General features: G+C 67.3%; 55 protein-coding genes, 1 tRNA gene and 1 pseudogene (1 of these 57 running past the window's edge). 23 read left to right on the top strand and 34 right to left on the bottom strand.

What is annotated here, in order from left to right; genetic code table 11:
- Positions 1-20: 20 nt before the first annotated feature.
- The 5 genes from ACRYA2_RS17230 (at position 21) to ACRYA2_RS17210 (ending at position 4694) form a co-directional block, all read left to right on the top strand.
- The gene (locus ACRYA2_RS17230; protein ID WP_472850131.1) at positions 21-329 is read left to right on the top strand and encodes a DUF8134 family protein; all 309 of its coding nucleotides are present in this window, start codon (positions 21-23) and stop codon (positions 327-329) included.
- A 126-nt stretch (positions 330-455) separates the two neighbouring features.
- Complete coding sequence (locus tag ACRYA2_RS17225) at positions 456-2237, top strand: nitrite/sulfite reductase (RefSeq protein WP_433630813.1); 1782 nt, start codon at positions 456-458, stop codon at positions 2235-2237.
- Position 2238: 1 nt separating this feature from the next.
- Positions 2239-2514 carry a DUF6360 family protein gene (locus ACRYA2_RS17220; protein ID WP_433630810.1) on the top strand — a complete coding sequence of 92 codons (276 nt, stop codon included), beginning with the start codon at positions 2239-2241 and terminating at the stop codon, positions 2512-2514.
- A gap of 739 nt (positions 2515-3253) precedes the next feature.
- A complete protein-coding gene (locus ACRYA2_RS17215) occupies positions 3254-3643 on the top strand; it encodes a DUF5805 domain-containing protein (protein ID WP_433630808.1) in 390 nt (129 codons plus the stop codon).
- Positions 3633-4694 carry a tyrosine-type recombinase/integrase gene (locus ACRYA2_RS17210; protein ID WP_433630805.1) on the top strand — a complete coding sequence of 354 codons (1062 nt, stop codon included), beginning with the start codon at positions 3633-3635 and terminating at the stop codon, positions 4692-4694. The genes ACRYA2_RS17215 and ACRYA2_RS17210 overlap by 11 nt, the downstream gene beginning before the upstream one ends.
- Positions 4695-4921: 227 nt before the next feature.
- On the opposite strand, the gene ACRYA2_RS17205 is transcribed toward ACRYA2_RS17210, so the two are convergent.
- Entirely contained in the window at positions 4922-5521 is a 600-nt protein-coding gene (locus ACRYA2_RS17205) for a DUF5789 family protein (protein WP_433630803.1), read from the bottom strand.
- Between the two features lie 246 nt (positions 5522-5767).
- On the opposite strand from ACRYA2_RS17205, the gene ACRYA2_RS17200 reads away from it, so the two are divergent.
- Positions 5768-6427 carry a helix-turn-helix domain-containing protein gene (locus tag ACRYA2_RS17200; RefSeq protein WP_433630800.1) on the top strand — a complete coding sequence of 220 codons (660 nt, stop codon included), beginning with the start codon at positions 5768-5770 and terminating at the stop codon, positions 6425-6427.
- 445 nt (positions 6428-6872) lie between these two features.
- On the opposite strand, the gene ACRYA2_RS17195 is transcribed toward ACRYA2_RS17200, so the two are convergent.
- Entirely contained in the window at positions 6873-7469 is a 597-nt protein-coding gene (locus tag ACRYA2_RS17195) for a DJ-1/PfpI family protein (protein ID WP_433630798.1), read from the bottom strand.
- Between the two features lie 152 nt (positions 7470-7621).
- Between ACRYA2_RS17195 and ACRYA2_RS17190 the strand changes: the two genes are divergently transcribed.
- Positions 7622-8356, top strand: coding sequence for a dolichyl-phosphate hexose transferase (locus ACRYA2_RS17190; protein ID WP_433630796.1), 735 nt, complete (start codon positions 7622-7624; stop codon positions 8354-8356).
- Here the strand turns inward: ACRYA2_RS17190 and ACRYA2_RS17185 are convergent.
- The 5 genes from ACRYA2_RS17185 to ACRYA2_RS17165 all read right to left on the bottom strand — a co-directional run bounded on the left by ACRYA2_RS17185 (position 8328) and on the right by ACRYA2_RS17165 (position 15871).
- Positions 8328-10514 (bottom strand): DUF7846 domain-containing protein, encoded by a 2187-nt coding sequence (locus ACRYA2_RS17185; protein WP_433630794.1) that lies wholly within the window; start codon positions 10512-10514, stop codon positions 8328-8330. The genes ACRYA2_RS17190 and ACRYA2_RS17185 overlap by 29 nt on opposite strands.
- Positions 10514-11692, bottom strand: a complete 1179-nt coding sequence (locus ACRYA2_RS17180) for an ABC transporter ATP-binding protein (protein WP_433630791.1) — start codon at positions 11690-11692, stop codon at positions 10514-10516. Before ACRYA2_RS17180 ends, ACRYA2_RS17185 begins: the two co-directional genes overlap by 1 nt.
- Entirely contained in the window at positions 11682-13283 is a 1602-nt protein-coding gene (locus ACRYA2_RS17175; protein ID WP_433630788.1) for an ABC transporter permease, read from the bottom strand. Before ACRYA2_RS17175 ends, ACRYA2_RS17180 begins: the two co-directional genes overlap by 11 nt.
- Position 13284: 1 nt before the next feature.
- On the bottom strand, positions 13285-14472 hold the full coding sequence (locus ACRYA2_RS17170) for an extracellular solute-binding protein (RefSeq protein WP_433630785.1): 1188 nt from the start codon (positions 14470-14472) through the stop codon (positions 13285-13287).
- Positions 14473-14713: 241 nt separating this feature from the next.
- Positions 14714-15871 (bottom strand): alpha-1 4-glucan-protein synthase, encoded by a 1158-nt coding sequence (locus tag ACRYA2_RS17165; RefSeq protein ID WP_433630782.1) that lies wholly within the window; start codon positions 15869-15871, stop codon positions 14714-14716.
- Between the two features lie 157 nt (positions 15872-16028).
- Between ACRYA2_RS17165 and ACRYA2_RS17160 the strand changes: the two genes are divergently transcribed.
- Positions 16029-17669 (top strand): acyl-CoA synthetase, encoded by a 1641-nt coding sequence (locus ACRYA2_RS17160; RefSeq protein ID WP_433630779.1) that lies wholly within the window; start codon positions 16029-16031, stop codon positions 17667-17669.
- 94 nt (positions 17670-17763) lie between these two features.
- On the opposite strand, the gene yciH is transcribed toward ACRYA2_RS17160, so the two are convergent.
- From yciH to dps (ACRYA2_RS17125), 7 genes are all read right to left on the bottom strand, one after another.
- Positions 17764-18069 carry a stress response translation initiation inhibitor YciH gene (yciH, locus tag ACRYA2_RS17155; protein WP_433630777.1) on the bottom strand — a complete coding sequence of 102 codons (306 nt, stop codon included), beginning with the start codon at positions 18067-18069 and terminating at the stop codon, positions 17764-17766.
- Between the two features lie 98 nt (positions 18070-18167).
- Positions 18168-18860 carry a YqjF family protein gene (locus tag ACRYA2_RS17150; RefSeq protein WP_433630775.1) on the bottom strand — a complete coding sequence of 231 codons (693 nt, stop codon included), beginning with the start codon at positions 18858-18860 and terminating at the stop codon, positions 18168-18170.
- Positions 18861-18916: 56 nt separating this feature from the next.
- On the bottom strand, positions 18917-20062 hold the full coding sequence (locus ACRYA2_RS17145; protein WP_433630772.1) for a pyridoxal phosphate-dependent aminotransferase: 1146 nt from the start codon (positions 20060-20062) through the stop codon (positions 18917-18919).
- Between the two features lie 52 nt (positions 20063-20114).
- Positions 20115-20543 carry a DCC1-like thiol-disulfide oxidoreductase family protein gene (locus ACRYA2_RS17140; protein WP_433630769.1) on the bottom strand — a complete coding sequence of 143 codons (429 nt, stop codon included), beginning with the start codon at positions 20541-20543 and terminating at the stop codon, positions 20115-20117.
- A 48-nt stretch (positions 20544-20591) separates the two neighbouring features.
- A complete protein-coding gene (locus ACRYA2_RS17135; RefSeq protein ID WP_433630767.1) occupies positions 20592-20954 on the bottom strand; it encodes a 2Fe-2S iron-sulfur cluster-binding protein in 363 nt (120 codons plus the stop codon).
- Positions 20955-20992: 38 nt separating this feature from the next.
- Complete coding sequence (dps, locus tag ACRYA2_RS17130) at positions 20993-21652, bottom strand: DNA protection during starvation protein (protein ID WP_433630764.1); 660 nt, start codon at positions 21650-21652, stop codon at positions 20993-20995.
- 129 nt (positions 21653-21781) lie between these two features.
- The gene (gene dps / locus ACRYA2_RS17125; protein ID WP_433630761.1) at positions 21782-22411 is read right to left on the bottom strand and encodes a DNA protection during starvation protein; all 630 of its coding nucleotides are present in this window, start codon (positions 22409-22411) and stop codon (positions 21782-21784) included.
- 262 nt (positions 22412-22673) lie between these two features.
- Between dps (ACRYA2_RS17125) and ACRYA2_RS17120 the strand changes: the two genes are divergently transcribed.
- Complete coding sequence (locus ACRYA2_RS17120) at positions 22674-24986, top strand: DEAD/DEAH box helicase (RefSeq protein ID WP_433630758.1); 2313 nt, start codon at positions 22674-22676, stop codon at positions 24984-24986.
- A gap of 98 nt (positions 24987-25084) precedes the next feature.
- Positions 25085-25531, top strand: coding sequence for a DUF7552 domain-containing protein (locus ACRYA2_RS17115; protein ID WP_433630755.1), 447 nt, complete (start codon positions 25085-25087; stop codon positions 25529-25531).
- Here ACRYA2_RS17115 and ACRYA2_RS17110 read toward each other — a convergent pair.
- Together ACRYA2_RS17110 and ACRYA2_RS17105 are read right to left on the bottom strand one after the other, a co-directional pair.
- Positions 25528-26559, bottom strand: a complete 1032-nt coding sequence (locus ACRYA2_RS17110; protein ID WP_433630753.1) for a DUF7544 domain-containing protein — start codon at positions 26557-26559, stop codon at positions 25528-25530. The two genes, ACRYA2_RS17115 and ACRYA2_RS17110, sit on opposite strands and share 4 nt — an antisense overlap.
- 109 nt (positions 26560-26668) lie before the next feature.
- On the bottom strand, positions 26669-27112 hold the full coding sequence (locus ACRYA2_RS17105) for a GIY-YIG nuclease family protein (RefSeq protein WP_433630750.1): 444 nt from the start codon (positions 27110-27112) through the stop codon (positions 26669-26671).
- A gap of 218 nt (positions 27113-27330) precedes the next feature.
- Between ACRYA2_RS17105 and ACRYA2_RS17100 the strand changes: the two genes are divergently transcribed.
- Entirely contained in the window at positions 27331-27507 is a 177-nt protein-coding gene (locus tag ACRYA2_RS17100) for a hypothetical protein (RefSeq protein WP_433630748.1), read from the top strand.
- Here ACRYA2_RS17100 and ACRYA2_RS17095 read toward each other — a convergent pair.
- Together ACRYA2_RS17095 and ACRYA2_RS17090 are read right to left on the bottom strand one after the other, a co-directional pair.
- Positions 27504-27980, bottom strand: a complete 477-nt coding sequence (locus ACRYA2_RS17095) for a YbaK/EbsC family protein (protein ID WP_433630745.1) — start codon at positions 27978-27980, stop codon at positions 27504-27506. The two genes, ACRYA2_RS17100 and ACRYA2_RS17095, sit on opposite strands and share 4 nt — an antisense overlap.
- Before the next feature lie 32 nt (positions 27981-28012).
- The gene (locus tag ACRYA2_RS17090; RefSeq protein WP_433630742.1) at positions 28013-28348 is read right to left on the bottom strand and encodes a MazG nucleotide pyrophosphohydrolase domain-containing protein; all 336 of its coding nucleotides are present in this window, start codon (positions 28346-28348) and stop codon (positions 28013-28015) included.
- Between the two features lie 52 nt (positions 28349-28400).
- On the opposite strand from ACRYA2_RS17090, the gene ACRYA2_RS17085 reads away from it, so the two are divergent.
- Positions 28401-28775 (top strand): secondary thiamine-phosphate synthase enzyme YjbQ, encoded by a 375-nt coding sequence (locus tag ACRYA2_RS17085; RefSeq protein WP_433630740.1) that lies wholly within the window; start codon positions 28401-28403, stop codon positions 28773-28775.
- On the opposite strand, the gene ACRYA2_RS17080 is transcribed toward ACRYA2_RS17085, so the two are convergent.
- The 5 genes from ACRYA2_RS17080 to ACRYA2_RS17060 form a co-directional block, all read right to left on the bottom strand.
- A complete protein-coding gene (locus tag ACRYA2_RS17080; protein ID WP_433630738.1) occupies positions 28776-29090 on the bottom strand; it encodes a hypothetical protein in 315 nt (104 codons plus the stop codon).
- 132 nt (positions 29091-29222) lie between these two features.
- A complete protein-coding gene (locus ACRYA2_RS17075) occupies positions 29223-30983 on the bottom strand; it encodes a uracil-xanthine permease family protein (RefSeq protein ID WP_433630735.1) in 1761 nt (586 codons plus the stop codon).
- A gap of 68 nt (positions 30984-31051) precedes the next feature.
- Positions 31052-32020 carry a carbohydrate kinase family protein gene (locus tag ACRYA2_RS17070; RefSeq protein WP_433630732.1) on the bottom strand — a complete coding sequence of 323 codons (969 nt, stop codon included), beginning with the start codon at positions 32018-32020 and terminating at the stop codon, positions 31052-31054.
- Between the two features lie 71 nt (positions 32021-32091).
- Entirely contained in the window at positions 32092-32862 is a 771-nt protein-coding gene (locus tag ACRYA2_RS17065) for a sugar phosphate isomerase/epimerase family protein (RefSeq protein ID WP_433630729.1), read from the bottom strand.
- A gap of 61 nt (positions 32863-32923) precedes the next feature.
- Positions 32924-33829 (bottom strand): CARDB domain-containing protein, encoded by a 906-nt coding sequence (locus ACRYA2_RS17060; RefSeq protein ID WP_433630727.1) that lies wholly within the window; start codon positions 33827-33829, stop codon positions 32924-32926.
- 280 nt (positions 33830-34109) lie between these two features.
- Between ACRYA2_RS17060 and ACRYA2_RS17055 the strand changes: the two genes are divergently transcribed.
- Positions 34110-35024, top strand: coding sequence for a gluconate 2-dehydrogenase subunit 3 family protein (locus ACRYA2_RS17055; protein WP_433630724.1), 915 nt, complete (start codon positions 34110-34112; stop codon positions 35022-35024).
- Positions 35017-36792, top strand: coding sequence for a GMC family oxidoreductase (locus tag ACRYA2_RS17050; RefSeq protein WP_433630721.1), 1776 nt, complete (start codon positions 35017-35019; stop codon positions 36790-36792). The genes ACRYA2_RS17055 and ACRYA2_RS17050 overlap by 8 nt, the downstream gene beginning before the upstream one ends.
- Before the next feature lie 221 nt (positions 36793-37013).
- On the opposite strand, the gene ACRYA2_RS17045 is transcribed toward ACRYA2_RS17050, so the two are convergent.
- The 3 genes from ACRYA2_RS17045 to ACRYA2_RS17035 all read right to left on the bottom strand — a co-directional run bounded on the left by ACRYA2_RS17045 (position 37014) and on the right by ACRYA2_RS17035 (position 41494).
- Positions 37014-37619, bottom strand: a complete 606-nt coding sequence (locus ACRYA2_RS17045; protein WP_433630718.1) for a plastocyanin/azurin family copper-binding protein — start codon at positions 37617-37619, stop codon at positions 37014-37016.
- 233 nt (positions 37620-37852) lie between these two features.
- The gene (locus ACRYA2_RS17040; protein ID WP_113275957.1) at positions 37853-39067 is read right to left on the bottom strand and encodes a Cdc6/Cdc18 family protein; all 1215 of its coding nucleotides are present in this window, start codon (positions 39065-39067) and stop codon (positions 37853-37855) included.
- Between the two features lie 996 nt (positions 39068-40063).
- On the bottom strand, positions 40064-41494 hold the full coding sequence (locus tag ACRYA2_RS17035; protein ID WP_433630715.1) for an aldehyde dehydrogenase family protein: 1431 nt from the start codon (positions 41492-41494) through the stop codon (positions 40064-40066).
- Positions 41495-41971: 477 nt separating this feature from the next.
- On the opposite strand from ACRYA2_RS17035, the gene ACRYA2_RS17030 reads away from it, so the two are divergent.
- The gene (locus ACRYA2_RS17030; RefSeq protein ID WP_433630712.1) at positions 41972-42742 is read left to right on the top strand and encodes a hypothetical protein; all 771 of its coding nucleotides are present in this window, start codon (positions 41972-41974) and stop codon (positions 42740-42742) included.
- An 18-nt stretch (positions 42743-42760) separates the two neighbouring features.
- Here ACRYA2_RS17030 and ACRYA2_RS17025 read toward each other — a convergent pair whose 3' ends face one another.
- Positions 42761-43297 (bottom strand): DUF7504 family protein, encoded by a 537-nt coding sequence (locus ACRYA2_RS17025; RefSeq protein WP_433630939.1) that lies wholly within the window; start codon positions 43295-43297, stop codon positions 42761-42763.
- Positions 43272-43499 (bottom strand): annotated as a pseudogene (locus ACRYA2_RS17020) (DUF7504 family protein); the annotation flags it as partial. The gene ACRYA2_RS17025 and the pseudogene ACRYA2_RS17020, both read right to left, overlap by 26 nt.
- A gap of 118 nt (positions 43500-43617) precedes the next feature.
- Between ACRYA2_RS17020 and ACRYA2_RS17015 the strand changes: the two are divergent.
- The 4 genes from ACRYA2_RS17015 (at position 43618) to ACRYA2_RS17000 (ending at position 47159) form a co-directional block, all read left to right on the top strand.
- A complete protein-coding gene (locus tag ACRYA2_RS17015) occupies positions 43618-44700 on the top strand; it encodes an NADH:flavin oxidoreductase/NADH oxidase (protein WP_433630709.1) in 1083 nt (360 codons plus the stop codon).
- 51 nt (positions 44701-44751) lie between these two features.
- Positions 44752-45903 carry a thiolase family protein gene (locus ACRYA2_RS17010; protein ID WP_433630706.1) on the top strand — a complete coding sequence of 384 codons (1152 nt, stop codon included), beginning with the start codon at positions 44752-44754 and terminating at the stop codon, positions 45901-45903.
- On the top strand, positions 45900-46283 hold the full coding sequence (locus ACRYA2_RS17005) for a Zn-ribbon domain-containing OB-fold protein (RefSeq protein WP_433630703.1): 384 nt from the start codon (positions 45900-45902) through the stop codon (positions 46281-46283). Before ACRYA2_RS17010 ends, ACRYA2_RS17005 begins: the two co-directional genes overlap by 4 nt.
- A gap of 162 nt (positions 46284-46445) precedes the next feature.
- Complete coding sequence (locus tag ACRYA2_RS17000; RefSeq protein WP_433630701.1) at positions 46446-47159, top strand: class I SAM-dependent methyltransferase; 714 nt, start codon at positions 46446-46448, stop codon at positions 47157-47159.
- Between the two features lie 18 nt (positions 47160-47177).
- Here the strand turns inward: ACRYA2_RS17000 and ACRYA2_RS16995 are convergent, their stop codons facing one another.
- The gene (locus ACRYA2_RS16995) at positions 47178-47978 is read right to left on the bottom strand and encodes a DUF7547 family protein (RefSeq protein ID WP_433630699.1); all 801 of its coding nucleotides are present in this window, start codon (positions 47976-47978) and stop codon (positions 47178-47180) included.
- Positions 47979-48027: 49 nt separating this feature from the next.
- Positions 48028-49230, bottom strand: coding sequence for a GNAT family N-acetyltransferase (locus ACRYA2_RS16990; RefSeq protein WP_433630697.1), 1203 nt, complete (start codon positions 49228-49230; stop codon positions 48028-48030).
- 223 nt (positions 49231-49453) lie between these two features.
- Between ACRYA2_RS16990 and ACRYA2_RS16985 the strand changes: the two genes are divergently transcribed.
- The 3 genes from ACRYA2_RS16985 to ACRYA2_RS16975 all read left to right on the top strand — a co-directional run bounded on the left by ACRYA2_RS16985 (position 49454) and on the right by ACRYA2_RS16975 (position 51641).
- Positions 49454-50659 (top strand): hypothetical protein, encoded by a 1206-nt coding sequence (locus ACRYA2_RS16985; RefSeq protein ID WP_433630695.1) that lies wholly within the window; start codon positions 49454-49456, stop codon positions 50657-50659.
- Between the two features lie 71 nt (positions 50660-50730).
- Positions 50731-51267, top strand: a complete 537-nt coding sequence (locus tag ACRYA2_RS16980) for a GNAT family N-acetyltransferase (RefSeq protein WP_433630693.1) — start codon at positions 50731-50733, stop codon at positions 51265-51267.
- A 74-nt stretch (positions 51268-51341) separates the two neighbouring features.
- Positions 51342-51641, top strand: a complete 300-nt coding sequence (locus ACRYA2_RS16975) for a PRC-barrel domain-containing protein (RefSeq protein WP_113275969.1) — start codon at positions 51342-51344, stop codon at positions 51639-51641.
- Here ACRYA2_RS16975 and ACRYA2_RS16970 read toward each other — a convergent pair.
- Positions 51638-53083 carry a DHH family phosphoesterase gene (locus ACRYA2_RS16970; protein ID WP_433630690.1) on the bottom strand — a complete coding sequence of 482 codons (1446 nt, stop codon included), beginning with the start codon at positions 53081-53083 and terminating at the stop codon, positions 51638-51640. The genes ACRYA2_RS16975 and ACRYA2_RS16970 overlap by 4 nt on opposite strands.
- A 260-nt stretch (positions 53084-53343) precedes the next feature.
- On the opposite strand from ACRYA2_RS16970, the gene ACRYA2_RS16965 reads away from it, so the two are divergent.
- Positions 53344-53417 (top strand) — tRNA-Lys (locus ACRYA2_RS16965).
- Positions 53418-53714: 297 nt separating this feature from the next.
- On the opposite strand, the gene ACRYA2_RS16960 is transcribed toward ACRYA2_RS16965, so the two are convergent.
- The 3 genes from ACRYA2_RS16960 to ACRYA2_RS16950 form a co-directional block, all read right to left on the bottom strand.
- Positions 53715-54701, bottom strand: a complete 987-nt coding sequence (locus tag ACRYA2_RS16960; RefSeq protein WP_433630687.1) for a winged helix-turn-helix domain-containing protein — start codon at positions 54699-54701, stop codon at positions 53715-53717.
- Positions 54702-54768: 67 nt separating this feature from the next.
- Positions 54769-55029 carry a hypothetical protein gene (locus ACRYA2_RS16955; RefSeq protein ID WP_433630684.1) on the bottom strand — a complete coding sequence of 87 codons (261 nt, stop codon included), beginning with the start codon at positions 55027-55029 and terminating at the stop codon, positions 54769-54771.
- Positions 55030-55273: 244 nt separating this feature from the next.
- On the bottom strand, positions 55274-55394 hold the end of the coding sequence (locus ACRYA2_RS16950; RefSeq protein WP_433630681.1) for an acetoacetate decarboxylase family protein. It continues 629 nt past the right edge of the window; only the last 121 of its 750 coding nucleotides appear in the window; its start codon lies off the right edge, out of view; it ends in the stop codon at positions 55274-55276.

The raw sequence follows: 55394 nt of genomic DNA, 5'->3' as shown, positions 1-55394 counted from the left end.
GGTGGCTCCCCCGCGAAGCAGTGAGCGTGACTGTCTCCCTCCGACTTCTGGACGAAGGAGCCTGGGTGAGCGTGAACGACTCGCGTGTCGTCGGCAACAGCGACGTGTGGCGACTCGCCGACCACGCCGTCTGTGACTGCGAGACGGCCTTCTTCGTCGTCGAGGTGTTCACCGAAACGGCCGTCGACGCCCGCAGCGTCGACGTGCGCGCGGGCGGTCGCTGCATCGGCTGCGGCGAGAGCGCGACGACCGACTGGCTCACCGTCGGCCGCGTCGACGACGGCGAATTCCGCCGCGTCGCGGTCGGCGGCGTCCACGTTCCAGGGTAATCGGTCGCGGTCGCCGGTTACCGGCGTCGCCGGCGAGGACCTCGAAAGAATTGCCGGTTTCGGGAAGTCAGGGAGAGGATTGACGGCAAGCGTGGGGGTATACCCGGCGACTCCGTAGTTGGCCTCATGCCGAGCGACGTCGAGAAGTGGAAAGACGAGGTGTACGGCGAGGAGATACGCGACCATCTCCGACGATTCGCCGAAGAGGGCTGGGAGGCCATCCCGGACGACGAACACGACGCGTGGTTCGAGCGGTTCAAGTGGTGGGGACTGTACCACCAGCGCGACGGACAGGAGAGCTACTTCATGATGCGCATCGGGCCGCCGAGCGGCGTGCTCGACCCAGGTCAGTTGCGCGTCATCGGCGAGATAGCGCGCGACTACGCCACCGGCCCGGCCGCGAATCCCGAGTTCGGGAACGGCTACGCCGACGTGACCACTCGGCAGGCGGTCCAGCTCCACTGGATAAACATCGAAGACGTCCCCGAGATATGGGACCGACTGGAGGAGGCCGGTCTCTCGACGAAGCAGGCCTGTGGCGACTCGTGGCGCAACATCGTCGGCTGTCCCGTCGCCGGCAAGGACGAACGCGAGTTCGTCGACGCCCTGCCCGTCGTCGACGACCTCCAGGAGAACCTCAAGGGCAACCCTGACTACGCGAACCTGCCCCGGAAGTGGAAAGTGTCCGTCACGGGCTGCCGGGAGGGCTGCGGCCAAGGGGACATCAACGACGTGGGCATCGAACCGGCGGAGAAGGAAATCGACGGCCAGCAGGTCCGCGGGTTCAACGTCCGCGTCGGCGGCGGTCTCGCGGGTCGGGAACCGCGGTTCGCCCGCGACATCGACGTGTTCGCCGAACCCGACGAGGTCGTCGACGTGCTGGGTGGCCTCTCCGGGCTGTTCCGCGACCACGGCAACCGCGACAACCGCCGGCGCGCCCGCATCAAGTTCCTCGTCGACGAGTGGGGGACCGAGAAGCTCCGGCGCGTCCTCCAAGACGACTACGTCGACTTCGAACTGAAGACGGCGGGGCGCGACCTCCGGGAGCAGTACTCCTACAACGCGGGCGTTCCGGAGGACCACGGCCACGCCGACCACGTCGGCGTCCACCGGCAGAACGACGGGAACTACTACGTCGGCCTGAACGTGCTCGTCGGCCGCGTCGGCGCGGAGGACTTGATAGAAATCGCCGACGTCGCCGAGAAGCACGGCTCCGGCGAGGCTCGGCTCACCCAGCGCCAGAACATCCTCCTGACGGACGTCCCCGAGGAGAACGTCGACGACCTCCTCGACGAGCCCGTCCTCGAGCACTACAGTCCGGACCCGCACCCCTTCCAGCGCGGCTCCATCGCCTGCACGGGCACGGAGTTCTGCTCGCTGTCCATCGTCGAGACGAAGAACCGACAGGTCCGGTTCTCGCGCTGGCTCGTCGACAACGTCGACCTGCCCGACGACGTGGAGAACTTCCACATCCACCTCTCGGGCTGTACGGCCTCCTGCGCCCAGCCCCAGATCGCGGACGTGAGCCTCCGCGGGATGAAGACGCGCAAGGACGGCGAACCGGTCGAGGCGCTCGACATCGGTCTCGGCGGCGGACTCGGCGAGAATCCGGCGTTCGCGGACTGGGTCCGCGAGCGCGTCGCGGTCGACGAGGTGCCCGGCGCGATACGGAACCTCGTCGAGGGGTACGCCGCCGAGCGGGGAGACGGCGAGACGTTCCGGGAGTTCGTCCAGGCTCGTGACGAGGAGACGCTGGCCGAACTCGTAGAGCCGGAGGAGACCTCCTACGACGATCCGTACATGCACAACACCAAGAAGACGTGGTACCCGTACGCCGACGACGACGGACTGGAGTCGAGTCCCGCGCCGAACAGCCCGGAGGACCAGCCCGTCTCGGGGGACGACTGAGATGGCCGACCGGGTGATGAGCGTCACCGCCTACACGACCTTCGACCTGCTCGACGCCGTCGCCGAGGGCCACGGCTGGACCGACGAGGCCGACGCCGTTCTGGACGTGAGCACGCCTCGCGTCGAGGACCCCGAGGTGGTGACGCTCCAGCTCGAACTTGACAACACGCAACTTGACAATCTGCCGGCCCACGCCGACACCGTGACGCTCTCCCCGGACCGCGCCCGCGAACTCGCCGCCGAACTCGAACGCTACGCCGACAAGGTCGAATCCTGACGGTCGCAATTCCCCGCCGACACCCCCGGCGTTGGATATAGCCGTATGTGGTTTACGAGTCGCTCGTCGGACGGCGTCGTGACGTCGACCGACGACTCCGTCACTCACCGGCACTCGTTTTTTGCCCGCATCGGACCCCCGACGACCGCTCCGTGCGAGAGACGGAACCGACGACCGGTCGTCGACACTCCATCGCCCACCCCGCCACACGTCGCCACACGGTCGACTACCAGACGACGCTCTTCACACCAGGCACGTAGCGGACTGCAGTCGCATTCCGGAGAGTGCGCACGGTCGACGTCGGGATGCCCCGACCGCCACCGGCCGAGGGACCGATTCCACGACCGTTCAACCGGGTGCGTGCTCGTGGCAACAATGACAGCGAACTCACTCGCCTCCTCAAACAGAGTCGCCCGTATTTCGACCGATGCTTCCATCTCTCCCAGCGCCGCCGAGAACCCTCTCACTCGCCGAGCACCAGCGCCGACGCCCTGACCGCTGGCCTCGACACCTCCGCCGAGCGACGCGCAGTTCGGAATCGAACCGAATCTCCCCGACGACCGTCCTCGTCGCCGTCGAGGTTATCGTCATTGCTGGTACTACGATGGGTGGTTAGAGAGTGCTGTTAACCGAGATAACAACCATATCCGGCAGCAGTGAGAGTACTAATTGAGGATATAAGTTCGCTTATCACGATTCGTGGGACAAGTTGAAGTGGAGGGGGTGAGATGCCCCGTTCATGCCCGACGACGGGACGGACCGCGCTGTCGTGAAGACCTACGTGCCGAAGTACCAAAAATCCGAGTGGAAGGCCCACGCCGACGACCTCGACATGAGCCAGAGCGAGTTCGTCAGGACGATGGTACAGGCGGGACGGCGGGGATTCGACCTCGGCTCTGCGGAACCCCCTGAAGGCGGTTCGAACCCTGGGGGTGACGGCCTCGAAGACGCCGTCCTCGACATCCTGGCCGACGAGCCGCTCTCGTGGGACGAGCTCGTCGAGCGACTGGCCGGGGACTTCGAGGACAGACTCGACGACGCGCTCGGCGACCTCCAGGACGAGAACCGCGTCCGGTACAGCGGACGCCACGGCGGGTACGTGCTCGTGGAGGTGAACGATGGCGAGTAGTCCGGCAGCGGGCGAGACGGACCCAGAGGACCCAGTGGGCTACTTCCTCCAGGACCTGGAGTTCCACGGCAAGAGCGAGCGCACTCGCGGGGCGTACGAACGCGTCCTCCGGGAGTTCGAGTCCTTCCTCGACGACCCCGACCGAAACCCCTCGGGGCGGGCCGTCGCACCCGGCGACTCGCGTCGCCGGGAGTGCATGGCCTGGATTCACACGCTCCGCGGCGAGAACGCCGAGAGCACGGTCGCCACCTACGCCTCCTATCTGCATCGGTTCTACGCCTACATGACCCAGGTCGGCGCGTTCGACTCGAACCCGATGGCGCTCGTCGTCGAGGAGATGCACGAATCCATCGACAAGGACCCGACGCGCCGCGAGATCTCGATTCCGCGGATGGCGGCGTTCGTCGACGGGATTCGCCATCCGCTGGAGCGAGCGTTCGTCGTCACGCTGCTGAAGACCGGGATGCGCGTCGGCGAACTCTGCAACCTCGACCTCCGGGACCTGAACCTCACCGACGAGGACGCACGCGCGACGTTCGAACTCGGCCAGCGCCCGCAACTGGACGGAAGACCGGACTCGCTGTACGTCGCAGCCGACGTCTCGCGCGGCGAGGTGGTCAACGGCGAGGAGCGCAGCGCCTCGAACAAGCGCAAGCGAGGGACCGTCGTTCCCGTGGACAACGAACTCCGGGCGACGCTGGTACGCTGGCTGGCGGTACGGCCGGACGCGCGGTCGCCCGCCGCCCCGCTGTTCGTTAGCACGAGCGGCGACTGGGGGTCCCGCGTCACGCCGAAGACCGTCCGACACGTCGTCGAACGCCACGCCCGGGAGGCAGGCTGGTACCGGACCGGCGGCGGCGCGGAGGAGAACGTCACGCCGCACTACTTTCGGCACTTCTTCACCACGCATCTCCGGGACCGGACCGGCGACCGGGGCATCGTCAAGTACCTCCGCGGCGACGTGGCGAGCGACATCATCGACACCTACACCCACAACTGGGGCGACCGGGTGCGTGAGGTGTACGAGGCGAACGTCTACTCGCTGCTGTAGTCCGAGACGAAGCTCGTAAATCGTATTCGCTATACTGAACTCGGTGCGAAGGTTCCGACCGCCGCCGTCCGCGCTGGAGAACTTCCGTTCGAATTCGGTGGGTGACGGACGTTGCGTGTCGAGTATGGGGTTCGTAAGGGCACCGAGGCCCATCGGTCCGCGGTACGAATCGCCCCTCCTGAATACCGACGGCCATCATTTCTCACGGTCGGGCGCTGGTCGCCGGTCTATATGCCGAGCCACTCGTCGTTCCGGATCTGGTACCCGTTCGCCCGACAGTACTTCGCCGCTTGCCGGCGTACAGCCCGGGACCCCGGAAGCTTTTCTTTGTCGCGAATTCGCTCGACGATCCAGTCGCTGATGGCCTGAATCCCTTCGTCGTCGTCGTCGGCGTCGATCGCTTTGAGTTCCCGAAGCGTCTTCTCGTAGGCTTCGAGCTGTGAGCCACGGAGATCAGCGTTCGGGAGCATCTCGCTGGCTTCCACGATCTGTTTCATGGCCGCGGCGACCGTCGGCCGCTGTACCCGCGCCCGGACAGCAGTGGGAGAACCGAACGTCTCCTCGTCCGTGTCCGGTACCAGTTCCTCGACGGTGTACGTCCCGTCGTCCGATTCGACCTCGCGGTCGCCGACCGCCGCGACGACGTCGGTCCCCGTCGCCGGAAATTCCAGAGATTCGAGTTCCGTCTCGAAAGCGGTGAGTTCTGCCTCGTCGACCGGTGGCTCCTTTTCGTCTTTGCGTTCCAGTTCCTCGGCCATGTCGCGCTCTCGCTGGCGTCTTTCGTCGTCGTGCGCTTTCTTGTCTCGGCTATTCTTGTTGTCTGCCATCCCCCATTTTAGGGTCTCTAATCGGATAGTCCTGTGGGGCAGCGAGACGGGGACTCCCGAACGTAATAGGGAGATATCGAGAATCAGGTTCAGCGAACGCCGCTCTACCGACCGACGGGGTCAGTGAAGCTCACTCGAACGTAACGAAGTCTTCGTGCTGCTCACCAGTCGTTCGCAGGAGTTCGGTTCGTGGTGCGCGACGAGCGCCGTCACCGGTCTTATTGGCGTGCTCGCTCTTGAATAGGTATGAGTGTCATCGCAGATTTCACCATTCCGGCCGAAGCGTTCACGCTCCAACGAGCACTGACAGCCGCCCCGGATATGACCGTCGAAGCGGAACGGTTGGCATCGCACAGTGCGGAGTGGGCACTTCCGTTTCTCTGGGCATCCAGTGGCGATTTCGAGCGGTTCCACGGGGCCATGCAGGACGACCCGACGGTCGCGAGCATGGCCGTCATCGAGGAGGCCGACAGCGACGTTCTGTACAAGATACACTGGAGCGATTCGGTTATCGAATTGGTCAACGAGATGATCGACCAGGAGGCGACCATCCTGGAAGCGCAGGCACAAGCTCCGAACTGGTGGCTCAGACTGCGATTTTCCGAGGAGAAACAGGTTTCGTCGTTCCACGACCACTTCGCGGAGAGAGGCCACCGATTCGAGGTCGGGAAAGTCTACCATCCGTCCGCTCCGCGGCAACGCAAATACGGGTTGACCACGGAACAGCGCGACACCTTGGTCGCGGCTTCGCGGAAGGGCTATTTCAGCGTGCCGCGTGACCTCTCGACCGAAGAACTGGCCGACGTCCTCGGCGTCTCGTCGAACGCCGTCTCCCAGCGGATACGGCGTGCCTGTGCGAATCTCGTTCAGCATACCCTGATGGTCGGGACCGACGAGGAGGAGTGACCGTCACGTATCGGGTGCTGTCTACGCGGACGCCGAACCCCGGAACCGTCGCGTTCGTGGCGCGCCTCTCCCACCCTCGCAGACGCGCACTTCGTGGAGTCCCGCCGAAGGTGTCGCTCGACCTCGGAGGGGCCGACCCTCTGCGGAACAGCGCGGACTGTGAGACGAATCGGCTGCCTTGCACCTCGCGGATCGAACGCGGGCACTGCCGCGGTGGCTTCGCGAGCGCGAAATCCGTCGGTTCACCGTCAACGTGGCCGAAGCCGTCGGTCGGACGGCGTCTCGCACGCGTCGTATGAATCGTATTTCGCTATACCAAATTGCTGGGCGGTCGAATGCCGAACGTTCGAAAAAACACCCGGAGAGGGCACCGCAGCCGAGTTCGGAGGGTTCGGTCCGCGCACGGTCCGGACAGCGACGCCGGCGCGGCGAAACGGAGTCGCGGTCAGTCCTGGGCCGCCTCGGCCGACTGGCCGTGTTCTATCTCGGTTCCGAGTACGTCGAGGAACTGGGCGATCCACTCGACGTGGTCGCCCCAGTCGCGGCCGGTGACGAGGTTGCCGTCGGTCGTGACGCCGTCGTAGTACTCGCCGCCGGCGTCCTCCACGTCGTGCTGGAGGGCGGGATACGCCGAACAGGTCCGGCCCTCGACGACGTCGGCCGCGGCGAGAATCTGTGCGGCGTGGCAGATGGCCGCGATGGGTTTGTCCGCCTCGTCGAAGTGACGGACCACGTCGAGGACCTCGTCGTAGGTCCGGAGGTACTCCGGCGCGCGACCGCCGGGGAGAACGAGTCCGTCGTACTCCGCCGGGTCCACGTCGTCGAGCGACGCCGTCAGCGCGAAGTCGTGGCCGCGGGACTCGACGTACGTCTGGTCGCCGCGGAAGTCGTGGACCGCCGTCTTGACCGTCTCGTCGCTCCCCTTCTCCGGACAGACGGCGTCCACCTCGTGGCCCACCGCCTGGAGCGCCTGGAACGGTACCATGATCTCGTAGTCCTCGCCGAAGTCGCCAACTATCATCAGCAGTTGCTTGCCGGGCATGCCGGACGGACGTACGTGAGACGGTAGCATATACGTGGCGGTGGCCGAATCGCGAGAATCGACGGACGGACGGACGGACGACGACGGCCGGAGCGACGCCGCGTTCCGTCGAATCTGAACGCTCAAGTTCGCCGGGGAGCTACCGACTGCCAATGAGCGACCCGCAGGAGCACGAGGGCTTCACGTTCGACGACGTGAGCGTCGTGATGGGGACGTACAACGAGGAGGAGGCTATCGATGCAGTGCTCTCGGACGTGGAGCGCGTGACGGACGGGCGGGCCGAGATGGTGTGCGTCGACGGTTCTACGGACCGGACGCCGGAGATAGCTCGGGAGCACGGCGCGCGGGTCATCCGCCAGGAGCCGGAGGGGTACGGCGTCGCGGTACGAGCGGCGCTGCTGGCGGCCGAACGTCCGGTCGTCGTCACTACCGACTGCGACGACACCTACCCGATGGAGCAGTTGCCGGCGTTCCTCGACGCCATAAACGAGGGGTACGACGTGGTCAGCGGCGACCGCCTCTACTACGGCGCGCAGGCGATGCCGGAGCTGAACCGCTGGGGGAACCGGGCGTTCGCGGCGCTGGCGAGTCTACTGCTCGGCGAACGCGTCCACGACACGACGACCGGGATGCGCGCCTATCGGAAGGAGGTCTTCGAGCACATCTCGTGGACGGAGAACACCGGCCTCTCGGCGGAACTCCTCGTCAGGCCGCTCGTACGCGGGTACCGCGTCAAGGAGATTCCCATCGCGTACGACGAGCGGCTGGGGGAGACGAAACTCGACCCCCTCTCCGGCGGCGCCGCCATCGCGAAGTCCATCGCCAAGGTCGCACTCCAGGAGCGACTCCGGCGCATCGTCAGGGGTCCGTCTCCACCGTCGCGTTGACGAAGGCACCGTCCAGCGTCGTCTCGCCCGGCAGGTAGGTTCCCTCGCGCCCGCAGTGGACCGTCAGCCGGCAGAGCCGTTCCTCCGGGGGCCAGAGCGTCCGAACCGTCCCGTTCGCCGCCAGCATCGACGCCTCCAGTCGGTAGGTGAACGTCGACCCGCCGGGCTGGACGACGGTCACGGCGAGCGACACCCTCTCCGCGCCGTCGACGGGCACGCGCGTCCGTCCCGTCTCCGTGAGGTTTGCGCCGACGGCGTCGACGACCCGGGCTCCGTCGGGCGTGACGACCCACGTCAGCGTCGCGCGGTCGTCGCCGGTTCGGGTCAGCGAGTAGGTCGCCGCCCGGTCGCCGGCTTCGAGTCGGACATTGACGCCGCGGGTGTCGTCGGGAATCCCGACGGTCGTCGTCACGCGAACGCGCTCGCCCTCCCGGACGCGGAGACGCTGGAGTGCGGGCGTCACCGTCGCGTCGGCGGCCGGCGACCACCGTCCGCGGTAGGTGTACCGGTAGAGCTTCCGGTCGTCGTAGGCGTCGACGATGCGGAAGTCGCCCGCTGCACCGCGGTCCTGGACGTACACCACGTCGCCGCGCAGCGACGGGTCGTTTCGCAACGCCTGGAACGGATGGTTGAGCCAGTCGCCGTACGGCGTCGGAACGAACACGAGGGCGTTCGAGAGGTCGCGTCGCTCGAACGGCTGGTAGGCCGCGGCGTGCTTCTCCGAGAGGTCCGCGTTGGCCGAGACGGGCCGCGAGACAGCGCGCTGTTCGGCGACGGCGAGGACCGGCGCGGCGACCAGCAGCAGTGCGAGGAGGACGGCCCGGGTCTGCGAGCGGTCGAGGCGAGCGCGAACCAGCCTGCGGACGCGAGACGCGAGGGCCACGGTTCCGCTGGCAGCGAACGCCGAGAGGGGGAGCAGCAGGTCGAAGTGGTAGAACGGACCGAACAGCGCGATGAAGCCGTCCCCGGGATTATCCAGTTCCGCGAGGACGTTGAGATTCCCCCAGAAGTAGACGTTGCCGGCGACGACCGAGAGGAGGAGGCCGGCGAAGACGGCCCGGAGTTCGAGGTCCGAGAGGCCGGGACGGCCGGTCGTTCCGAGGCCGGACCACGTGGCCCTCGCGCGCGCGACGAACGTTCCAAGGCCGGCGGCGGCGAGGAGGGTGCCGAGGGGCGCGGCGACGGTCCACTGGGTGGCGAACGACCACAGCACGCGGGCGTTCGCCCGGAGCGCGAGCAGCGGCGTGTAGTCGCGCTCGTACCCGAGCAGTTCGCGGCGACCGAAGCCGAGGCCGTCGTGCGGCGCGAACGCGGCGTAGGGGAACCGGAGCACCGACCCAGTGACGTGCCAGTTGTACGCGAGCGTGACCCCGACCCAGGTGAGCCCCAGCGCCGAGACGACGGCGTAGCGGCCCGCGATTCGGCGGAACGTTGGGGAGTCGAACAGCGACGAGGGATTGCGAAGCGAGCGGTCGGCCGGCCGCGCGCGGGCGAGTTCCAGCAGGGCGTGCGCGGCGAAGGGAACGACGAACAGGACCGCGGTGTACGGCCGTGCGAAGAACGCGAGACCGACGAAGCAACCGGCGAGCGCGGCCCACCGGCGGTCGTCCCGGCGGACCGCCCGGACGTACGCGGCGGCGAACGCGAGGTTCAGCATCGTCGTCGGCGCGTACGGGAGGAAGGTGGCGGACGTGATGAGGAAGAGCGGCGTCCCGAGCAGGGCGATTCCGGCCAGCAGGCCGGTTCGGGTGTCGAAGGCGTCGCGGGTCAGCGCGACGACGAGCGCGGCGTTGGCGGCGGCGACGCCGGCGAGCGCGTAGCGGTAGCTCCCGGCGAGTTTCCCGAGCGCGAAGACGGCGGCCGGGACAGGGGTGTACTTCGAGTACATGCGGTCGCCGTCGACGACGAAGAACCAGGGGCGGAAGGCGTCGGGAAACGGCGTCCGGAGGAACAGCCGACCGTGGAGCAACATGGCGGCCTGCTGGAGGTAGACGCCCTCGTCGTGGTTGACCGAGAGGTAGGGGAAGACGGTGGTCGAGAGCCAGAGGACGACGACGGCCGCGGGCAGGCCGACCGCGAGGGGAACGGCGACTGCGCGGAGAGTGCGATCGACGCGCGGTCGGCCGGTCGGCTCCCTGAGTGCGCGCCGTAGGTTCATCAGTCGGCTTCGGGGGCGCGAGCCTGGGTCTCGCGCTGGCCGCGGGGGAACCACGCGAGGTCGTGGTCCGCGGCGAGTTCGACGTTCACGGGCGTGTCGAGCGGAATCTGCCGGTCGTGGTTGTGCATGCACTGGAGCACGTCGGCGTCGTCGTCATCGTCGCCGGCATCGAGTTCGACCCGGTAGAGCACGGTCGGGCCGAGGTACCGCCGGTAGGTGACGCGGCCGTCCGCTACGTCGGCGTCGGCGGGGACAGCTTCCAGATCGTCCGGGCGGACGAGCACGTCGACGCGGGTCTTGTCGTACTGGCTCGCGAGGCCGTGAATCTGGTCGCGCGGGATGGGCCCGACGCCGGTCAGCACCTCGTCGCCGTCGACGTACCCCGAGAGGAAGCCGGCGTGGCCGAGGAAGGAGGCGACGAACCGCGACTCCGGATGCTGAAACACTTGTTCCGGCGCACCGACCTGCTCTATCTCGCCGCCGTTCATCACGGCGACCCGGTCGCTGATGGACATTGCCTCCTCCTGGTCGTGGGTGACGGAGACGGCGGTCACCCCCGCTTCCTTCAGGATGCGCCGCACCTCCTCGCGCATCTCGACGCGGAGGTCGACGTCGAGGTTCGAGAACGGCTCGTCCAGCAGGAGGATGTCGGGTTCGGGCGCGAGCGAGCGCGCGAGCGCGACCCGCTGCTGCTGGCCGCCCGACAGTTCGTCGGGGTAGCTGTCGCGGTGACTGTGGAGGCCGACAAGGTCGAACATCTCGTCGACGCGGCGTTCGCGCTCGGCGTCGGAGACGTCCGTCAGCCCGAACGCGACATTCTCCTCGGCCGTCAGGTGGGGGAACAGCGCGAACTCCTGGAAGACGACGCCGATGCCGCGCTGCTCGGGGGCGACGAACGAGCCGTTCCCGGCGACGGCGCTGCCGTTTAGCACCACCTCGCCGCCGTCCGGGCGTTCGAGACCGGCGACGAGCCGCAGGGTCGTCGTCTTGCCACAGCCGGATGGGCCGAGCAGGGTCAGTATCTCGCCGTCGCGCACGGACAGCGAGAGGTCGTCGATGACGCGCGGTCCGCCGCCGTAGCGTTTGACCACGTCGTGGAGTTCGAGCACCGTCTCGCTCGACGGTCGGTCGTCGGTCGGTACGTTCTCGGGGCCGCTTGCGAGTTGACTATCTGACATCGTATCCCTCCCGTGAGAGTATCACGAGCATCGAGAGTCCGGAGACGACCAGCAGGACGAGCGCGGGCACCGCGGCCGCGCCGAAGTGGCCCGCCTTCTGTGCCTGCCAGATGAACGTCGACAGCGTGTCGAAGCCGATGGGCCGCAACAGCAGGGTCGCCGGCAGTTCCTTCATCGTCGTCAGGAAGACGAGCGCCGCCCCGCCGAGGAGTCCCGGCGCGATGAGAGGCAGCGTGACCGCCCGGAACGCACCGACCGTGGTGCGGCCGAGCGTCCGGGCCGCCTCCGGCAACTGCGGGTTCACCGTCAGGAACGACGCCCGCGTCGACCCGACCGACTGGGGCAGAAAGCGGACGACGTAGGCGAACACCAGCAGCGGGACGGTCTTGTACAGCGGCGTGGCGTAGCGGTTGCCGAAGTACACGAGCGCCAGCCCCAGGACGACCCCCGGCACCGCGTAGCCGACGTACGAAAGGCGCTCGTACGCGTCAGTGAGCACGGAGTCGTGACGGGCGGCGAGGTACGCGACGGGCAGGCCTGCCAGCGTCGCGGCCAGCGCCGCCAGGGCGGCGACGTAGACGGAGTTGGTGACGTACTGCCACTCGAACTCGAGCGTCGTGGCGTACTCGGAACCGCCGCCGACCAGCCACAGCGCGAGGATGGCGAGCGGTACCGCGAGCGCCAGACCAGCGACGAGCGCGGGGAACGCCATCGCGGGCCACCGCCAGCGGCCGAGTCGCACCCGGTCGTCCGCTCGGCCGCTCTGCCGACCGGCGTCACGCTCCTCGCCCCGGATGCGGGACTCGACGGCGAGGATGACCAGCGTCCCCGCGACCAGGACGAGCGAGAGCAGGGAGGCGTAGTCCCGGCCTATCTGCTGTTCGACGTAGATGACGCGAGTGAACACGTCGAACTGCATGATAGCCGGCGTGCCGAAGTCCGACAGCGCGTACAGTGCGACCAGCAGGCTCCCGGCCGCGATGGCGGGCTGGACCTGCGGGAGCGTGACGCGCTTGAACGCGTCCCAGCGCGAGTGGTCGAGCGTGCGCGCGGCTTCGACCAGCGTCGTGTCCAGGGACTTCAGCGAGGCGCGCGTCGTGATGTAGACGTAGGGGTAGGTGTACAGCGTCAGTACGAGCAGCGCACCCTCGAAGCCGTAGACGGCCGGCAGCGACTCGACGCCGAAGGGTGTGAGTAGCTGCTGGAGTTCGCCGCGAGGACCGAACGCCGAGACGAACGCGAACGCGCCGATGTAGCTCGGGATGACCAGCGGGAGCGACACCGCGACGGTCCAGAACCGCCGAAACGGCAGGTCGGTCCGGACGGTCAGGTACGCCAGCGGCACCGCGAGCAGAATCGACGCGCCCGTGACGCCGACGACCAGCAGCGCGCTGTTGAGAAGCACCTGGACGGTGCGCGAACTGGTCAGCAGTTCCAGGGCGCGGGCCTGCCCCACGCCCGCGGCCATGCCGACGAGCCACAGGAGCGGTAGCAGGACGGCGGCCGACACCACACCACCGAGCAGGACGAGGCCCAGGGGTAGCTCGCGCAACCCCGAACGCTCGCTCGTCCGCTCGGTTTCGGCGTTCATGTCAGAGGAGTCCGACCTCTCGAAGAAGGTCGAGCGTCGGTTTCAGCTTCGAGAGCTGGCCGAGGTCGAGGTTTGCCGGCGGTTCGAGTTCGTCGATGGTCGGCAGACGGCCGAGCGGTTGGACTTCGGGAATCAGCGGGTACTCGTAGGTCTTCACGGCGAAGTACTCCTGGGCCTCGGCCGACAGCAGGTGGCGAACGAAGTTCGACGCCAGTTGCTTCTTGCCGGTCGTGTTCACCACGGCCGCACCCGCGACGTTGAACATCGACCCCGCGTCGTTCTTCGTGAACGCGGTGCCGATGGAGGCGTTCTTGTTCCCGGCGAGTACGCGCTGGATGTAGTAGTGGTTCGTGAACCCCGCCTTGATTTCGCCGCGGGCGACCGCCTGCGCGACGAGGAACTCGTCGGAGTAGTTCTTGACGATCTTCTTGCGTTTCATCGCCTGGAGCCACTGCTTGGTCTTCTGCCGGCCGTTCAGCAGGCGCATCGCGGTGACGAACGCCTGGAACGAACCGTAGGATGGTGCCCACCCCATCTTGCCGTCGAACTTCTTCTGGTTCGGGAACGCGAAGATGTCGTTCGGAATCGCTCTCTCGTCGAACGCGTTCGTGTTGAACGGAACGGACCGCGCGCGCCCGGAGGTACCGACCCACTTGCCCTGGGGGTCGTGGAACCGCTCGTCGACCATGGTCAACACGTCCTTCGGGAGCTTCGTCGTTCGACCGGCCTCCGAGAGCATCCCCAGCGACCCCGCGTTGACGGAGTAGAACACGTCGGCGGGGCTGTTTTTCCCCTCGGTCTGGATCTGCTGGACGAGTTCGGTCGAGCCGCCGTACTGCGTCTTGACCTCGAAGCCGTCGTAGAGGTTCTCGATGAACCCGATGAGTTCGCCGACGAGCGCCTGTCCGCGCCCCGAGTAGAGAGTTAGCTTGCCCTTCAGGTCCGGCATCTCCTGCATCGACGTGCCGCCGGGTGGCCCGCGGTTGCCGAACGGCGACCGTCCCGAGCCTATCTGGCCCGCGACGTCGGTGCTGTTGTTTCCGCCCCCACCGCCGCCGCCGTCGCTGCCGTCCATCAGTCCGCCGAGACAGCCGGCCGTCGCGCCGACGGCACCGGCACCAACTGCGGCCAGAAACCGGCGGCGACCCCCGTCGTTGCCTTCGTAGCCAGCGGAGTCGCGTCGCTCCATACCATAGATTAGGCCGGCCTAAAGTGTTTATACCTACCGGTTTATTCCGTGGACCGGACGCGAGCGGCGGTTCGCACCGGACAGGAAGAACCCGTCGGTCGAGGGAGTCGACTGCCGTCGACCGCCGCCTCGTCGTCGCCGGCACGGGCGCGGTCAACCACGGCGTCACCCCGCGCGGAACCGGAGTCGTCGAGTCGAGGTTCGCCGATGGAAGCGACGTGGACCGCGCGCCGCTCCGGACCTAGTCGTCGGCCGGGACCGGTTCGCGGGCGGCGTCGAGTTCGTCGAGGCAGGCGAGCCAGTCCACCATGTGCTCGCCGACGTAGTTGAGGAACGCGCCGTTCTCGTACTCGTCGTAGTCGCCGTCGGCGAGCGTGGCCGCCATCGCCGCGTACGCCTCGGCGAACGAGTCCGCCTCCTCGCCGTCTCCCGCGACGAGCGTCCAGAGGTGCTCGTTCAGTTCCAGGCCTGCGACCTCGTTGTTGAGGTCGCCGAACGTCGAGCGCGGGGCCTTGTCGTGTCGGCAGAGCGGCGCGCCGTTGACGATTTGCTTGCCGAGCACGTCGCAGGCGCGCTTGAGGAAGACGCCGCTCCAGATGTCGTCGAACCGCCCCACGTCCCAGGGGTTGTCGTCCATCGGCAACTGGTAGAACGCGGGAACGACCTCCCGGCGGAACGCGAGGTTCATCGAGCAGACCGTGAGGTAGTTCCCCGACGCGGCGACGAAGTTCTCGCCGTAGTCCGCCGGGGACGTGCGCGTCTGGGCCTGTCCCCGGAGGTCGCCGTCCATCAGGATGCGGACGGCGTCGAGGTCGGGCACGTTCGTCCAGAGGCCCTGCGAGGCGACCACGTCGCCGACGCGGGCCCGCTCCGTCGCCGTTTCCTCGTCCATCGCCGAGTAGGGGTAGCCCCGGGGGTAGAGGCCGTGGTCGTCGGCGTTCTGGTAGAGGACGTTCACCCAGTTCTCGTCGGAGGACACTCGCTCGATCTCCCCCTCGTACCGGAGGTTCCGGAGGTGGCGACCGAAGAAGTCCACGTCCGGCAGGGGACGCGTGTCGTCGTCGACGAAGACGCCGTACTCGAAATCGCCCGCCCACAGGTACAGCAGGCCGAAACTGGTCTGGGCGTGGCTGGCCTCGGGGACCAGATGGTCGTACTCCGCGACGCCGCGCTCGTCGAACCACCGTTCGCGGCGGGGACCGTCGAACACCCCACCCGAGACTGCGAGGTCGTCGAGCATCGCCTCCATCGCGTCGGTGTCGCAGAACGATTCGGTGACCAGCACGAAGTGCAGGCGGTCGGTGTCGAAGCCGTGGTCGCGGGCGTTTCCGACGTAGTCGCGCACGCACTCCGGTTCTCGGATGGTCGGTACGACGACGCAGATGTCCTCCTCGCTCATCTCTCGGTACGTGATGGTTTAGGCTACCCTAAAAGGTTGTCTGTTCCGCCTCGACGTCTCCCGCCCCTGAACGTCCCCGGCCGCTCCGGTCGGGGGAGTCAACTTCCTTATACGTCGCGATAAATCCAAATAATCGAACGTCCACGTTTCCTCCGTCATGGAGATCGATTATCAGCGCGAACGCGAGTCGTTCCATTGGGAGATTCCGGACGACTACGCCATCCCGGCCGTCGTCGAGGACCACGCAGACGCCTTCGGCGACCGACTCGCCGTGCGATTCCGGGACGAAGCGGGCCGCGAGGAAGAGCGCACCTACGCCGACCTGCGCGACGACGCGAACCGGTTCGCCAACGCCCTCGAAGCGCTGGGCGTCGGCGAGGGCGACCGCGTGATGCATCTCCTGCCGCGCGACCCGGACGTATTCGCGGTGCAACTCGGCGCGCTGGCTCGCGGCGCGATTCTCGTCCCCTCCTCGGCCATGCTGAAACCGAAGGACATCGCCTTCCGCGCGAACGACTGCGACGCGACGACGATGGTGTGTCACGCCGACCTGACCGACATGGTCGAGGACGTCGCGGCGGAGACGCCGCTCGACACCTTCGTCGTGCTGGGCGACGAGACCGACGGGAGCGAACGCACGGCGGACTGGCGGTCCTTCTCGGACCTGATCGACGGCGCGGCCGCCGACCACGACGGTCCCGACCTGTCGGCGTCGGACCCGATGTCCATCAACTACACCAGCGGAACGACCGGGCAGCCCAAACCCGTGCTCCACCGCCACCGCTGGATGCACTGCTTCGAGCGCGTCAACGGACGCTACTGGTGGGGCGTCGACCGCGACACCGACTTCTCGGACGAACTGCTGTGGGCGACGACCGGCACGGGGTGGGCGAAGTGGTTCTGGAGCCCCGTCGGCGTCGCGCTGACGACCGGCGCGCCGCAGTTCCTCTACGCCGGCGAGTTCGACGCGGAGACGTTCCTCGACCTCCTGGAGGAGGAGGGGGTGACCCGCCTCTGTGCCGTCCCGACCCAGTACCGGATGTTCGCCCAGCATCCCGACCTCGACGCGTACGACCTCTCGCTCACGGAGGCGGTGTCGGCCGGCGAACCGCTCAACCGAGAGCCCATCCAGGCGTTCGAGGAGGCGTTCGGCGTCACCCCGCGAGACGGCTACGGCCAAACCGAGACGGTCGCGCTCGTGACGAACTACCCCGGCATCGACGTGAAGCCCGGCAGCATGGGCAAGCCCGTGCCGGGCATCGACGTGACGCTGCTCGACCACGACGACGAGGCGGTCGAACCGGGCGACATCGGCGAGATAGCGGTGCCGGTCGACAGCCCCGCCATCTTCGACGGCTACTTCGAGAAGCCCCACCTGGACGAGCGGACGTTCGCTGGCGACTACTACCGGACCGGCGACCTCGCCTCCCGCGACGAGGACGGCTACTTCTTCTTCGAGGGCCGGGCCGACGACATCATCATCTCCTCGGGCTACCGCATCGGCCCGTTCGAGGTGGAGGACGCCCTCGTCGGCCACGCGGCCGTCGCCGAGGCGGCCGCGGTCGCCAGCCCGCACGAGGAGCGCGGGAACGTCGTCAAGGCGTACGTCGTGCTCGCCGAGGGCCGCGAGGGCGGCGACGAACTCGTCGAAGAGCTACAGGAGTACATGAAAGCGGAAACTGCGCCGTACAAGTACCCCCGTCGGGTCGAGTTCGTCGACGAACTGCCCAAGACGTCCAGCGGGAAGATCCGCCGCGTCGAACTCCGGGACCGCGAGGAGTCGAAGTTCGGCGAGTGAGCCGCGAGCGTCGGGCTCCGACGGAGGCAGGGCAGCGGCTACCGCCGGCAGAAGAGAAACGCCCGCCTCGCCCGGTATCCCCGCCCGTTCCGCGCTACTCGACCGTGAACCCCTTGTCGGTCAGTATCTCCTGAACGCGGTCGCGGTGGTCCCCCTGGAGTTCTATCTCGTCGTCGTCGTTCACTGTCCCCCCGCTGGCGACCTTGCTCTTCAACTCGGACGCGAGGTCGCCGACGTCGACGTCGTTCGGGTCGAGACCCGTGACGATGGTGACCGGCTTGTCGTACCGGCGTTTCTCCGTTCGTATCGTGATTCGTTGCTCCGTCCGCCCGAGGTCCTCTTCGATACCGAGTTCCTCCGGCAGTCCCGTGATGGAGCTAAGGTCGTCGTCCTCTGGCACAGCAGTACTCGTACGCCGTCGAGACGTTTTACGTTGTCCCCCCTCGCAACGCTGACGAGTCGGACGACCCGGCGTCGGACCGCGGGTCGGTCGAGCCGTTACTCCAGACGGCGACTGGGCGACGCCAGCGTGTCGACTCCCGGACTGTAGTAGAACACGGCGTCGCCCGCGGGACGGTCGAAGCCGTTGGCGCGAAAGAGGTCCTCGGCGTCGACGGTCGCCTCCGCGTCGTACAGCGGCCATCGTTCGTGGGCCACGGTCGTGTAGCGTATCGACCCGTCCTGTGCCTCGGTGAAGAGGCAGTGGCGCTCGGTGAGGAACTCGGCCAGCGACCCCGGGTCGGACCGGAACTGCTCGCCGGTCGGCCGATACGTGGCCGAGACGCGGACCGGGCGCGAACCCGGATGGCGGCGGCGGCTCTCGAAGCGGACCTCCCCGTCCGCGACCGAGAGGTCGATGTCGGCGTAGTAGTACGGCAGGTGGTGGGAGAGGCGCGCGCCGAGCACGCTCAGGAGGCCGTCGGCGTCGAGGTTGAAGAAGTAGATGCCTGGCTCGCCGTCGCAGGTGACGTACGTTCGGAGGTTGAGTTCCGGGAGGCGTCGACCGAGCCGTTTCGGGGTCAGCCTCGGGCGAACGTTGGCGTTCGTGAACGGGACGACGGAGAGCCACGCCTGGCCGTCCCGTGTCTGGACGTCCAGCGCGTCTGGAATCTGTCTGGCGACCAGTTCGGGGTCGACGGACCAGTTGGCGAACAGGACGTGTCGCCAGTCCAGGTGGAGCGACGGGAGCACGGGGTCGGCTACGTTCCGGCGGCAGGTAACCGTACTGTCCGCACGGAGGCGACCCGTCAGAGCGAGTCGAGCACGTCGCCGAACGCGTCCAGTCCCGCGCGGGCCGCCGAAGAGTCGCGACCGAGGCTCAGCCGGAACCGGTCGGCGTCGGCGAAAAAGCGCCCCGGAACGACGAGGACGCCCGCCTCCCACGCCGCCTCGGCGATTTCGTCGCCGTCCGCGGACTCGTGGGCGAGGAAGCCGTACGTGCAACCGGGCGCGACGAAGCCGTGGAGGTCGTCGCGGTCTGCGACGAAGGAGGCGAGCAAGTCGTGGTTCTCGGCGATGCGTGCGCGCGAGTCGTCGTCGAGACGACCGGCGTCAGCGTCGGCGGGGGCCTCGCTCCGCCGGCCCTCGCCGTGGAGCGCGCGACGCGCGAGCGTCACGCTCGGTCCGGCGACGTCAGGGAGGTGGAACCCGACCGACCGTGCGCGCTCGACGAACGACTCGTCGGCGACGAGCCAACCGACCTGCAGCGAGCCGAGTCCGTGGAACTTCGTCAGCGAGTTCGTCACGACGGCGTTCGGCAGGTCGGCCGCGGTCGGACCGCCGAGCGGGCCGTCGCCGCGCTCACCGTCGAACGGCGCGTACACCTCGTCGACGAGGAGGGGGATTCCGGCGTCTACCGCGACGCCACTCGCGGCCGTAAGCGTCTCGCGGTCCGACAGTCGACCGCTCGGGTTGTGGCGGCTCGTCACCGTGATACATTGGGTCGCGTCCGTGACGGCGCCGGCGATGCGGTCCGGGTCGAGCGCGTAGTCGTCGTCCGGCGTACGGCGGAAGCGGTCGACGGTCGCGCCGAACCCCTGGGGGGTCGCCGTGAGCGGTTCGTACCCCGGCTTCTCGACGAGCACTCGCTCGCGTCGCGATTTTTCGTCGTCCGGCGCTTCCTCATCGCCGTCGAGCGCCGCGGCGACCGCGAGGAAGTTGGCGTGGGTCGCACCCGCCGTGACGAGGACGTTCTCGGTGCCGACGCCGTACGCGTCCGCGAGCAGGGCGTCGAGGCCGACGTCGGACGGCGGGGCGGGGAGGTTCTCGAGCGCCGGCGGGACGACGCCCTCTCCCTCCGGTCGTCTCCGGCGCAGGTCGCTCGACCCGAGGTCGTGGTCCGCCCGCTCGGGACGACCCGTTATCCATTCGAGGTACTCGATGTCGGGGAACACGACGAGAGATAGGCGGACCCCGCGTTTAGTTCTCCGGGCCCCGGCAGTGTCATTACCCGCGGACCTTCACGGTGTGTCCGGCGTTCGCGACGAGCTCGTCGAACGCGGCGTCGGCGTTCTCGGCCAGCGGAAAGGTCCCGTGGTAGGGGTCGGGGTCACCGTCCATGCCCGTCACGGTCCGGATGGCGTCCGCGACGGACTCGTAGTTCTCGCCGACGATGTCTTGGACGAGCGTCGGCATCCCGGCGCGGTCACAGAGTTCGCGGGCGGCATCGCGGCCGACGTACACCGTCCCGGTCCGGCGGTCGGCGAGGACGAGCGCGAACGGCGCTTCCCCGAACTGCGCTCGGAGGAACGTCTGGGCGGCGTCGTCCTCCCACGATATCGCGCCGACGTCCCGGAGTCGCCGGAGCGCGGAGGCGGCCGCCGAGCAGAACGGACAGTCCCCGTCGAAGACGAGCACGGCGTCGTAGTCGCTCATGGACGTAGATACGGGCTCCCGGAGCATAAGCGTCCGCGGTCGACGCGTTCAGCGCTTGGAGTTTCCCGGCGGCTTGTCGTGGGCGGCGCGGTGGTCGAGCATCTCCTCGTGCTGGCAGGCCCGAATCGTCAGGTCCGAGCGCGGTTTCGCGGTGCAGGGAAGAATCATGTCCGCGTCCTCGTCCTCCTCGAAGTAGCGGCGGGCGTCGGACTGGTCGATCTCGCCGGAGAGGAGTTCGGCGGCGCAGGTCGTACACCAACCCTGCTGGCAGTCGGCGGGGAGCCAGACACCCTCGGAACGCGCGGCGGCGAGGACGTACTCGTCTTCGGGGACGTCGATGGTCACCGTCTCGCCGGCCTGGTCGACGTCACAGTCCTCCGGCACCTCGATGTCGACGGAGTGGCTACTCACGGGAGAGGATACCAACCAAAAACGGATGAGCGTGTCGTTTACGCCGAGTCGTTGATGCGGTTGTTCGTCGAGTACGGCGCCTCGCCGGGTTCGCCGCGGACGAAGTGGCCGGCCGGGTTTATCTCGCCGTCGCGCTCCATGCTGAGGAGTTCGACGAACCACGCCTCGTGTTCTATCTCCTCCTGCAGGATGCGGCTGGCCATGTCGTAGGTGCGCGGGTCCTTCCCCTGGGTCATGTCGCAGATTTCGCTCCACGTGCGGATGGCGCAGCGCTCGGCCTCCAGCAGGACCTCGAGGACGCCTTCGGCGTCGAGGTTCGAGAGGTCCGGTTCCTCTCCCTCGTGGGGCACCGGCAACTCCGCGTGCGGGCAGGAGGCCCGACCCATGAACTCGTCGATGTCGTAGGGAAGGTGTCCCCCGAGTTCGTACACCCGAGGGGCGACCAGTTCGAAGTGTGCGCGGTCTTCGAGGCGGGCGTCCTCCGTTATCTCCTTGTAGTCCTCGTGACCGGCAAGGTGCATCCGGAGGTTGGTGTAGTAGTAGTACGTCGAGAACTCGGCACCGATAGCGTCGACGAGTCGCTCCCGGAGTTCTTCCGGGTCGACTCCCCGGTCGCGAAGCGTCTCCATCCCCACTCGTTTATCGGTACTTCCCGGTTCGACGCTTCCTGAGCCGTGTCGTCGTTCGTCGTCTGCCATTTTGGTTCCCCCGACCACGAGAACGGTTAACGAACCCTTAACTATTCTTGCCAGTTCGGGAGCAGGAGTTGCGACTCGACGAGGGGGTCGTCGGAGCGTCTCGCTCGAAAAGGAACGACGGTCGTCGCGTTACGCCGAGTCGTTGAACCGGTTGTTCGTCGAGTACGGCGCGTCGCCGGGTTCGCCGCGGACGAAGTGGCCGGCCGGATTGACCTCGTCGTCGCGCTCCTTGCTGAGGAGCTCGATGAACCACGCCTCGTGGTCGATCTCCTCGTTGAGGATGCGCTGGGCCATGTCGTAGGTGCGCGGGTCGCATCCCTCGGTCATGTCGCAGACCTCGGCCCACGTGCGGATGGCACAGCGTTCGGCCTCCAGCAGAACTTCGAGTATGTTCTCCGGCGTCGGGTCGTCCGGCAGTTCGGCGTCCGGACAGGACGCGCGGTCCGCGAAATCGCGGATGTCGGTCGGCAGTTTGCCGCCGAGTTCGAAGACCCGCGGGAAGACGAGCTCGAAGTGCGCGCGGTCTTCGAGACGGGCGTCCTCCGTTATCTCCTTGTAATCCTCCTCGCCGGCGAGATAGCAGCGGAGGTTGGTGTAGTAGTAGTATGTGGTGAACTCCGCGCCGATGGCGTCGACCAGCTTCTCGCAGATTTCGTCGGGGTCGCCGCCGCGCTCGCGGACGAACTCCTTCCCGACTCGCTTGCTCGTGTCACCCGGTGCGATGCTTCCCGAGGCGTGCTGTTTTTCTTCGTCAGACATAGTCTTCTTCCCCTTTTTCGAAATAGTATTTCTATTATTTAAATTCTGGTTTGTGTCTCCGAGCGAAGTTTTGATATACCGAAACCTACTCCTCTGGTAAAGGCGTCGTGGCCGTTTCCGCGGCGGGTATCGAGGTGGCTCCTCGACGACGGGCACAGTACGTTCGGCGCTCGCCGACGGGGCGTAAGCGAACGCTCGACGAGAACGCGAAACGCCGCGGGCGACGAAACGCGTTAGATCCCCCGTCACCAAGACGGAACCAGTGCAGGAGACCATCGACTGGCTTCGGGGCCGCCCGTACTACGAGGGCCAGATCGAACGCCACGAGACGCTCGCCGGGAGCGACGGCGAGTTCCGCGAGGTCGCGGTCGAATCGCGACTCGAATCGGCGCTCGCGTCCAGGGGTATCGAGCGCTTCTACCGCCATCAGGCGGACGCTATCGACGCGGTCCGCGACGGCGAGAACGTCGTGCTCGCGACGCGGACCGCCAGCGGGAAGAGCCTCGCGTACACCGTCCCGGCGTTCGAGCGCGCGATGGACCACGGCGGACGCACGCTCTACGTCGCGCCGCAGAACGCGCTCATCAACGACCAGGAGGAGACGCTGTCCGAACTCGCCCGCGACCTCGGCTTCGGCAGTCGCGTCTCCGTCGACCAGTACACCGGCCGGCTCGACAAGGGGGAGAAGCGGGACGTCCGCGACCGCCGGCCGACGGTCGTGCTGACGACGCCGGACATGCTCCACTACGCGCTGTTGCCGTACGCCCACCGCCTCTGGGACTGGTTCTTCGAGGGGCTCGAAACCGTCGTCGTCGACGAGGTCCACGAGTACCGCGGCGTCTTCGGCAGCCACGTCGCGCTCGTCTTCCGGCGGCTGGCGCGAATCTGCGACCGCTTCGACGCGGACCCGGACGTCGTCTGCTGTTCGGCGACCATCGGCAACCCCGTCGAGCACGCCAGCGGCGTGACGGGACGCTCCGAGTCGTCGTTCCGTCTCGTCGACGAGGACGCGAGCGTCACGGGGCCGACCCACTGGCTGCTGTGGAACCCGCCGGAGTACGAGGACGGCGCCACGACGCGCAGGCGGTCGAACCACACCGAGACGAGACGCCTGTTCGTCGACCTCGTCGCCCGGGACCACCAGACGCTCGCCTTCACGCGAGCGCGGCAGGCCGCCGAGCAGTACGCCATGCAGAGCGAGGAGGACCTCCGGGAGCGCGGCCGGAGCGACCTCGCCGACAGCATCGCGGCCTACCAGGCGGCGCTCCGGAACGACCGCCGACGGGAGCTCGAAACGGGTCTCCACTCGGGGGACGTCAGGGGCGCGTGGAGTACGAACGCGCTCGAACTCGGCGTCGACATCGGCGAACTGGACGCCGTCCTGCTCGACGGCTACCCCGGCACGCGGATGGCGGCGTTCCAGCAGGCCGGTCGCACGGGCCGCGGCGACGACGCCAGCCTCGTCGCGCTCGTCGCGGGCGAGGACCAGCTCGACCAGTACCTGATGAGCAACCCCGACGAGTTCTTCGAGGGCGACCCCGAGCGGGCGGTCGTCAACCCCGCGAACGACGAACTGCTGCCGGACCACGTCACGTCCGCGGCGCACGAGACCTGGCTGTCGCCCGACGACGAGGAGCACTTCGGGGAGTCGTTTCCCGACCTCGTGGCGGACCTCGAATCCGAGGGCGACCTCGAACGCCGCCAAACCGACGCCGGGGTACGCTGGACGTACGACGGCGGTGGCAGCCCCCAGCACGAGATGAGCCTGCGGACCATCGACGACCGCGAGGTCGACGTGCTCGACCGCTCCACGGGCGACGTCATCGCCTCGCTGCCGTTCGGGGACGCCCTGACCGACGTCCACCCGGGAGCGATCTACCACCACCAGGGCCAGAGTTACGAGGTGGTCGACCTCGACCTGGAGCGCGACGTGGCGGAACTGTCGCCGACGTGGGCGGACTACTACACCCGGGTCCTCCACGACAAGGAGATAACCGTCGAGGCGGACCTGGCGGAGAAGACGCTGTCGACTCGCGACGACTGCGTCGTCCGGTTCGCCGACGTGACGATGCGAAAGACCATCACGGGGTTCGAGCGCCGCGACGCCTCCCGCGGGGAGACGCTCGGCCGCGAATCGCTCTCGCTGCCAGAGTTGCCCCTCCGGACGAAGGCGCTGTACTTCACCGTTCCCGACTCGCTCGACCGCGAACTCCGGGCGATGGACGGGAGTTTCAACGGAGCCATCCACGCCGCGGAGCACGGCATGATATCGCTGTTCCCGCTCGAACTGCTCTGCGACCGCCGCGACATCGGCGGTCTCTCGACGCCGCTCCACCCCCACACCGGGGCAAGCACCGTGTTCATCTACGACGGCTACCCCGGCGGCGTCGGACTCACCCGCGAGGGGTACGAGACCGTCGAGAAACTGATGGACAACACGGCGGAGATGATACGGAACTGCCACTGCGACGCCGGCTGTCCGGCCTGCGTTCAGTCGCCCCACTGCGGGAACGCGAACGACCCGCTGGACAAGGACCTCGCCGCACACCTGCTGGAGCGACTCGTCGGCGCGTGAGGGCTCGTCGCGGCCACCGGACTGGTCCCAGAGAGCCGATAGTTCGAGAGGTCACAACGCTTTTAGGCCATCCTAAAATATGTTAGGTCAGCCTAAACATGGACGAAACACTCCGGGCGGCCCGCAGCGAGATCGAGGAACTGGCGGTCGAAGACGGGGAGTTCTGCGTCGCGTGCGCCGAGACGGGCGAGCGCCCGCCGCCCGTCACCGGCGCGCGGTTCGCGAACGCCGACGACGCCCGACGCGCCGCCGCCCTCGCCCGCGAGTACCGCGACGGGCTCCGCGAACACGACCCCGACCTGCCCCGCCACCGGTTCGTCGTCAGCGAGTCCGCCGCCCGCTCGCTCCAGTTCGCCGGCGTCCGGGAGCGAACCGACGACACCCGGGCGAACGGCCTGCCGCGGACCAGTCGGTCGGTCGTCGCCGCCGGCGACGGCGAGGGCGAGTGGCTCCGGATGGCGAACGCACCGCTGGTCCACCTGACGCGAAACGGCGACCCCGTCGGCGACGACGCCGTGGGCCGACAGCTCGACTCGAAGCTCTAAACCGACTCTTCTTCTCGGACGACCGCGCGCAGGTCCGGAATCAGATCGAGGGCCGCGTCGGCGTCGCCGAGCACGAGCAGCGCGTAGTAGCGAAGATACGCCTGGACGGGGACGCGGACGACCGCGAGCACGAACAGGAAGACGGCCACGTAGGCGACCGCGAGGAGGCCGACGACGACCAGCCCCGCCGCGCTCGAAATCAGCGCCGAGACGCCACCGAACCCGACGACGACGCCGACCGCCACGACCGCGAACGGCACCAGCACGACGGCGGCGAGGAACCCGCCGACGAGAGAGACGGCGATTCCGGCGGCGATGGCGAGGACGATTCGCAGCAGGGCGTAGACGGCGAACTGCTTCCACTCCGTCCGGAGCGTCGGCCAGAACGTGCGCCAGCCGTCGAGGACGCCCTCGTCGCGCAGCAGCATCACGGGGACGACGAAGTTCGTCGTGAACCCGTCCACCACCGCGACGACGAGTGAGATGACGACGAACGCGGGGACGAACAGGGCGAGCGCCCCGACGACGACCGCCGGCGACCCCGTCGCCAGCCCCGGGAACAGCAAGAGAGCGAGGCCGACGACCGGGACGAAGACGACGAGGAACAGGGCGATGCGAAAGACGAACAGGCCGAGTCCCTTCCGGAGGTTGTCGCGGGCGTATCGGCGCACGTGGACCTGCTGGCGGCGGAGCGACTCGAGGAAGGCGAACTCCATCACCGACCCGACGAGCACGAACGCCAGCGCGACGAGCAGACCGAAGAGCACCAGCGCGACCGCGGCGGCGACGAGTGTCTCCGACGGAACGAACGAACCGTCCGGCACGACGAACGTGTCGTCGGTCGTCACCGTCCCGCCGTCGACTCTGCCCGGCGTTCCGGTCCCCGTCATCGGCGGTGTCGCGCCGCTCCCCCCGAGGAAGAGGACGACGAACGCGAGTTTCAACCACCGTCGAACGTCGAGCGGAAAGAGGAGCGACCGGACCGGTTCGACCGCGTCGTCCAGGGCTTCGACGGCGTACCAGACCATGATAGATGGTTCGGCCCCTTGATACTTAAACAATCGCAGGAACGCTCTCGTTCCCGGGGATGAGATATAGGGAATCAGTTACGAGAGAGGTTGAAAGAAGAGACTGAGCTCAGTCGGCCCGCGAGCGCGCGTGTGCCGCCCGAACCGCCCGCTCCAGCGAGTCCCGCTCGGCGGGGCCGTGGAGGTGGGACCGACAGTCGCAGTCGGACGCGCCGACGCCGGACACCTCGGGAATCGCGTCGGCGACCGGCCCGTCGGCCCCGAGTCGCCGTGCGACGTCGCACTCGATGTCCCGTTCCGCGGTCCGGACGTCATCGGCGAGGCGTGACGCAGGATGACCGAGCAGGTAGTCGACGTGCCAGTGGCGCGCGTCGTGGTCGCCGCGCGCGATTCGCTCGTGGCGTTCGACGCGCGAGAATCCGCCGGAGCCGAACGCGCTGCCCGTGTAGGCGTACCAGCCAGGAGAGAGGTCGCGGTCTCCACGCGCACCGAACGCTATCTCGGCGTGCGACCGAAACTCCACGAGCAGCGTGTACGTGCCTCGCTCGGTCATGGGTGGGGTCGAGTCGACGTGATTCCCGTGACGGCGGTAACGAGCGTCGCGTCGACGGTACAGTGGTCCTAATCGATGTCGGGGCACAATCAACGTTCTGCAACGCACCAACAATTACCAAAACCACTATATGTAGGATATTTTAATGGTGCGTATGAGGAGACGACAGTTCCTTTCGACGGCAGGGGTCGCGAGCGTCGTCGCGAAGTATCTCCGGAGTGGGCGAGAAGGTCGTCGAAGTCGACTCCGACGCGAACGTCGTCTCCGCGAACGCTCAGAAGGAGGACGGGAGCGGGTCGAAGCTGACCATCCAGGTACTGGAGGACGGTAACGTCGTCAAGGAAACCAGCACGACAGCCGAGTACGGCGTCGCACAGGTCACGGCGGACGTCTAAACTCGCACGTCCGCCACGTCCGCGTCGGCGTACTCCCGCAGCGTTTCCGGGTCGACGGGGAACACCGCTTCCGGGGTGCCGGCGGCAGCCCACACCGTCTCGAACTCCGCGAGCGTTTCGTCGAGGTAGACCGGCAGGTCCCCGTCGTGGCAGAACGGCGGTACGCCGCCGATGGACCAACCGAGGGCGTCCCGAATCTCGTCGGCGTCGGCCATGGACACCGCCTCTTCCGGGACGCCGCGGCGGTCGGCGAGTTTCGCTTCGCTCACGCGGTTCGCACCGCTGGTGACGACGACGACGAGGTCGGTGCCCGCGCGCATGACGATGCTGCTCGCTATCTGTGCGACGTCGCAGCCGACGGCGTCGGCGGCGTCTTCAGCCGTCTTCGTCCCCTCCGGGAACTCGTGGACCTCGACGTCGAAGTCGTGTTCCTCCCGGGCGCGCTCTCGGAACTCCGCTGCTCGTTCGTGCATGTCGAGGCAGGTCGTCCGCGCGGCCAAAGACGTTAGCGGTCCCCCTCCGATCGGTCACCGCGTCCCTCGCCGGACGACATCTCGCCACGGTCGTCGAGTCGACGCTCGTACTTCTCTAGCGCCTCGTCGAGGGCCGCCTCGGCGTCGACGTCCAGCGACGTCGCCAGCGCGAGCAGCGCGAACAGCGCGTCCCCGATTTCGTCGGGGGTCACCGACACCTCGTCGGGGTTCGCGCCGTACGCGGAGGACTCGTTCGCGTCTTTCGCCAGTTCGCCGACCTCGGAGGCCAGGTCGAGCAGGCGAAACGCGGGTGGGGCGTCCATCTCGTGTTCGGCGACGAACGCGGCGACTCGCTGCTGAGCGTCCATTTCAGGGTAGTTTCACGCCGGAGATTTAGGTGCTACGAGTAGACGGTCGGGTATGGCACTCGAAGTCGAAACCGACGAGCGCGTCGAGGTGGTGGACGTGACCGACCGCGTCACCGAACGGGTCCCGACGGACGGAGACACCTGCACCGTCTTCGTCCCGCACACGACCGCCGGCGTCGTCGTCAACGAGAACGAGCGGCGACTGCTCGCCGACCTGGAGGACGCCCTGGCGGACCTCGTGCCCGAGGACGGGGGCTACGGCCACGACGAACTCGACGGCAACGCCGACGCCCACCTGCGGTCGATGCTGCTCGGCGAACACGTCACGGTCCCGGTCGAGGACGGCGACCTGGCGCTGGGGACGTGGCAGTCGATTCTGTTCGTCGAGTGCGACGGGCCGCGGAGCCGCCGCCTGCGAGTTCGGTGACTACACCAGGCGTTCACCGCAGTTCGTACACTCGACCTTCTTCTTCCCGGTCGCGGTCCGCTCGACGCCGAGCGCGCCCCCGGAGTTGCAGCTCGGACAGACGCTCTTGCCGGTCTCGCTCGCCTGCTGCTGGGCCATCCAGCGCAGGTTGCGCTCGGTCTGCCGGAGCCGTTCCGTCGTTTCGTCGAGCTGGGACCGGAGCTGCTCGACCTGCGACTGGAGTCTCTGGACCTGGGTATCGTCGCTCTCGTCGGAGGGGCGGCCACCCTCAGACGAATCCATCTCGTCGGCGACCTCGGACTCGTTGGACGTCATGAGATACGTGTTACCGACACTCATAGATACAAAAATCTGGTGTCGGTACGCGTAGATTTTTGTCGGTGACGACGCCGCTTGATGCGATGTATTCTGGCTTCCGGTACGGAAATCGACGAACGTCGGCGGCGGTCAGTCGCTCCGGACCGCGCGGGAGTCGTCCGAGCCGAAGCGGTCGAACGCGGACTCGAAGTCGGTGTCGTCCTCGGAGATGGCGTCCCAGGCTTCGAGACCGCGCTCCTTCCGGGTGCCGGGGATGGTGTTGTCGAGGAGGAACGCGACGAGACCGCCGACGGCCATCCCGGTACCGCCGATGACGTAGACGGTGTCGGCGACGACCTTCGTCCCGAGGACCGGACCGAGCACGGCGACGTTCCGCATGTTCTGGCGGAAGAACGCCGCGCCGCCGACGCCCTCGGGGGCCGCGCTCGCGACGTTGGCCATGTAGGCCGGAATCGCCAGTCCGACGAACAGCGCGACGCCGATGACGTAGATGTTCCGCGAGGAGTCGAGGTCGACGTACTTCAGGTTCGAGAGGCCGACGGCGACTATCTGGCCGAACATGGCGACGTAGAGGCCGCCGATGACGGGGTCCGGAATCGAGCGGATGAACGCGCCGAAGTAGCCGACGAAGCCGACGCCGAGCATCGCGACGGCCCCGATCTGGACGACGTAGCGCGAAGCGACGCCGGTCAGCCCGATGGCCCCGATGTTCTCAGAGTAGGAGGTCGACCCGCCGGCGCCCATGACGCCGGCGAAGACGTTCATCAGCCCCTCCATGCCGATGCCGTGGTTGATGCGTCTCTCGCTCGGCGCGCCGAGACCGGAGAGGCGCGCCACCGCGTGGTAGTCGCCGAAGCTCTCGACGATGGAGGCGCCCACGCCCGCGAGCATCCCGACGACGAGCGAGGCCTCGACGCGGGGGACGCCCCACTGGAGCGGCGTCGGAACGACCACGGCGGGTGCCTCGAAGATGGTCCCCATGTCGACGTACCCGGCGGTTCCGGCGGCGTAGACGCCCAGTGCGGAGAGGACGGCGGCGACGGCGTACGCGGTGACGACGCCGAGCAGCACCGGGAAGAGCTTGAACGCCCGGACGCGGGTGTCGAGGTACTGCGAGAAGAGGGTGATGAGGACGAGCGTGAGCAACAGGAGCGGCCAGTTCTGGGTCGCCGAGGTCACCTGGCCCGTGCTGAAGAGGGAGAGACCGATGAGCGCGATGGTCGGCGCGATGACGACCGGAGAGAGGTAGCGGCGGATGCGCCCGATGAGGCCGAGGTAGCCGACGGCGACCTCGAACAGCGCGGCGACGATGATCGCCCCCTGGAGGCTCAGGAGGGCGGCGCGCCAGTCGGCCATCCCGGTGGGGTTCGTCGCCTGCACGACGCCGATGACGGCGAGGGCGGGCGCGAGCATCGAGAACGGCGCGCCCTGCACGATGGGGTAGCGGTTGCCGAACGTCGTCTGGGCCAGCGTGGCGAGACCGGAGACGACAAAGAACGTCCCGATGAACCGCGGCCAGAGGTTCGCCGGCATCCCGAGCGTCCCCGCGAGGATGAGCGGGACGGCGACGTTCGCTCCGACCATCGTCAGGTAGTGCTGGACGCCGAGCAGTATCGATTCGCCCAGCGGCGGTCGGTCCTCGATGCCGTACTCGACGAACGACGCTACCGACCCGTCCTCCGACGGTTCCTGGCCCGGTCGGCCACCGTCGGGTCGCGCGTCGCACGTCGCCGCTTCGCCCGGTCGCGTTTCGTCGCCCCCCGCTCCGTCGGAGCGTGCGGCGTCCGCCGCGTCGTCCGGTCGTGCGCCGTCCGCCGCTCCTTCGTCGGGGCGTGCGGCGTCGGAGACTCCGCCGTTCGATTCCGCCGTGTCGCTGTGTTCCTCGCTCATTCGCCAGTCCGTTCGTCGGATTCCTCGTAGTCGGCTTAAAAGTGGCGTTACGAAGAGCGAAGTGTATCCTACGAATCTCGCAATCGAGTGGCGGCGTCGCGGTCGGGCAGGGCGGCCATCGCGCCCTCCTCCGTCGTCGTCCGGGCGGCCACGGCGTTCGCGAAGGCGAGCACGTCCGAGAGGGAGACGTCGGAGCGGTCGTCTTCGGCGGCGAACGCGGCGAGCGCGCCCGCGGTGAAGGCGTCGCCGGCACCGGTCGTGTCCCTGACCGTCACGTCGTAGCCCCGGTGGGAGGCCGCCCCCGCTCCCCAGGGAGCCTCTGCCTCGGCGTGCGCGTACGCCCCCGTTCCGCCGAGGGTCAGCAGGACGGTGTGCGGGCCACGGTCCGCGACCGCGGCGGCGAGTCGCTCCGGTTCCTCGGTCTCGAAACCCGCCATCGCGAGGTCCTCCGGCGTCGCCTTCACGACCGTGGCGACGTCGAGCAGTTCGGCGACCGCGTCATCGAAGCCGCCGTCCGGCCACAGTTCCGGCCGGGCGTTCGGGTCGAAGACGACCTCGCAGTCGCGTTGGCGGGCGCGTTCGGCGAGGTCGACCGTGGCGGTCCGTCCCGGTTCGGTGGCCAGCATCACGCCGCCGACGTACACCCACTCGACCGCGTCGAGCGCCTCGTCGGGGACGCCGCCGGGTTCGAGGCGCGTGTCGGCGGTGCCGTCGCGGTAGAAGGAGAACTCGCGGTCGCCCGTCTCGTCGTGGGTGACGAACGCGAGCGTCGTCTGGGCCGCGGGGTCGCGTTCGACGAACCGGTCGGGGACACCGCGCTCGTTCAGCGTCTCGGCGAGGAAGTGGCCGAAGGGGTCCTCAGCGAGGCGCGTCCAGAACCACGGCGTCTCCTCCAGGCGGGCCAGCGCGACGGCCACGTTCGCGGGCGCGCCGCCGGGCCGTCTGGCGAACGACGGAACGTCGGAGAGCGGGCCGGGACGTTCGGGCAGGAAGTCTATCAGCGTCTCCCCCGAGACGAGTACGTTCGGGTCGGGCATGCTCGTTGTTGAGTCGTCCCCCGAAATAGTGTTTGTCACCCGCATCCCGCCGGGCTCGGACGGAGTCGAAGTTACAACAGGTCGTCGAGATGTGCCTTGCTGGTCTCGACGTACTCGTACTCCAGCGTGAACACCTCCAGGGAGAGCGTCCCCGACCAGTCGTCGGGGAACGCCGCGAATATCCGCTCGAAGTCGATGGTGCCCGCGCCGAACGGGAGGTGTTCGTCCTTCGGTTGCCGGGTGTCGTTCAGGTGGACGTGGCTCACCCGGTCGGCGTGGTCGGCGACGAACGCGGCGGTCTCTGCGGAGTCCAGTCCGTCGATGCGCGCGTGGCCGGTGTCGAGCGTCATCGAGACGTCCGTCTCGGCGAACAGCCGGTCGAACTCCTCGATGGAGAACCAGCCGCCCGGCACGTTCTCGGCGCAGAGTTCGACGCCGCGCTCGGCGGCGAAGGCGTCCAGGTCGGCCAGCGAGTCGACGACGGTCGCTCGCACCGTCTCGCCGTCCCACGCCGGCCGCCAGGCGTTCGAACTCGCGTGGACGACGCCCTTCTCCGCGCCGAACGCGGCGGCGACCTCGACGGCCGCCCGGAGCTCCCGGAGCGCGCCCTCGCGGACGTGGTCGTGCGGCGACCCGACGTCGAGCGTGAACGGCAGGTGGACCGCGAGGTCGAGGTCGCGCTCCTCGGCCGACTTCCGTACCGACTCGGGGTCGACGTTCCGATGTGCGCTCGGGCCGTCCAGCATCACTTCGACGTAGTCGAACCCCAGGTCGGCCGCCACGTCGAACGCCGCCTCGCGGTCCATCCCCATCTGGGTGACGAACCCGGTTCGCTCGTCCATGCCGGAGCGACGACGGACGGCGTGTTAGCTCTGGCGGGGCGGACGTCCGGGGAGGTCGGCGTTACGCGGCGACGTCGCCCGCGACGCTACTGGCGGTGCTGTTGTTCCCACCGTCGGTGAGGCGAATCTGGGCCGACTGCTCGCTGTCGAAGGCCCGGACGCTGTGCGTGTACACGCCCGGTTCGCCAGGAATCTGACCCGACCTGACCTGGAACGTTACCGTGCGGGACTCGCCGGGGGCGAGTTCGACCGTCTGTCGCTGGACGACGACGCCGCCGAACGCGTAGAAGACCTGCTCGACGCCGGACTGGTCGCCGGGGTTGGTGAGTTCCGCCGTCACCTCGAACGACTCACCGACGGAGACGGTGTCGGGCGCCGAGAGGTTCGTCACCCGGAATCCCGGCTCCTCCGGACCCGCGGTGGCGTTCCCCTGCGACAGCCGGGTCGGTTCGCCGAGCGTCACCTGCTGGTCCGCGTCCTGCAACAGCGTCCCGTAGCGGCTCTCGACCGCGAGAAAGCCGTACAGGAACTGGACGTTACGCACGCCGTCGGGGACGTCGATGGTACCCGCGTCACCCTGCGCCAACTGTTGGCGGACTCGGCTCGCCTCGGCCGCGCTGATTCGGTTCCCGAGGACGAGCCGCAGGTTGGTCACCCTCGCGTCCGTCGGGCCCGCCGACAGCGTCCCGGTCTTCACGAACAGCGTCAACGTTCCGTTTCGCAGCGTGAGGAATCCGCTCTCGACGAGTAGTTCCGTGTCCGCGAACGACACCCGCTCGTCGGTGAACTGGACCGGTTCGAACGTGGCGTTCGTCTGGTTAGTCTGGTTCGTATTTTGTGCCCTGCGTTCGCTCACGACGTCGACGGATGCCGAACCGTTCCGTTCGGAGGCGTCCGTCGTCCCAGCGGCGGGTGCCGCGACGAGCGCGAGGACCGCGAGGAACACGCCGAACTGCTGGACGTTCATACCGACGTACGTACGCCGCTTTCGTCGTTAAACGAGGCGACCGTTCGCGCTGTTCGGGGCCATACGCTGGCGTTACGGTCGGTGGTCGGCCCGGCGGGTCTCGTTCCGTCGACCCAGCGAGTCTCGTCCGTCGACCAAAGCGTCGGTCGCGAGAGGCGATGTCTGCAACACCGAGGTTCGGCAGGGGTTTCACCTCGGAAAGGTGGCGATACCGCGTGAACGGTTACCAACGGTCGTTAGTTACTATTCGGTGGCTCTGGTCGAAGGTGCGGGGGAAACGATGACCAACGAACCACCGGACGACGCTCGATTCGACTTCTCCCGTCGCGCGTTCCTCGGAAACTCGGGGCTCGCAGGCGGGGCCATGCTACTCGCGGGACAGGCGGCGGACGTCGCTCGTGGGGAACAGCGAAAACGACAGCAGGCGGACGACGACGCCGGCGTCGACGAGGAGGGACTCAAGTATCTCGACGTCGACGAGGCTCGGGTCGTACAGGCGATGGCGTCGCGCATCGTACCGTCCGACGAGTACGGGCCGGGAGCGGTCGAGGCCGGCGTACTCTACTTTATCGACCACCAGCTCGACAGCGAGTGGGGTGCAGGCGACAAGTGGTACATGGAGCCGCCGTTCGTCAACCGATACGAGGGAGCGATTCCCAACCAAGGATGGCAGTCGAATCTCGTTCCGCGCGAGGTGTACCGGTTCGCCGTCGAGTGGATAGAGGAGTACACGAGCGAGGAGTACGACAGCAGTTTCATCGAGCTGTCGGCCGAGCAGCAGGACGAGGTGTTGCTGGCCGTCCAGGAGAACGAGGTCGACACGTTCCAGTCCATCAAGCCGCAGGAGTTCTTCACGCTCTTTCGGCGGAACGTGCTGGAGGGGATGTACTGCGACCCGATGTACGAGGGCAACCGCGAGATGGTCGGCTGGAAGCTGAAGCGGTTCCCCGGGTCGCCGGGAGCGCTCGGGAGCTACAAGCAACTCATCGACCGCGGAGAGTTCATCCGCATCCCGCCGCGGAGCGTCGAGGACGACGTGGAGTCGGTCGGCATCGAGACCGGCGCGAGCGAGGGCGGGAACCAGGATCAGAGCCAGGGTGCCGTCCACAACCACGACCACGGCCCGCGGTACGAGTTCGAGGGCGAGAACCCCGACGACGTGCACGGGGACGTCGAGGAGGACACCGATGCCTGAGCGACTCGACCCCGTCGACGTCGTCACCGTCGGCGCGGGATGGACGGGTGGCATCGTCGCGAAGGAGCTCGCGGAGGACGGCAAGCAGGTCGTCAGCATCGAGCGCGGCCGCGATCGGAGCCCCGACGACTACCTCACGATGCACAACGAGCTGCGGTACGCGCTCCGCTACGAGATGTTCCAGGACCTCTCGAAGGGGACGCTGACGTTCCGGCTCGACCCCGACGAGGAGGCGCTTCCCATGCGCCAGCTCGGGTCGTTCCTGCCGGGGAAGGGCGTCGGCGGGGCGGGCGTCCACTGGAACGGCCAGACGTGGCGGTTCCTGCCGTACGACTTCCAGATACGGTCCAAGACGCTCGACCGGTACGGGCCGGAGAAGATTCCCGACGACATGCTGCTCCAGGACTGGGGCATCACGTACGAGGAGCTCCGTCCGTACTACCGGGAGTTCGAGAAGATGGCCGGCATCTCGGGGAACGCCGGCAACATCGAAGGCAACATCCAGGACGAGGGGAACCCGTTCGAGGGACCGCGCAAGATAGACTATCCGACCGAGGCGATGATAACGACGCCGGTCCTGGAGCGGTTCATGGACGCCGCGGCGAGTCAGGGCAACCACCCGTTCATGGCCCCGTCCGCCAACCTCTCGGAACCGTACACGAACCCCGACGGTGTCGCCCGGGGACCGTGTCAGTACTGCGGATACTGCGAACGGTTCGGCTGCGAGTGGGGCGCGAAGGCCGACCCGACCGTGACCGTCCTTCCCGTCGCCGAGGAGACGGGGAACTTCGAGCTCCGGACCCACTGCGACGTGCGCAGGCTGCAGTACGACGAACAGCAGGGCCGCGTCACCGGCGTGAAGTACGTCGACACCCGCGACAACACGGTGTACATCCAGCCGGCGGAGACTGTCGCACTCACGGCGTACGCGCTCTGGAACGTGAAACTACTCCTGCTGTCCGGTATCGGGGAGCCGTACGACCCGGAGAACCCCGAGGACAGCGGCAACGTCGGGAAGAACTACTGCTACCAGAACTTCGGCGGAAGCGCAACGGGCTTTTTCGACGACGAGGAGTGGAACCTCTACATGGGCGCGGGCGCGCTCGGCGCGGCCGCCGACGACTGGAACGGTAACAACTTCGACCACACCGACCTCGACTTCATCCACGGCGGCAACATCGCCATCACCCAGACCGGCAAGCGACCCATCGCGAACAACGCCTCGCCGCCGGACCTCGACCGGAGCTGGGGTTCGGAATTCAAGCGCGCCAGCCTGAAGTACCACAACAGCTCCGTCGGCATCTCCGCACAGGGCGCCGTGATGCCGCACCGGACGAACTACCTCGACCTGGACCCGAACTACACCGACCAGTGGGGCGACCCGCTGCTCAGGATGACGTTCAACTGGACCGAGAACGACCGGAAGCTCGCCGAGTTCGAGGGCGAACGCTGCGCCGAAATCATGGAGGCGATGAATCCGACGAAGATGCAGCATAGCAAGAAGGTCGAGGGTCAGAACGAGAACTACGACATCCGGCCGTACCAGTCGACGCACAACACCGGCGGCGCGATAATGGGTCCGGACAGCGATATCTCGGTCGTCAACTCGTATCTCCAGTGCTGGGACGCCGAGAACCTGTTCATCCCGGGCGCGTCGGCGTTCGCCCACAACAGCGGTTACAATCCGACGGGCACCGTCGGCGCACTGGCGTACCGGGCCGCAGACGGAATGAAGCAGTACTTCAAGCGCCCGCGGATGCTCGACTAGCGGTTTCTCTTTCGAAGACTGTTTTCTCTGGAAAACTATTTTCTCTCGAAAACGGGATGGTCGTCTCCGTCACTCCCGACGACGTCGCCGGTCGTCCCCGTCGTCTCTGTTACTCCCGTCGAAGTCGCCTGCCATCTCCGTCGTCGAACCGGCGTCACCGCTCTCGACCGACGGACGACGGAATCGACGGTTTAGCTACCGTCGGACACGTCTCCGTTGGTTTAGTTGCCGCCACCGCCGCCCCCACCGTCCTGAATCTCCACGTCGCCGACCATCGTCGTCGGGTGGATAGTGCAGATGTACGTGGTGATATCGGACGTGGCGACGAACCGCAGCGTCTGGGTAGCTCCCTGCTCCGCGAGGGTGTCCGTCACCGAAATCGCGTCGTCCGGCGGCGTGACCGTCTCAACGGTGGTCTGGGTGGGGGTTCCCTCCGGGGTCGTCGTCTGGGTGGTCGTCGTCTGGGTACCGGCGGTGCCGGTCTGGACGTCCGGGAAGATGACGGAGAGGTTGTTCCCCTGATCGTCCTGGAGCGCCCAGTTGTGAGGCTGGCCGTCGAGGTTCTCCCACGTCACCTCGTACACCCGCCCGGCCTGGAGCTGGAGCGTCGGGTTCTCCTGGTCGGCGAGGCGCTGTGGCTCGCGCCCCATCCACGCTTGCACCCGCCCGCCGAAGCTGAACGACGTCGCGGGTTCCTGTTGCGCTGTCGTCGTTGTCGTCGTCTCCTGTGCGGCCGACACCGCGGAGAGCCCGAACACCGAGCCTCCCGCGACGGCGAGGAAGCGCCTGCGTGACTGGCTACTACCGGAGCGTGAGTTCTCGTCCATCATCTCAGAACACCACCATCGAAGACCACCGACGAGACAATAAACGAGGGTTATCGTTCGGAGAGTAATCGAGCAGACGAACGACGAAACTCACGTTTCGAACGGGTAAGCGGCAGATAACGCCGCCCGTCGGTGGGGCCGACGATACGAGACTAATTGGACCGACAGCGCAAGGGTCGTCGGAAGGATAGCGCAAGCCGGTTAGGTCGACGGCGCGAGTCGTCTGGTGGGGGTCAGACGTATCCCTTGACGCTGGTGTGGACGCCCATCGCCTCGAGGGTCTCCTCGAGCGCGTCGAGGACGACCGCGAGGTCCTGCTGGAGGGCGTACTCGCGGTACTTTCCGCCCGCGGAGCCCTCGTTTATCTCGCTGACCGTGAGGATGCCCAGCATCGCGAGGTCGTCGAGGTGTTCGCGGAGCCAGCGCGCCGTCAGCGTCTCGCGCTGGGCAGCCTCCGAGAGGGCCTTGTACCGGGAGTATATCTCGCGGGAGCGCGCCGGCGTCTCGTCCTCGGCTTCGAGCGTCGCCAGCGCGTAGACGACCAGGCGCTCGTGGTCGTTCAGGTCCGCGATGCCGCGCGCGACCTGCTCGCGTTCCAGCAGGTCCCGACCGCGGCGGACGTGTTCCTCGGTCACCTGTTCGGCGTTCTCCTCCCGCGCGAGGTCGCCCGCCTTCATCAGCAGGTCGAGCGCCTTGCGGGCGTCGCCGGACTCCTGGGCACCGAACGCCGCACAGAGCGGGATGACGTCCTCCGAGAGCACGTCGTCCTTGAACGCGACTTCCTTGCGCTGTTCGAGGACGGCTCGAAGTTCGTTGGCGTCGTACGTCGAGAAGGAGATGGAGCGTTCACAGAGCGACGACCGGACCTTCGGCGAGAGGCTGTCCCGGAACGTGAGGTCGTTGCTGATGCCGATGAGACCGATTCTGGCCTCGGTGATGTTCTCGTTCTCCCGGGCACGCGAGAGCTGGTAGAGGATACTGTCGTCCTTGAGGTGATCGATCTCGTCGAGCACGAGCAGGATGATACCGCCGTGGTCGTCGAGTTCGTCCCACATCAGTTCGTACACCTGCGAGCGCGAGTACCCCGTCTCGCTGATGCGGTTGGCGGGGTCCCGGAGCATGTTGACGAGGTGGCTCGCGACCCGGTAGCTCGAGTTGAGACCGTCGCAGTTGACGAGTTCGGTCACCACGTCGAGGTCGTCGTACTGTTCGGCGTTGTCCGACAGCTTGTCGAGCAGGAACCGCGTCGCGGCCGTCTTCCCGACCCCCGCCTTCCCGTAGAGGAAGATGTTGTCCGGCTGTTCGCCGTAGATGGCCGGCTGGAGCGCGCCGTGGTACTCGTCCAGTTCGTCGTCGCGTCCGACGAGCGTGTCCGGCGTGTAGTCGTCCAGCAGTGCTTCCCGATTCTTGTAGGGAGAGTGCTCTCGAACGAATTCGAACGAACCCATTACCTGGGCGGAAACAGGGGACGCTCATAACGGTTCCGAACCACCCGTTCCGCTGATTCCGCTGATTCGTGTGTGTCAGACGGTGCGCCGACGGCGAGCGGGCAGAGAATCACTTCCCCGCGCCGGTGGATGCGGACTCCGTCGGTCTCCGTCGACGCACACCCGACGTCGACACAGTGTTCCCACCTCGACGCCGTGACTTCACGTTGACGGAGACCGCCGAACGTTCAGACGACCGTCGCCAGGGAAGACGCGGACCCGAGATGATTCGGAGACACACCACCCGTTCGTCTGTTTCCAGTGATTCGTCTGAAGCTAGGACTTAAAAGACACCCCCACCCCTTCGTTCCGCTGTGTGTGACGAGTAAGGAGGGATGGGGAACGGTATGGAGCCTTTGTAGTAGAAACTTTGAAGAGACCACCCCGAAAACAATACCCGCAAACTAGTCGAAAAAGACTATTTCATCTATTTAGTCGGAAGATAAACCGAGACGGTCGGTCGTTTCACACGAACGGTTCTGATCACCGCCGCCCGCTCGTTGGCCCTCCCCAGTACGACCTGCGAAGACAGAGGAACGATGGGGTGGGGGTATACTTAAACCACCACGAACAGAGGAAACTTCGGAAATGGTGCCCCTGTGTCTGAACCGCGTTCGTTCGCCGGCAAGACGTTCGGGGTATCGGGGGACGCTGGTCGAGAAAGGCCCAGACGCGGTCCAACGTCCCCGACCGGCCTCTCGAAGACAGAGGAACGACGGTGTGTGCGAACCGTCGGCTAGCCACGCCGTCCGAACCGGCGACGAACTGACGGTCGGTGAGGTCGCCGCCGGAGCGGTCGACCCTGCTGAGGACACGGTCCCAGGGACGACGGGGTTCCGCGTCCGCCAGGAAGACAGAGGAACGACGGGGTGGGGTGGTGGCGAACGACAGAAACGAGAAAGGAGGCGAGGGCATGAGACAGAGAGCGAAAACGACGGTCCGCGCGGCGGTCGCCAGTTAGAGGATGATGCTCTTCTGTCGGACCATCTCCTCGATGGTCAGGTGGAGGCCCTGCCGACCGATGCCGGAGGCCTTGTTGCCGCCGAAGGGAATGTCGCCGATGCCGTGACTCGGCGCGCCGTTGATGCGGACCGCGCCGGCGTCGAGTTTGTCGGCCACGCGGCGCGCGCGGTCGTAGTCCGACGTGAACACGGCGGCGTCGAGCGCGAGGTCGCCGCGGTTCGACACCTCGATGGCTTCCTCCTCGCTCTCGAAGGTCGTTACCGCAGCGACGGGACCGAACTGCTCCTCGTGGACGATGCGGGCATCCTGCGGGACGTTCGCCAGCAGCGTCGGTTCGAAGAACTGTCCGTCGCGCTCGCCGCCGCGCACGAGGTCCGCGCCCCTCTCGACGGCGTCCTCGACGAGTTCCTCGACCCACTCGGCCTGGTCCTCGCTAATGAGCGGCCCCATCTGGGTCTCCTCGTCGAAGAGGTCGCCGACGACCCAGCTGTCGACCTCGGCTTCGAGACGCTCGACGATTTCGTCGTGGACGTCTTCGTGAGCGACGACCCGGCTCACGGCCGAGCATCGCTGGCCGGCGTACTTGAACGACCCCTTCGCACAGGAGCCGGCGACGTCGGAGAGGTCGGCGTCCGGGAACGTGACCGCGGGCGCGTTGCCGCCGAGTTCCATGTGGAGGTTGACCATGCCGCTCTCGCGGGCTACGTGCTTGCCGGCCGCGCTGCTGCCGGTCATCGTGACCATGTTGATGCGGTCGTCGCCGACGAGCAGGTCCCCGATGGTGCTCGCGCGGCCGGGGACGAAGTTGAACGCGCCCGTCGGGAGGTCCAGGTTCGAGACGACGTCCGCGAGGATGGCGGCACTCACGGGCGTCTTGCTCGCGGGCTTGAGGATGACCGAGTTACCGGCCGCGAGCGCGGGCGCGATCTCCAGGGCGGTGGTCGAGAGGGGGTAGTTGTACGGCGTGATGGCCAGGACGGTGCCGATGGGTTCGGGTTTGACGATGGCCTCCCAGCCCTCGTGTCCACTGGTGGTCCCCTGGCGGAACTCGCCTTTGAGGTCGCGGGCTTCCTCGGCGGCGCGGCGGAACCGCTCGGCGGCGCTGTCGACCTCGCCGCGCGCACTGGAGATCGGCTTGCCGGCCTCGCGGACGATGACCTCCGCGAGTTCGTCCTTTCGCTCCAGCAGTTCGTCGGCGATGGTCTCGACCCACTCGACGCGCTGGGGGATAGTCGTCTCGCGCATCTCCACCTGCGCTCGCTGGGCGGCCTCGAGCGCCGCGTCGGCCTGCTCGCCGTCAGCCGCGGCGACCTCCGCGAACACGCCACCGTCGGCGAGGTCGGTTACTTCGAGGACGTCGTCGGCGTCGCGCCATTCGCCGTCGACGTAGAGCTGTTCCCGCCGGTGGATCGGTCGTTGTGACATACTTCGACTTTAGTGCCCCTGCGGTAAATCATTTACTCACAATCGGATTAATGTTCCTTCCAGTACCCGAATCTGTTCGAGAATCCCTGCTCGTCCGGACGTGTCGAGAGCTCCCGTCTCCGAACTGAACGCTGGATCAGTTCCCCCTCACTACGCTCGGGGTCAGAGTCCGGTCGGCCCGAAGTCGGATTGCCGTCTCTCCCTCTCCTGTTCCAGGGTCGGACCGCTGTCGCCCTCTCTCTCGTCTCGGGCCCGAGTCGTACGGGCGAGGACCCCGTTTTCCGCTATCGCGGTCGTGTCGTTCGACGCCGCACGGACGAAAAAGTGTGACGGGCGCGACGTGACGGAGAAGAGGTGAAGGGAGCGGCGTAAGGGGTAGGATGGACCGAGTACGACGCGACGGACCCAGTCCGATTATTGGCGACGATAATCTGAGTGAGACATTTATACAAGCTACGGAAACTCACGGACGAGGAGATGGTCTCGAACGTCCGGACGGCCCCGGGAGTCATCGAACGAAACGACGGCAGGCACGACTACCTGCTCCACGAGGGCGAGCGATATCTCCTGTCGCTCTCGGAGGTGGGCCGGAACATCATCGCGCTCTCGGAGGCGGGACTGGACGCCGATTCCCTCTCAGCAGTGCCAGACGAGCGAGCGCGCGAGGCCGTCGACGAGCGGACGGAAGCGTACACGGCGGCGCTCGACGCCATCAACGACCACTACTTCGATGCCAGAGCGTTCGAGGAGGACGCTCGCGGCAAGTTCCACAGGTACGACTCGACGGTCGAACGGAACCTGCGGTCGACGGTCGCCGAGGAAGCCTCCGCCTGCGTCGAGGACCTCCGGCGGCTACTGGACGCACACGACGCGCTCGTCGACGCCCTCGAGTCGACGGGGTTCGCGGACCGCGACGAACGCCTGGAGACGGTCGCGTCGCGCAACACCGGCCGGGCCGTCCGGGAGGGGTGGTATCCGGTGGTCCGGGCGTACGACCTCGCACTGAATCCGGGCGAGCGCATCGCGGAGGGGAAAAAGCGCAGGCGACAGCGCCTGTACGGCCAGGCCGACCTGCCGGGTGTCGCCGGACTGCTCGACACGGCGCTGTTCGAACAGTTGACCCGTGACGACCTCGATCGCCTGCGAGCGTTCGATACCCGCGCGCCCGAGGACGCCCTGCGGGTTTCGAGTCGACTCGTCGAACGTCACCGGTGGCTGCTGGCGGAGACCGGCCGGCGGCGTCAGTGAAAGCGACTCGCGTCGCACTCAGAGCGACAGCCACCGCGTCGTGACGTCCTGTTCCTGCAGATGCCAGCGTTGCTCCGCGTACCCCTTTCGGCAGCGGACCTCGACGACGGCGTCGAAGACGGGTGCCAGCGTCCGGACGAGGTCCGAGTTCACGTCGGTCGGCAGGTGGAAGTGCCCCATCCCATCGTCGCAACGGACGCGTGCGGTGAGCACGCGCAGGAATCGAAACACCGCCTCCGCGCCGTGTTCCTCCATCAGCGGCACGACAGAGTCGACGCAGACGCGAAGTTCGGCCGGATCGAGACCGCCGCTGACCGCGCGGAACTCGTCGATACACTCGACGATAGCGTCGTCGAGAGCGGGTAGCGACTCGTCGGTGACCCTGACCGCCGTCGGCGTCGGGCGTTCCGTCGGCGTCGGGCGTTCCTGCGGCCTCGGACGTTCCGGCAGCGGAGGCGCTCCGGGTTCGGGTCGTCCGGTCGACGACGCGGACCGTCTCCGAACCCGTTCTAGGGGAGGGATAGTGGGAGTGGTTCGAGAGGCGGCCGCAGCCACTCGCGTCCGTGCACACCAGCAGTCGCCGTTGCGGTCGCTCGCGTGATTCGCCGAGGAAACGGTCGCACGCTCGGTCGAGAGCGTCGTCACATCTCGGCCCGACGAGGAGGATGCCGCATCCTCGCCGCTTGAGCCCCGCGAGCGTTCGTCTGAAGACGGCAGCCTCCGACGACGAGAGGGCGTTTCCGTCGCTACTCCTCATCGATCAAATATGTAGATGTATCGTGCAATAAGGCTTCGGGTGCCGTATCGGCCGAAAATCCGGCAAACCTCTCCCCGTGTGCTGGTGGTTTCAATCCCCGACCAACTACGGTGACGTGATGACCGACGACCTGTTCAGTCCCCGCACGTTCCGCGAGACGACGGTCCCGAACCGCGTGATGGTGTCGCCGATGTGTCAGTACTCCTGCGAACCGGACGGACTGGCGACCGACTGGCACCTCGTCCACTTGGGGAGTCGCGCCGTCGGCGGGGCGGGCATCGTGATGACGGAGGCGACCGCGGTCGAGCCGCGAGGCCGCATCACGCCGAACGACCTCGGCATCTGGAGCGACGAACACGCCGACGCGCTCGCGCCCGTCGCGGAGTTCGTCCGCGGTCAGGGAGCCGTCCCGGCAATCCAGCTCGCCCACGCCGGCCGGAAGGGTAGCAAGACCCCGCCGTGGGAGGGCAGCGAGACGGTCGCGCGGGACGAGGGCGGCTACGAGACGCTCACCCCGAGCGCCGACGTCTGGCCGTACGACAGGCCGAAACCGACGATGACCGAGATGGACCGCGACGACATCGAGACGCTCGTCGGGGATTTCGCCCGCGCCGCCGAGTACGCTCTCGACGCCGGCTTCGAGATAGCCGAGGTCCACGCCGCACACGGCTACCTGCTCCACGAGTTCCTCTCGCCCGCGGCGAACGACCGCGAGGACGAGTACGGCGGCAGTTTCGAGAACCGCACTCGTCTCGTCCGCGAGGTCGTCGACGCGGTCCGGGAAGCGTGGCCCGACGACAAGCCTGTCTTCGTCCGCATCTCGGCGACTGACTGGCTTCCCGACCGCGAGTCGTGGACCGTCGACGACTCCGTGCGCCTCGCCGACCGCCTCGCCGACCGGGTCGACCTCGTCGACGTGAGCGCGGGCGGCCTCCATCCGGACCAGCAAATTCCCAATCCGGGGCCGAACTACCAGGTGCCGTACGCCGAGCGCATCCGGGAGGAGGCCGACGTCCCGGTCGGGGCCGTCGGTGGCATCGTCGAACCGGCGCAGGCCGACGCCCTGATTCGCAACGAACGGGCCGACCTCGCCATCCTCGGCCGCGAACACCTCCGTGACCCGTACTTCGCGCTCCGCGCCGCGCAGGAACTGGACGCCGAGGACGTGGAGTGGCCCGTGCAGTATCGACGCGCCGTCTGACGCCGTCCGGAAATCTCAAGTTTATAATCGCGGCGTGCCGTGGATGCCCGCATGGACCGAGTTGCAGTCATCGGCGCGTCGATGACGGAGTTCGGCGAGCGCGACGCGTGGCTCCGCGAGTTGCTCGCGGAGGCCGGCGAAGCGTGTCTCGACGACGCGAACGTCTCGCCCCGGGCGGTCGACCACCTGTACGTCTCGAACATGGCCAGCGGCGAGTTCGAGGGCCAGACCGGCGTCCCGAACGCGCTGGCTCACGACCTCGGCGCGATGCCGGCGTACACCCAGCGCGTCGACCAGACGAGCGCCAGCGGCGGCGCGGGCATCTACTCCGCGTGGCAGTCCGTGGCCTCGGGCGCGAGCGACCTGACGCTGCTCGTCGGCGGCGAGAAGATGACCCACAGGACGACGGCGGAGGCGACGGACGTCATCGCCTCGCTCACCCATCCCGCCGAGTACAAGCACGGCGTCACGCTCCCGAGTTTCGCCGGCCTCACGGCGCGGCGCTACCTCCACGAGTACGACGCACCGCGGGAGAGCCTGGCGAAGGTCGCCGTGAAGAACCACCGGAACGGCCTCGACAACCCACACGCGCAGTTCCGCAAGGAGGTCGACCTGGAGACGGTGATGGACTCGCCCGTCGTCGCCGACCCCCTCAGGCTCTACGACTTCTGTCCCATCACGGACGGGAGCGCCGCGCTGCTGTTCTGTCCCGAATCGACGGCCGAGGAGTACGTCGACGAGTACACCGTCATTTCTGGCGTCGGGGGCGCGACCGACACCCACGTCGTCCACGAGCGCACGGACCCCACCGTCATGGGAGCGGCCGTCGAGAGCAGCGACATCGCCTACGAGATGGCCGACCGCGAACCGGACGACGTGGACGTGGCCGAACTCCACGACATGTTCACCATCCTGGAGTTCCTCCAGAGCGAGGCGGTCGGCTTCTTCGACCAGGGCGAGGGCTGGCGGGCCGTCGAGCAGGGTATCACCGACCGCGACGGCGACCTCCCGATAAACACCTCCGGCGGCCTCAAGTCGAAGGGCCACCCGCTCGGCGCGAGCGGGGTCGCACAGGCGTACGAACTCCACCAGCAGTTGCTCGGCGACGCCGGCGCGCGCCAGGTCGACGCCGAGGTCGCGCTGGCGTGCAACGTCGGCGGGTTCGGCAACTGCGTCACCACCACCATCATGGAGGAAGCATGAGCGAGGACGAGTCCACCACGTTCGAGGCGCACCGCTGTCCCAACGGCCACCTGACCTACCCGGACCACCCACGCTGCCCGGAGTGTGCCGAACCGCAGGTCGAAACCGTCGACCTCGCGGACCGCACCGCCGAAGTCGTCACGTGGACGACGAACACCGCCACGCCGCCCGGCGTTCGCTCGCCGAACTCCCTCGCCATCGTGGAGTTCACGGTCGACGGCGAACCGGTACGCGCCATCGGCCAGTTGACCGAGGACGCCGAGGTCGACATCGGCGACCGGGTGCGGCCCGTCTACGCCGATGAACTCAGGAACCCCGACGCCGGCATCCGGGAGAAGGAAAGCCAGGAGTGGGACGGGTACCGATTCGAACCGGCCTGAGCGCGGTTCATTCGCCTCTCCCGGTTCGAATCGGCGATGAAGACCGGCCTGAGCCGTTTTATCCGCATCTCGGGAATCGACGGTGAGACCTCCCCGCCTTCGTGCGTTCGATGGCACCAGTTCACAAAAATTCTTTTATCGACATTTCCCGAACGTCCAGGCATGCCCGACCCGTTCGGTCGCGCCATCCGCGACTTCCATCGCGGCGAGCAGGACGAACCGCTGCTGCAGCGAGACGGCGACCTGACCCTCGACCACCCCATCGAGCGGTTCTACTTCTCGTCGTTCACGGTCGACAGCGAGGAGAGTGAGTGGCTGGCGTCGCGGCTCGACGGCCCGCTGCTCGACATGGGGGCCGGCGCGGGCAGACACTCGCTGTACTTCCAGGAGCAGTTCGAGACGGTCGCCGTCGAGGTCAGCGACCACCTCGTCGAGACGATGCGCGAGCGCGGCGTGGCCGACGCCCGCCGCGGGGACATGTTCGCGCTCCGCGAGCAGTTCGGACGCGGCCGGTTCCGGTCGGCGCTCGCCATCGGCACCCAGCTCGGCCTCGCGCAGTCGATGCAGGGCCTGCGGAAGTTCCTCGGTGACCTCGCGTTCGTCACGACCCCCGGCGGTACGGCAGTCGTCGACTGCTACGACCCCGACCACGAGGAGGCCGAGGAGCTGCTGGGGTACCGTGACGACCCGACGCCGGGGCTGGCCCACCGTGTGATGCACTTCGAGTACGAGGGCGACGTGAGCGACGTCCTCCTGTTTCGGCTGTTCGCCCCCGACCGGCTCCGTGAGGCAGCGGTCGGCACAGACTGGACGGTCAGCGAGGTCCGGTACGGCGACGACGGCCCCCACTACCGGGCGGCGCTGGAGAAGTCGTAGCGGCCCCGCCGCGAGGGGTCAGATTCCGGCGTCCGCGTCCTCGTCGTCGCCGTGTCGGTCGCCGGTGTCGTTGCCGTCGTCCCCACCTGCGTCGCGGTTCGCGTCCTCGTCGTTCTCGTCGTCGCTCTCCTCGCTCCCGTCGGGGTCGCGTTCGCCCAGTTCCTTGCGAATCGACCGCAGTTCGGCGTCCACGTCCACCTCCGGACGGTCGTCCTCGCCGTTCTCGTCCTCGTCGCTCTCCTCGCGTACTGCGATGTCGACGGCGTCGTCTCCGAGTCTCTGGTCGGCGCGGTCGCTCTCGGTCGACTCGGCGTCGATGCTCGCGGTCGTCTCGCGACCGGCGTCGGCCCGCTCGCGGCCGGCCGACACCTCCTCGCGGATGTCGTCGTTCAGCCGCCGGGCCTCGTCGAGGAGCCGACGAGCGGTCGGTTCGCGCGGAAGGTCGCCCTCCGTGAGCGCCTCGTCGAGGTCGGCGAGCGCGGCGTCGAGTCGGTCGAGCGTGGCGCGACTGGCGCGCTGGGCGCGCGAGCCGAGTTCGTCGCGGGCCTGGTCGGCCGCGTCGGCGGCGGTGTCGCGTTCGGGGTCGACCAGACGGATGACCCGCTGGAGCATCTCCAGCGCGCGCACGTTCGCCTCGAGCACCGCGATGGCCGTGGGAATGCCGTACTCGCCGGTGAACCGGAGTAGTTCGCCGGGCGTCGGCGGTCGCGGCAACCCCATTGGACCTCGCGGCGGCCGACCGAACTCGTCGCGGAGTTCCCGCAGCGTCGCCTCCAGTTCCTCGACGCGCTCCTCGAGGTCGTCCCGGTCGTCTGTCATGTACGAACGTTCGCACCGCAGGACAAAAGCGTTGGTTGCTCGACGCCGGTCAGAACCCCTCGCGGAGGAAGACCTCGCGCGGCGGGAACAGTGCCGCCAGGCGCTCGCCCGCGTCGGCGTCCGCGACCGAGAGGTTCCCGAACCGTTCGGCCTCGCCGACGGAGTGGTAGCCGGCCACGACCTGCGAGAGCGCGTTCACGTCCGTCGTCACGTCGGGGGCGGCGTCCGTCCGCGTACAACTGGCGTCTTCCCCGTCGAGCTCCAGCGCGAAGGTTCCCTCGTTCCAGTCGACCAGCGGGTCGGTCACTTCGAGGACGACGCGTCCCTCCGCCTCGGCGTCCCGTCCGTCAGGGTCGGCGACGCGGGAGAGCGCCCGGGGAACGTCCACGAGACGGAACATCGGACCCGTCCGAATCTCGCAGTCGACCGCGCGGGGGTCGTCGACGACGTCGAGCAGGTCGGCGTTCGCGGGTTCGTAGAAGCGCACCGACTCGACCTGCGAGTCGTGGTAGTGGAGGAAGCGCAGCAGGTGGCGGTACGCCTCGTCGTCCGCGAAGGCTAAGTCGCTCACGTCCAGGCGCTTGCCGTCGTCGCCGTCGTCGACGGTGTAGACGAGGTAGCCCCGTAGCTCCCCGTCCCGGAACCAGCCGTAGGCGTAGGGGTCCCCGTCGCTCCGGGTGTCGAAGGTCCGCTCGCGCCACCAGTCCTCGGTGCGGTCGACGGCCAGCGCGTGGCTCTCGCCGTGTGCGCGCAGGACGCCGGCGAGCGACTCCCAGTCGTCGGGGTCCAGTCGGCGGAACTCGCCCGCGCGGTCGGTGTCGAGCGCCAGCGCCTCCGGCGTCGTCTCGTACCGCGTGTACCGGGTGATCGTCGCCCAACCGTACCGCCGGTAGAAGCCGTAATCGAACGGCCAGAGCGCCGAGAAGTCGACGTCGCGGTCCCGGTACTCTGCGAGCGACTCGCGGAGCAGCCTGCTTACCAGTCCCCGGCGTCGATTCTCGGGCGGCGACGCGACCGCCGACAGTCCGGCGACGTCGCGCCACGCGCCGCGCACGCGTGCGGTGAGCCAGTGGTGGGCGCAGACACAGCACAGGTCGTCACCGTCGTACAGTCCCCGGCGGTCGGCGAGGTCGACCGAGAAGTCGTCGTCCGACTCGTAGGTCTGTGGCCCCGCCTCCGGCTGGAACGCGTAGTCGAGCATCCGCTGGTACGTCTCGCGGTCCGCATCCGGGACCGGTCGATACGTTGGCATGCCCCGAGGTGAGACGGGGAAGGGAGAAATAGGTTAGCAATCCGTCACCGACCGAAGCGTCTTCCCGGCCGTCGTTAGGACTCTGCGGCGGACCGTCGAACCGTTTCGGCGACCGCGTCGGAACGAGCGCCCAAGACCATCACAAATTTTGATTTTATATACTGTATATCAAGGATATGTTATGGGCTCATCAACCAGCGAGTGAAATTTACTGTCGAAGTCCATGAACGGACGAACACGACGCGACTTCCTCCTCGCCACGAGCGCAACCGCCGCGGCCACGCTCGGCGTGATGAGCACGGGGACGAGCACACCGACCGAATCGTCGACCGACTGGAACGCCGTCGAATCGCCGACGACCAAGACGCTCAACGACGTCGTCGACACCGCCGACGGACCGTTCGCCGTCGGCGACGGCGGCGACGTGGTCGCGCGCCGCGAGAACGGCTGGCAGAAGGTCGTCGAGTACGGGCCGCAGGCGCGCAGTCGACCGCTGACGGGCGTCGACGTGACCGACGACGGCGAGCGGATCTGGTTCGTCGGCGGGAGCGGCGTCATCGGCGAGTACGACGTGACGACCGAGACGCTGACGAACTACTCCGCACCGAAAGACAAGACGAGCACGTGGGAGGACGTGGCCGTCAGGGGACGCGCCGGGGAGAACGAGCGGCTCTACTTCGTCAACGAGTCCGGTGAACTGCTGATAGGGGTTCGCAAGGACAGTGGCGTGCTCCGGTACGCTGACGTGCTCAAGCCGGGCGGCGGTTCCACGATTCCCGGTATCGAGTTCTACTCCCGCTGGGGCGGTCACGTCTGTAGCACCAGCCAGCTCGTCTCGAAGTCGACGACGGGCGGTATCGAGTGGGAACAGATCGGTATCGGGTTCTCCGGCGAGAGCTTCTTCGACGTCGCCAGCGTCGGACCGAGGGACGCGAACGTCGCGGCCGGGGCGGGAATCATCTACCGATACGACGGGTTCCGATGGACGCCGCACGTCGTCGACCACGGACGGCAGGCAATCCGCTCCATCGACCGCGACGGAGACGCGGGTCTCGCGGCCGGAGCCGGTGGGAAGGTCTACGAACGCCGGTCGACGGGCCAGTGGCGTCGCTACCGTACCGGCTCCGACACGAAGTTCCGGGGCGTCTCGCACGGGAGCGACGGCGTCGACGTCGCGGTCGGCAACAACGGTACCATCGTCGAGCGAACGCGCGACGATTCGGACGGAACGACGACCGCGACGACCGAGTCGTCTACCACGACCACGACGACTGCAACGACCACGTCGACCACGTCGACCACGACGACGACCGCGACGACCGGTTCGACTGCAACCAGCGCTTCGACGGACACCGCGAGCGCCGCGCGCGTCTCGATTCCCGACGCCGGCGAGACGGTGAGCGAGTACGTCGAAGGGGAGTGGGTGTAACGCGACGGCGAACCGCCCGGACTACTGTCGCTTCAGTGACCTTTACGGTGCTCGCGCGAGTACCCCGGCGCATGCCTGGTCCGGTCTTCCTCGACGGCGACGGCGTGACCCTGCGGGCGGCGACCGAAGAGGACGTTCCGTTCCTGCGGGAGAACCACGACGACCCCCGCGTTCGGGCGACCCGGAGCGTCCACGAACCCGCGGACGACGAGTGGGCACGGCGCAGACTCGGCGGGACGATGGGCAGGGACGGTGACTCGCTCGCGCTGCTCGTCTGCGACGACGACCCCGTCGGCCTCGTCTACCTCGTCCGCGAGGACCCGAACGCACACACGCAGCGTCTCGGCGAACTCGCCTACTGGATCGCGCCCGACGAGTGGGGCAACGGCTACGCGACGGCAGCCGCCGACCGTCTCGTCGCCCACGCGTTCGACGACCTCGGTCTCCACCGCGTGACTGCCTCGGCGTTCGCCGACAACGTCGCCTCCCGGCGCGTGCTGGAGTCGGTCGGGTTCCAGGAGGAGGGCGTGGCCCGGAAGGAGGCGTTCGTCGACGGCGACTGGCAGGACGTGGTGCGCTACGGCCTGCTGGTCGAGGAGTGGCGGTGAACAGAACGCGGAGCCCGGGCCGTCCGCAGGCGGTCTACCAAGAATTAAGGTCCAGCCACACAATCGGACCTCATATGGACGAATCCCCCGAGGAGATTACGACGCTCGTCGGTCGCGAGGTGTACTCTAACAACGGCGTCTTCGTCGGCGAAGTCGACGACGTGCGACTGAACCTCGACGCGACGACGGTGACGGGTCTCGCGCTCGGTCGTCTCAACGACGAGCTGTTCTCGAACCGCATCAACCCCAGCCAGGGCGTCATCCTCCCGTACCGCTGGGTGCGCGCGGTCGGTGACGTCATCCTCGTCAACGACGTCGTCGAACGGATGAAAGAGCCCGAGGAAGAAGTGAGCGACGACGAAGTGACCGTCTAGCTGCCGTTCGTCTCGCCGTCGACGCCCATCGCGTCGAACAGTTTCTTCTTGACGGCTTCCTCGGTCAGCGACAGCAGCGTGTCGCGGTTGTCGTCGCTCGTCTCGATGCCGGTGAAGATGCCGAGAGGAATCTCCGTGCTGGCCTGCGTCGAGTGGCCCGCGGCCTCGCCGATGTCGCCGAATGCGTCCTGGAGGACGTTGCCGATGTTCATCCGGATGTCCTTCGACCGCGCCGCGAGGTAGATGGTGTCGTCGGCGATGCCGAAGACGGCGGTGGTGGTGATGCCTTCGAGGTTGAGGAGGTGAGAGGCGGCCTGCGTGAGGGCGTCCCGGTCGCGGATGAAGCCGGCGTTGCTGACGAGGTGGCTCCCCTGCACCTCGCGGTTGGTGATGGCCTCCGCGAGCACGTCGAGCGTCTCCGGCGACATCGAGGGCGACTCGACCTGTTCGAGGGTGTCGTGGTTGGCGAAGGGGTAGAGGTACGCGGCCGCGGTGAGGTCGGCCGGGGTGGTGTCGCGCTTGAAGTCCAGGGTCTCGGCCCGGATGCCGTAGAGGAGCGCCGTCGCGACCTCCTCGCTGAGGCTGATGTCGAACTCCTGGACGTACTTCGTCATGATGGTCGAGGTCGAACTGACGTTCGGTCGGACGTCCGAGAACGCGACCTCGTACTCCTCGTCCGGTTCGTAGTGGTCGATGAGGATGTCGACGGGATGGGCGAGTTCCGTATTGCTCGCTTTCACGTAGTCGATGAGCGCGAACGTGTCGTACTCGTCCATGTCCATCTCGTCGCGGGCGAGCAACTCGATGCCGAGCAGGTTGACGAACGCGCGGTTCTCCTGGTGCCCGATCTCGCCGAGATAGAGGATGTCCGCTTCGACGCCGAGGCTGTCGGCGATCGCCTGGAGCGCGGCAGCGCTCGCGATAGAGTCGGGGTCGGGGTTGTCGTGCGTGACGATGGCGAGGCGGTCGTCGGTCTCCTCGATGACGGTCGAGAGCTTGCGTGCCTTGTACTCCAGTTCGCCGGCCTCCAGCGACCGGAGCGCGGAGTTGGCGATGACCGTCGAGGGGTTGATGACGACGTCCGCCCCGAGTTGCGTCAACTCGTCCGCGGAGACGGGGTCGCTCGCGCGCACGACGATGAAACGCTCGTCGTCGCGCCCGCGGATGTTCTCCACTGCCTCCTTGTTCGCCTCCACGTCGGACGAGAGGATGAGGACGACGTCGCGGTCCGCGACCATCTCCGCGACGTCCTCGTTACGGATGTCGGCCGACCGGGCGTTCAGGTCCTGGTCCCGGAGCGCCTCCACGCGATCGGAGTCCCGGTCGACGATGAGAACCTCCTTGCCCTGTTCCACGAGTTCCTCGGCGACGGCGAACCCGACGCTCCCGCACCCCAGGATAGCGTACGTGGACATCGAGGAGATAGTGATCCCGGCACTCATTACGTGAGCCGTTTTCCCGGCCACCACTTAATGTTCCCGGAGCATGGTCGGAACCGAACGCGGGCGTCGAATGCCTCACGCCGCCGGACCGGAGCGACCGAGTCGACCCCCGTCCCGACGTTCGGACGAGGGCGGCATCGACGCGGCCCGGACCGTGACTCCGCGGCGGTCGAGTTCGGCCGTTTTCGGGCGACGGAAGCGACCTCGGCGTTCCGAAAGGAAACGTATTTACGTCCATCCCGATTTTGTCAGAATGCGCTGGGCCGGTAGCTCAGTCCGGCAGAGCGTCTGACTCTTAATCAGACGGTCAGGGGTTCAAATCCCTTCCGGCCCGTGATTTTGCACGTCGATTCGGAGTTCACAGACGACAATGACTGTCAGCCCGAGTGCGACCTTCCGATCATGGACTTTGGATGTAATTCGGGAGTACAAGCGGGCTGCCAGGCCGTTATACGCTAGAGATTTTGATCCAGTTTCTCTAAACGGATTAGATGCGGATCCGCGCTGAATACCCTCGCTACTTGTTCAGTAGAACTACAGCAAGCGTCTCTTTGACTCTCTTGCTTCGGCATCCCCGCTTCCGCTCTGACCCGGAACGCTCGACGAGGGCCGGATACGGCGGTCGAGCATTTCAGGTGCTCACACCGACGACGGTCGCCGACTCGTCAACGGTCAGGTGCAACTCGTCGCCGTCACAGGAGACCGTGACGCTAATCCGGACCGGGTCTTCGGAAGCGAGTTCCGGTCTGTGGCCGCGAACCGCCTCCCAGATGGAGGGTACGCCGTCGAAGTCGGCGACGCGAAACTCCTCGTCGGTGACGCAGTCGTAATAGAAAGCCTTCGTGACGGGATGCAGTACGACCGCTCTCGACAGCGGCAGTTGCGCACCATCCTCGCAGACGGCGCAGGTGAATCTGACCAGGAACCGGTCGCGTCTACCGCAAGCCCGACACACCGCCCCGGTCGCCGGGTCGTGTACCCCACACCAGAACAGCGTCGACGCGACCGACCCGGCACACCTCGGACAGACGCCCTCGAACAGCATCGCGTGCCGGTGGTGTCGCTGGACGGTAGCCGCCTCGAGTATCTCCTCGGGAGTCCGCCCCGTCAGTCCCGCCGGCGAGAACGTCTGGAGGAGGACTATTCCCGGAGGAAACCCCTCGATGGAGAACCGGCCCTCGCACTCGGTGCAGGTCACGAGCAGGTGTGCGTCCTCGTATCTGAGCACCGTCGAGCCGCCACAATACGGACACGGCTCGTCGAGTTCGCTGGCCTCGAACTGAGGGCTCTCGACGCCCACCCCCTCGATGACCGCCCAGACGATGGCGCGACCGGTGCCGCGTAGCCTGTAGCCGTCGTCCGTGCGACGGACGAAGGTCCCGACGAGTTTGTCGAGATGGTAGGTGAACTGCGAGCCGTCCTGCATGCCGACGCGTTTGCGGAGTTCGGCAAACGACAGAGCGGACCCCTCGTTGTACGGTGCACTCGCCTCCCAGAGCGACAGCAGAATCGCCAGCCGCGTCTCGTTGCTCAGGAGCGCGAACGCGTCGGCCATAGTCGGAGCGACCGGATTCGCCACCGTTTCGAGCGGCGAGTCCGCCTGGGACGGAGGTGTCATGGGTGCTGGTATCATTGACCACATTACGTGCCTGTCGGCGAGATTCCGTGCCGCACTCGCGGGTGAGTCACCGGAAACGAGGACGCTCGTGGTCTCTACGTAACGCGTCGGCGTCTTCCCGACCGACCCGGTCGATGTCCCTCGTCTCGGGGTCTCCCTCCAAGGCTGGCGTCTCCGGCCCGGTCCGGGCGCGACGCGTCGTCGGCCGCTGTTCCGTCGCTTCGAGGACGCGGGTCGTCAGCGCGATTACGACCCACGGAATCACGACGAAGAGGCCGAAGATCGCCACCCACGCGCCCAGGAGCAGGAGCAGTTCTCCCCTGGTCATCGATTCGTTTCCCTCTCGGTCTCCGTCGTCCAGACGAAGCTGACGAGCGGAAAGACGACCGCGAGCGCGAGGGTCGTCCCGGTCGGACGGCGTTCGTCAGTGGTCACTCCTCTCATCGGTCGTCAGTTCGCTCCCCGCCTCCATATATATTAGCTGAATTATATTTCCCTAAGACAGATTACCGAATCGGCCTTCCCTGAGACGGTCGACAGGTCAGGCTGACGGCCAGTCGCGACCGCTCGCCTCACGACTTGTCGATGGGCCGTCCCGGCTGAATCGTGAACTCCCCGTCGGCGGCGAACCGGAGGAGCGCCCGCGACCCGAGGTCGAGTTGCCGCAGGCGCTCGGCCCGCGGATGGTCGCCG

This window comes from Halomicrococcus pelagicus, assembly GCF_050954125.1.
The sequence above is the reverse complement of the archived record's forward strand: the minus strand, read 5'-3'. Positions and strand labels throughout refer to the sequence as shown.

Coding starts and splice junctions, on each gene's coding strand:
- ACRYA2_RS17225 (WP_433630813.1), top strand. CDS start 456: ATGCCGAGCGACGTCGAGAAGTGGAAAGACGAGGTGTACGGCGAGGAG.
- ACRYA2_RS17220 (WP_433630810.1), top strand. CDS start 2,239: ATGGCCGACCGGGTGATGAGCGTCACCGCCTACACGACCTTCGACCTG.
- ACRYA2_RS17215 (WP_433630808.1), top strand. CDS start 3,254: ATGCCCGACGACGGGACGGACCGCGCTGTCGTGAAGACCTACGTGCCG.
- ACRYA2_RS17210 (WP_433630805.1), top strand. CDS start 3,633: ATGGCGAGTAGTCCGGCAGCGGGCGAGACGGACCCAGAGGACCCAGTG.
- ACRYA2_RS17205 (WP_433630803.1), bottom strand. CDS start 5,521: ATGGCAGACAACAAGAATAGCCGAGACAAGAAAGCGCACGACGACGAA.
- ACRYA2_RS17200 (WP_433630800.1), top strand. CDS start 5,768: ATGAGTGTCATCGCAGATTTCACCATTCCGGCCGAAGCGTTCACGCTC.
- ACRYA2_RS17195 (WP_433630798.1), bottom strand. CDS start 7,469: ATGCCCGGCAAGCAACTGCTGATGATAGTTGGCGACTTCGGCGAGGAC.
- ACRYA2_RS17190 (WP_433630796.1), top strand. CDS start 7,622: ATGAGCGACCCGCAGGAGCACGAGGGCTTCACGTTCGACGACGTGAGC.
- ACRYA2_RS17185 (WP_433630794.1), bottom strand. CDS start 10,514: ATGAACCTACGGCGCGCACTCAGGGAGCCGACCGGCCGACCGCGCGTC.
- ACRYA2_RS17180 (WP_433630791.1), bottom strand. CDS start 11,692: ATGTCAGATAGTCAACTCGCAAGCGGCCCCGAGAACGTACCGACCGAC.
- ACRYA2_RS17175 (WP_433630788.1), bottom strand. CDS start 13,283: ATGAACGCCGAAACCGAGCGGACGAGCGAGCGTTCGGGGTTGCGCGAG.
- ACRYA2_RS17170 (WP_433630785.1), bottom strand. CDS start 14,472: ATGGAGCGACGCGACTCCGCTGGCTACGAAGGCAACGACGGGGGTCGC.
- ACRYA2_RS17165 (WP_433630782.1), bottom strand. CDS start 15,871: ATGAGCGAGGAGGACATCTGCGTCGTCGTACCGACCATCCGAGAACCG.
- ACRYA2_RS17160 (WP_433630779.1), top strand. CDS start 16,029: ATGGAGATCGATTATCAGCGCGAACGCGAGTCGTTCCATTGGGAGATT.
- ACRYA2_RS17140 (WP_433630769.1), bottom strand. CDS start 20,543: ATGAGCGACTACGACGCCGTGCTCGTCTTCGACGGGGACTGTCCGTTC.
- dps (WP_433630764.1), bottom strand. CDS start 21,652: ATGGCAGACGACGAACGACGACACGGCTCAGGAAGCGTCGAACCGGGA.
- dps (WP_433630761.1), bottom strand. CDS start 22,411: ATGTCTGACGAAGAAAAACAGCACGCCTCGGGAAGCATCGCACCGGGT.
- ACRYA2_RS17115 (WP_433630755.1), top strand. CDS start 25,085: ATGGACGAAACACTCCGGGCGGCCCGCAGCGAGATCGAGGAACTGGCG.
- ACRYA2_RS17110 (WP_433630753.1), bottom strand. CDS start 26,559: ATGGTCTGGTACGCCGTCGAAGCCCTGGACGACGCGGTCGAACCGGTC.
- ACRYA2_RS17105 (WP_433630750.1), bottom strand. CDS start 27,112: ATGACCGAGCGAGGCACGTACACGCTGCTCGTGGAGTTTCGGTCGCAC.
- ACRYA2_RS17095 (WP_433630745.1), bottom strand. CDS start 27,980: ATGCACGAACGAGCAGCGGAGTTCCGAGAGCGCGCCCGGGAGGAACAC.
- ACRYA2_RS17090 (WP_433630742.1), bottom strand. CDS start 28,348: ATGGACGCTCAGCAGCGAGTCGCCGCGTTCGTCGCCGAACACGAGATG.
- ACRYA2_RS17085 (WP_433630740.1), top strand. CDS start 28,401: ATGGCACTCGAAGTCGAAACCGACGAGCGCGTCGAGGTGGTGGACGTG.
- ACRYA2_RS17080 (WP_433630738.1), bottom strand. CDS start 29,090: ATGACGTCCAACGAGTCCGAGGTCGCCGACGAGATGGATTCGTCTGAG.
- ACRYA2_RS17075 (WP_433630735.1), bottom strand. CDS start 30,983: ATGAGCGAGGAACACAGCGACACGGCGGAATCGAACGGCGGAGTCTCC.
- ACRYA2_RS17070 (WP_433630732.1), bottom strand. CDS start 32,020: ATGCCCGACCCGAACGTACTCGTCTCGGGGGAGACGCTGATAGACTTC.
- ACRYA2_RS17065 (WP_433630729.1), bottom strand. CDS start 32,862: ATGGACGAGCGAACCGGGTTCGTCACCCAGATGGGGATGGACCGCGAG.
- ACRYA2_RS17060 (WP_433630727.1), bottom strand. CDS start 33,829: ATGAACGTCCAGCAGTTCGGCGTGTTCCTCGCGGTCCTCGCGCTCGTC.
- ACRYA2_RS17055 (WP_433630724.1), top strand. CDS start 34,110: ATGACCAACGAACCACCGGACGACGCTCGATTCGACTTCTCCCGTCGC.
- ACRYA2_RS17050 (WP_433630721.1), top strand. CDS start 35,017: ATGCCTGAGCGACTCGACCCCGTCGACGTCGTCACCGTCGGCGCGGGA.
- ACRYA2_RS17045 (WP_433630718.1), bottom strand. CDS start 37,619: ATGGACGAGAACTCACGCTCCGGTAGTAGCCAGTCACGCAGGCGCTTC.
- ACRYA2_RS17040 (WP_113275957.1), bottom strand. CDS start 39,067: ATGGGTTCGTTCGAATTCGTTCGAGAGCACTCTCCCTACAAGAATCGG.
- ACRYA2_RS17035 (WP_433630715.1), bottom strand. CDS start 41,494: ATGTCACAACGACCGATCCACCGGCGGGAACAGCTCTACGTCGACGGC.
- ACRYA2_RS17030 (WP_433630712.1), top strand. CDS start 41,972: ATGGTCTCGAACGTCCGGACGGCCCCGGGAGTCATCGAACGAAACGAC.
- ACRYA2_RS17015 (WP_433630709.1), top strand. CDS start 43,618: ATGACCGACGACCTGTTCAGTCCCCGCACGTTCCGCGAGACGACGGTC.
- ACRYA2_RS17010 (WP_433630706.1), top strand. CDS start 44,752: ATGGACCGAGTTGCAGTCATCGGCGCGTCGATGACGGAGTTCGGCGAG.
- ACRYA2_RS17005 (WP_433630703.1), top strand. CDS start 45,900: ATGAGCGAGGACGAGTCCACCACGTTCGAGGCGCACCGCTGTCCCAAC.
- ACRYA2_RS17000 (WP_433630701.1), top strand. CDS start 46,446: ATGCCCGACCCGTTCGGTCGCGCCATCCGCGACTTCCATCGCGGCGAG.
- ACRYA2_RS16995 (WP_433630699.1), bottom strand. CDS start 47,978: ATGACAGACGACCGGGACGACCTCGAGGAGCGCGTCGAGGAACTGGAG.
- ACRYA2_RS16990 (WP_433630697.1), bottom strand. CDS start 49,230: ATGCCAACGTATCGACCGGTCCCGGATGCGGACCGCGAGACGTACCAG.
- ACRYA2_RS16985 (WP_433630695.1), top strand. CDS start 49,454: ATGAACGGACGAACACGACGCGACTTCCTCCTCGCCACGAGCGCAACC.
- ACRYA2_RS16980 (WP_433630693.1), top strand. CDS start 50,731: ATGCCTGGTCCGGTCTTCCTCGACGGCGACGGCGTGACCCTGCGGGCG.
- ACRYA2_RS16975 (WP_113275969.1), top strand. CDS start 51,342: ATGGACGAATCCCCCGAGGAGATTACGACGCTCGTCGGTCGCGAGGTG.
- ACRYA2_RS16970 (WP_433630690.1), bottom strand. CDS start 53,083: ATGAGTGCCGGGATCACTATCTCCTCGATGTCCACGTACGCTATCCTG.
- ACRYA2_RS16960 (WP_433630687.1), bottom strand. CDS start 54,701: ATGACACCTCCGTCCCAGGCGGACTCGCCGCTCGAAACGGTGGCGAAT.
- ACRYA2_RS16955 (WP_433630684.1), bottom strand. CDS start 55,029: ATGACCAGGGGAGAACTGCTCCTGCTCCTGGGCGCGTGGGTGGCGATC.